50 protein-coding genes and 2 pseudogenes (1 of these 52 cut by a window edge) are annotated in these 56,796 nt (G+C 73.2%); 31 read left to right on the top strand and 21 right to left on the bottom strand.

What is annotated here, in order from left to right; all coding sequences use genetic code 11:
• Positions 1-110, bottom strand: the 5' portion of a protein-coding gene (locus tag IF23_RS0106530) for a ferritin-like domain-containing protein (RefSeq protein ID WP_051739308.1). It extends 1,042 nt beyond the left edge of the window; 110 of the gene's 1,152 nt are visible here — the first part of the coding sequence; the start codon lies at positions 108-110; the stop codon falls past the left edge of the window.
• A 224-nt stretch (positions 111-334) separates the two neighbouring features.
• On the opposite strand from IF23_RS0106530, the gene IF23_RS0106535 reads away from it, so the two are divergent.
• The 5 genes and pseudogenes from IF23_RS0106535 to IF23_RS0106555 all read left to right on the top strand — a co-directional run bounded on the left by IF23_RS0106535 (position 335) and on the right by IF23_RS0106555 (position 5,416).
• Positions 335-1,282 carry an AurF N-oxygenase family protein gene (locus IF23_RS0106535; RefSeq protein ID WP_030280767.1) on the top strand — a complete coding sequence of 316 codons (948 nt, stop codon included), beginning with the start codon at positions 335-337 and terminating at the stop codon, positions 1,280-1,282.
• Positions 1,283-1,353: 71 nt separating this feature from the next.
• Complete coding sequence (locus IF23_RS0106540) at positions 1,354-2,094, top strand: TetR/AcrR family transcriptional regulator (RefSeq protein ID WP_051739310.1); 741 nt, start codon at positions 1,354-1,356, stop codon at positions 2,092-2,094.
• A gap of 81 nt (positions 2,095-2,175) precedes the next feature.
• Complete coding sequence (locus tag IF23_RS0106545; RefSeq protein ID WP_030280771.1) at positions 2,176-2,442, top strand: hypothetical protein; 267 nt, start codon at positions 2,176-2,178, stop codon at positions 2,440-2,442.
• Positions 2,443-2,984: 542 nt separating this feature from the next.
• Positions 2,985-3,992: pseudogene (locus IF23_RS0106550) on the top strand (chitinase); the annotation flags it as partial.
• Between the two features lie 200 nt (positions 3,993-4,192).
• Entirely contained in the window at positions 4,193-5,416 is a 1,224-nt protein-coding gene (locus tag IF23_RS0106555; RefSeq protein ID WP_030280776.1) for a C40 family peptidase, read from the top strand.
• A 39-nt stretch (positions 5,417-5,455) separates the two neighbouring features.
• On the opposite strand, the gene IF23_RS0106560 is transcribed toward IF23_RS0106555, so the two are convergent.
• The 5 genes from IF23_RS0106560 to IF23_RS35340 form a co-directional block, all read right to left on the bottom strand.
• Complete coding sequence (locus IF23_RS0106560; RefSeq protein ID WP_030280778.1) at positions 5,456-6,718, bottom strand: styrene monooxygenase/indole monooxygenase family protein; 1,263 nt, start codon at positions 6,716-6,718, stop codon at positions 5,456-5,458.
• Positions 6,719-6,781: 63 nt separating this feature from the next.
• Entirely contained in the window at positions 6,782-7,363 is a 582-nt protein-coding gene (locus IF23_RS0106565; RefSeq protein WP_051739329.1) for a GTP-binding protein, read from the bottom strand.
• A 73-nt stretch (positions 7,364-7,436) separates the two neighbouring features.
• A complete protein-coding gene (locus tag IF23_RS0106570; protein WP_030280783.1) occupies positions 7,437-7,838 on the bottom strand; it encodes a DUF742 domain-containing protein in 402 nt (133 codons plus the stop codon).
• Positions 7,835-8,326 carry a roadblock/LC7 domain-containing protein gene (locus tag IF23_RS0106575; protein WP_051739312.1) on the bottom strand — a complete coding sequence of 164 codons (492 nt, stop codon included), beginning with the start codon at positions 8,324-8,326 and terminating at the stop codon, positions 7,835-7,837. The genes IF23_RS0106570 and IF23_RS0106575 overlap by 4 nt, the downstream gene beginning before the upstream one ends.
• Positions 8,326-11,328 (bottom strand): sensor histidine kinase, encoded by a 3,003-nt coding sequence (locus tag IF23_RS35340; protein WP_030280786.1) that lies wholly within the window; start codon positions 11,326-11,328, stop codon positions 8,326-8,328. The genes IF23_RS0106575 and IF23_RS35340 overlap by 1 nt, the downstream gene beginning before the upstream one ends.
• A gap of 608 nt (positions 11,329-11,936) precedes the next feature.
• On the opposite strand from IF23_RS35340, the gene IF23_RS0106585 reads away from it, so the two are divergent.
• Entirely contained in the window at positions 11,937-12,782 is an 846-nt protein-coding gene (locus IF23_RS0106585) for a hypothetical protein (protein WP_030280787.1), read from the top strand.
• Positions 12,783-12,876: 94 nt separating this feature from the next.
• Here IF23_RS0106585 and IF23_RS0106590 read toward each other — a convergent pair whose 3' ends face one another.
• Entirely contained in the window at positions 12,877-13,371 is a 495-nt protein-coding gene (locus IF23_RS0106590) for a MarR family winged helix-turn-helix transcriptional regulator (RefSeq protein ID WP_037677533.1), read from the bottom strand.
• Positions 13,372-13,780: 409 nt separating this feature from the next.
• On the opposite strand from IF23_RS0106590, the gene IF23_RS0106595 reads away from it, so the two are divergent.
• On the top strand, positions 13,781-14,644 hold the full coding sequence (locus tag IF23_RS0106595; RefSeq protein ID WP_030280791.1) for a lysozyme: 864 nt from the start codon (positions 13,781-13,783) through the stop codon (positions 14,642-14,644).
• Between the two features lie 105 nt (positions 14,645-14,749).
• Here IF23_RS0106595 and lon read toward each other — a convergent pair whose 3' ends face one another.
• Positions 14,750-17,221 carry an endopeptidase La gene (gene lon, locus IF23_RS0106600; protein ID WP_030280793.1) on the bottom strand — a complete coding sequence of 824 codons (2,472 nt, stop codon included), beginning with the start codon at positions 17,219-17,221 and terminating at the stop codon, positions 14,750-14,752.
• Positions 17,222-17,423: 202 nt separating this feature from the next.
• Here lon and IF23_RS0106605 point away from each other — a divergent pair, with 202 nt between their 5' ends.
• Complete coding sequence (locus IF23_RS0106605; RefSeq protein WP_030280794.1) at positions 17,424-18,212, top strand: GNAT family N-acetyltransferase; 789 nt, start codon at positions 17,424-17,426, stop codon at positions 18,210-18,212.
• Between the two features lie 34 nt (positions 18,213-18,246).
• Here IF23_RS0106605 and IF23_RS0106610 read toward each other — a convergent pair whose 3' ends face one another.
• A complete protein-coding gene (locus tag IF23_RS0106610; protein WP_211266124.1) occupies positions 18,247-19,062 on the bottom strand; it encodes a rhomboid-like protein in 816 nt (271 codons plus the stop codon).
• A 183-nt stretch (positions 19,063-19,245) separates the two neighbouring features.
• Here IF23_RS0106610 and IF23_RS0106615 point away from each other — a divergent pair, with 183 nt between their 5' ends.
• The 9 genes and pseudogenes from IF23_RS0106615 (at position 19,246) to IF23_RS0106655 (ending at position 31,557) form a co-directional block, all read left to right on the top strand.
• Complete coding sequence (locus tag IF23_RS0106615; protein WP_030280797.1) at positions 19,246-19,992, top strand: spermidine synthase family protein; 747 nt, start codon at positions 19,246-19,248, stop codon at positions 19,990-19,992.
• Positions 19,993-20,133: 141 nt separating this feature from the next.
• Positions 20,134-20,874 (top strand): response regulator transcription factor, encoded by a 741-nt coding sequence (locus tag IF23_RS0106620; RefSeq protein ID WP_030280798.1) that lies wholly within the window; start codon positions 20,134-20,136, stop codon positions 20,872-20,874.
• The gene (locus IF23_RS0106625; RefSeq protein WP_030280799.1) at positions 20,871-21,995 is read left to right on the top strand and encodes a HAMP domain-containing sensor histidine kinase; all 1,125 of its coding nucleotides are present in this window, start codon (positions 20,871-20,873) and stop codon (positions 21,993-21,995) included. Before IF23_RS0106620 ends, IF23_RS0106625 begins: the two co-directional genes overlap by 4 nt.
• Positions 21,996-22,254: 259 nt before the next feature.
• Entirely contained in the window at positions 22,255-26,019 is a 3,765-nt protein-coding gene (locus IF23_RS0106630) for a multifunctional oxoglutarate decarboxylase/oxoglutarate dehydrogenase thiamine pyrophosphate-binding subunit/dihydrolipoyllysine-residue succinyltransferase subunit (protein ID WP_030280800.1), read from the top strand.
• A gap of 166 nt (positions 26,020-26,185) precedes the next feature.
• On the top strand, positions 26,186-26,368 hold the full coding sequence (locus IF23_RS0106635) for a DUF6104 family protein (RefSeq protein ID WP_030280801.1): 183 nt from the start codon (positions 26,186-26,188) through the stop codon (positions 26,366-26,368).
• A gap of 187 nt (positions 26,369-26,555) precedes the next feature.
• Entirely contained in the window at positions 26,556-27,536 is a 981-nt protein-coding gene (locus IF23_RS0106640) for a DUF4097 family beta strand repeat-containing protein (RefSeq protein ID WP_078653827.1), read from the top strand.
• 2 nt (positions 27,537-27,538) lie between these two features.
• Positions 27,539-28,756 (top strand): PadR family transcriptional regulator, encoded by a 1,218-nt coding sequence (locus IF23_RS0106645; protein ID WP_030280804.1) that lies wholly within the window; start codon positions 27,539-27,541, stop codon positions 28,754-28,756.
• Positions 28,757-29,288: 532 nt separating this feature from the next.
• Positions 29,289-30,161: pseudogene (locus tag IF23_RS0106650) on the top strand (SCO6745 family protein); the annotation flags it as partial.
• Positions 30,162-30,858: 697 nt separating this feature from the next.
• Positions 30,859-31,557, top strand: coding sequence for an antibiotic biosynthesis monooxygenase family protein (locus IF23_RS0106655; protein ID WP_030280808.1), 699 nt, complete (start codon positions 30,859-30,861; stop codon positions 31,555-31,557).
• A gap of 107 nt (positions 31,558-31,664) precedes the next feature.
• Here IF23_RS0106655 and IF23_RS0106660 read toward each other — a convergent pair whose 3' ends face one another.
• The 3 genes from IF23_RS0106660 to IF23_RS0106670 all read right to left on the bottom strand — a co-directional run bounded on the left by IF23_RS0106660 (position 31,665) and on the right by IF23_RS0106670 (position 34,840).
• Entirely contained in the window at positions 31,665-32,342 is a 678-nt protein-coding gene (locus tag IF23_RS0106660) for a HutD/Ves family protein (RefSeq protein ID WP_245654911.1), read from the bottom strand.
• Positions 32,343-32,474: 132 nt separating this feature from the next.
• Complete coding sequence (locus IF23_RS0106665) at positions 32,475-33,437, bottom strand: zinc-binding dehydrogenase (RefSeq protein WP_030280812.1); 963 nt, start codon at positions 33,435-33,437, stop codon at positions 32,475-32,477.
• A gap of 188 nt (positions 33,438-33,625) precedes the next feature.
• Entirely contained in the window at positions 33,626-34,840 is a 1,215-nt protein-coding gene (locus tag IF23_RS0106670) for an NAD(P)-dependent malic enzyme (protein WP_030280814.1), read from the bottom strand.
• A 532-nt stretch (positions 34,841-35,372) separates the two neighbouring features.
• Between IF23_RS0106670 and IF23_RS0106675 the strand changes: the two genes are divergently transcribed.
• The 3 genes from IF23_RS0106675 to IF23_RS0106685 all read left to right on the top strand — a co-directional run bounded on the left by IF23_RS0106675 (position 35,373) and on the right by IF23_RS0106685 (position 38,134).
• Positions 35,373-36,344: an ABC transporter substrate-binding protein gene (locus IF23_RS0106675; protein ID WP_030280816.1), complete on the top strand. Its 972-nt coding sequence runs from the start codon at positions 35,373-35,375 to the stop codon at positions 36,342-36,344.
• A 63-nt stretch (positions 36,345-36,407) separates the two neighbouring features.
• Entirely contained in the window at positions 36,408-37,343 is a 936-nt protein-coding gene (locus tag IF23_RS0106680; protein WP_030280817.1) for an amino acid ABC transporter permease, read from the top strand.
• A 38-nt stretch (positions 37,344-37,381) separates the two neighbouring features.
• On the top strand, positions 37,382-38,134 hold the full coding sequence (locus tag IF23_RS0106685) for an amino acid ABC transporter ATP-binding protein (protein WP_030280819.1): 753 nt from the start codon (positions 37,382-37,384) through the stop codon (positions 38,132-38,134).
• Positions 38,135-38,238: 104 nt separating this feature from the next.
• On the opposite strand, the gene IF23_RS0106690 is transcribed toward IF23_RS0106685, so the two are convergent.
• Together IF23_RS0106690 and IF23_RS0106695 are read right to left on the bottom strand one after the other, a co-directional pair.
• Positions 38,239-39,027, bottom strand: coding sequence for an SDR family NAD(P)-dependent oxidoreductase (locus IF23_RS0106690; RefSeq protein WP_030280821.1), 789 nt, complete (start codon positions 39,025-39,027; stop codon positions 38,239-38,241).
• Positions 39,028-39,147: 120 nt separating this feature from the next.
• A complete protein-coding gene (locus IF23_RS0106695; protein ID WP_030280823.1) occupies positions 39,148-39,909 on the bottom strand; it encodes a class I SAM-dependent methyltransferase in 762 nt (253 codons plus the stop codon).
• Positions 39,910-40,002: 93 nt separating this feature from the next.
• Here IF23_RS0106695 and IF23_RS0106700 point away from each other — a divergent pair, with 93 nt between their 5' ends.
• Positions 40,003-40,632, top strand: coding sequence for a CGNR zinc finger domain-containing protein (locus IF23_RS0106700; protein ID WP_030280824.1), 630 nt, complete (start codon positions 40,003-40,005; stop codon positions 40,630-40,632).
• Here the strand turns inward: IF23_RS0106700 and sodX are convergent.
• Positions 40,536-41,009, bottom strand: coding sequence for a nickel-type superoxide dismutase maturation protease (gene sodX / locus IF23_RS30970; protein WP_037677540.1), 474 nt, complete (start codon positions 41,007-41,009; stop codon positions 40,536-40,538). The two genes, IF23_RS0106700 and sodX, sit on opposite strands and share 97 nt — an antisense overlap.
• Before the next feature lie 211 nt (positions 41,010-41,220).
• Here sodX and sodN point away from each other — a divergent pair, with 211 nt between their 5' ends.
• Positions 41,221-41,616 (top strand): superoxide dismutase, Ni, encoded by a 396-nt coding sequence (gene sodN / locus IF23_RS0106710; protein ID WP_030280828.1) that lies wholly within the window; start codon positions 41,221-41,223, stop codon positions 41,614-41,616.
• A gap of 175 nt (positions 41,617-41,791) precedes the next feature.
• Here sodN and IF23_RS0106715 read toward each other — a convergent pair whose 3' ends face one another.
• Positions 41,792-43,021, bottom strand: coding sequence for an MFS transporter (locus tag IF23_RS0106715; RefSeq protein WP_157847977.1), 1,230 nt, complete (start codon positions 43,019-43,021; stop codon positions 41,792-41,794).
• Positions 43,022-43,067: 46 nt separating this feature from the next.
• Positions 43,068-44,027, bottom strand: a complete 960-nt coding sequence (locus IF23_RS0106720) for a LysR family transcriptional regulator (RefSeq protein WP_030280832.1) — start codon at positions 44,025-44,027, stop codon at positions 43,068-43,070.
• 226 nt (positions 44,028-44,253) lie between these two features.
• Here IF23_RS0106720 and snpA point away from each other — a divergent pair, with 226 nt between their 5' ends.
• The 3 genes from snpA (at position 44,254) to IF23_RS0106735 (ending at position 47,354) form a co-directional block, all read left to right on the top strand.
• The gene (gene snpA, locus IF23_RS0106725) at positions 44,254-44,913 is read left to right on the top strand and encodes a snapalysin (protein WP_030280834.1); all 660 of its coding nucleotides are present in this window, start codon (positions 44,254-44,256) and stop codon (positions 44,911-44,913) included.
• Positions 44,914-45,346: 433 nt separating this feature from the next.
• Positions 45,347-46,093, top strand: a complete 747-nt coding sequence (locus IF23_RS0106730) for a FadR/GntR family transcriptional regulator (RefSeq protein ID WP_051739313.1) — start codon at positions 45,347-45,349, stop codon at positions 46,091-46,093.
• The gene (locus tag IF23_RS0106735; protein ID WP_051739315.1) at positions 46,086-47,354 is read left to right on the top strand and encodes a CynX/NimT family MFS transporter; all 1,269 of its coding nucleotides are present in this window, start codon (positions 46,086-46,088) and stop codon (positions 47,352-47,354) included. Before IF23_RS0106730 ends, IF23_RS0106735 begins: the two co-directional genes overlap by 8 nt.
• 178 nt (positions 47,355-47,532) lie before the next feature.
• On the opposite strand, the gene IF23_RS0106740 is transcribed toward IF23_RS0106735, so the two are convergent.
• Positions 47,533-48,618, bottom strand: coding sequence for a magnesium and cobalt transport protein CorA (locus IF23_RS0106740; protein WP_030280840.1), 1,086 nt, complete (start codon positions 48,616-48,618; stop codon positions 47,533-47,535).
• A 217-nt stretch (positions 48,619-48,835) separates the two neighbouring features.
• Between IF23_RS0106740 and IF23_RS0106745 the strand changes: the two genes are divergently transcribed.
• From IF23_RS0106745 to IF23_RS0106755, 3 genes are all read left to right on the top strand, one after another.
• On the top strand, positions 48,836-49,015 hold the full coding sequence (locus tag IF23_RS0106745) for a hypothetical protein (RefSeq protein WP_030280842.1): 180 nt from the start codon (positions 48,836-48,838) through the stop codon (positions 49,013-49,015).
• Positions 49,012-51,276, top strand: a complete 2,265-nt coding sequence (locus IF23_RS0106750) for a heavy metal translocating P-type ATPase (RefSeq protein WP_030280844.1) — start codon at positions 49,012-49,014, stop codon at positions 51,274-51,276. Before IF23_RS0106745 ends, IF23_RS0106750 begins: the two co-directional genes overlap by 4 nt.
• A 311-nt stretch (positions 51,277-51,587) precedes the next feature.
• On the top strand, positions 51,588-52,526 hold the full coding sequence (locus IF23_RS0106755; protein WP_030280846.1) for a beta-ketoacyl-ACP synthase III: 939 nt from the start codon (positions 51,588-51,590) through the stop codon (positions 52,524-52,526).
• Between the two features lie 28 nt (positions 52,527-52,554).
• Here IF23_RS0106755 and IF23_RS0106760 read toward each other — a convergent pair whose 3' ends face one another.
• Positions 52,555-52,776, bottom strand: a complete 222-nt coding sequence (locus tag IF23_RS0106760; protein WP_030280848.1) for a hypothetical protein — start codon at positions 52,774-52,776, stop codon at positions 52,555-52,557.
• Between the two features lie 87 nt (positions 52,777-52,863).
• Complete coding sequence (locus IF23_RS0106765) at positions 52,864-53,778, bottom strand: glutaminase (RefSeq protein ID WP_030280850.1); 915 nt, start codon at positions 53,776-53,778, stop codon at positions 52,864-52,866.
• A gap of 181 nt (positions 53,779-53,959) precedes the next feature.
• On the opposite strand from IF23_RS0106765, the gene IF23_RS0106770 reads away from it, so the two are divergent.
• On the top strand, positions 53,960-54,193 hold the full coding sequence (locus IF23_RS0106770) for a hypothetical protein (RefSeq protein WP_030280852.1): 234 nt from the start codon (positions 53,960-53,962) through the stop codon (positions 54,191-54,193).
• Between the two features lie 15 nt (positions 54,194-54,208).
• On the opposite strand, the gene IF23_RS0106775 is transcribed toward IF23_RS0106770, so the two are convergent.
• Positions 54,209-55,807, bottom strand: coding sequence for a Na+/H+ antiporter (locus IF23_RS0106775; protein WP_030280854.1), 1,599 nt, complete (start codon positions 55,805-55,807; stop codon positions 54,209-54,211).
• 96 nt (positions 55,808-55,903) lie between these two features.
• Between IF23_RS0106775 and IF23_RS0106780 the strand changes: the two genes are divergently transcribed.
• Both IF23_RS0106780 and IF23_RS0106785 read left to right on the top strand, forming a co-directional pair.
• Positions 55,904-56,164 (top strand): UBP-type zinc finger domain-containing protein, encoded by a 261-nt coding sequence (locus IF23_RS0106780; protein WP_030280856.1) that lies wholly within the window; start codon positions 55,904-55,906, stop codon positions 56,162-56,164.
• A gap of 61 nt (positions 56,165-56,225) precedes the next feature.
• Positions 56,226-56,729, top strand: coding sequence for a GNAT family N-acetyltransferase (locus IF23_RS0106785; protein WP_030280858.1), 504 nt, complete (start codon positions 56,226-56,228; stop codon positions 56,727-56,729).
• Positions 56,730-56,796: the final 67 nt, after the last annotated feature.

Raw genomic sequence — 56,796 nt, forward strand, 5'->3', positions numbered from 1 at the left:
AGCCGGGCGCGGCCCTCGTCGTACTCCCAGCTGAAGCGGGCGGCGCCGGCGGCGGGGACCTCCCACAGGAGGTCGTCCGGCTCTCGGGTGTAGGTCTCGCGGCTCGACACGGGCGTCTCCTCGGCTCACCGGGCTGCTGGGGCCTGTCGTCACGCTCCGCCCGTCGGCCGGGCGGGCGCGTCGTGCGGCGCGGCCCGGCGACGGGGTCATCTGAGGCTCACACGCTCCTTACCGGCGGGTCAAGAAGTCGCGTGCGAGGGATTGACGGGCTTGCTGACAGGCAGTCTCATAAGAGGTGACCGTTGGTAACCCCATGAGCGAGGTGGCCCCAGCCATGACGAGCGCGACGACCGCGATGACCGTGCCGGACACCGAAGTGCTGCGGGACGCCCTCGGGCTGCTCAAGGACCGCGAGCAGGTGGCCGAGCGGCTGCTCGACTCCTCCGCCAAGCACTCCTTCGACCCCGACGCCGAACTCGACTGGGACGCCCCGCTCGAAGCGGGCAAGTGGTACTGGCCGCCGGAGCTGGTCTCCCTCTACGACACCCCGCTGTGGCGCCGGATGTCGGTGGAACAGCAGCAGGACCTCTCCCGCCACGAGGCCGCCTCACTCGCCTCGTTGGGCATCTGGTTCGAGATCATCCTGATGCAGCTGCTGGTCCGGCACATCTACGACAAGCCCGTGACCAGCGCACACGTCCGCTACGCGCTCACCGAGATCGCGGACGAGTGCCGCCACTCCAAGATGTTCGCCCGGCTGATCACCCGCACCGGCGCCCCCACGTACCCGGTCTCCCGCCTCAACCACAACCTCGCCCGGATCCTCAAGACCGTCTCCACCACGCCCGGTTCGTTCGCCTGCACCCTGCTCGGCGAGGAGATCCTCGACTGGATGCAGCGGCTGACCTTCCCGGACGAGCGGGTGCAGACCCTGGTGCGCGGGGTGACCCGGATCCATGTCGTCGAGGAGGCGCGCCATGTGCGCTACGCCCGCGAGGAGTTGCGGCGGCAGATGGTGACCGCGCCGCGCTGGGAGCGGGAGCTGACCCGGGTCAGCTCGGGCGAGGCGGCGCGGGTCTTCTCCCTCGCGTTCGTCAACCCGGAGGTCTACAGCAACGTCGGGCTCGACCGGCGGGAGGCCGTCGCGCAGGTCAGGGCGAGCGGGCACCGCCGTGAGGTGATGCAGTCCGGCGCCAAGCGGCTGACCGACTTCCTCGACGAGATCGGCGTACTGCGCGGCGCGGGCCGCAAGTTGTGGCGCAGCTCCGGCCTGCTGGCCTGATCCGCGCGGCGCGGCGGGCGGCGGCCCGGGCGTCTGTGCAGCCGCGAAGCCGCGGCCGTTACCCTGCAGGTATGAACGGCAGCGGCACCGCCCCAGCAGTACCCCGACCGGCCTACCGCAGGATGGGTGTGGAGCAGCGCCGCAGCCAACTCCTCGCCGCCGCGCTGGGACTCTTCGCCCACCGCGCCCCCGAGGACGTCACCCTCGACGACGTCGCGACCGCCGCCGGGGTCTCCCGGCCGCTGGTCTACCGGTACTTCCCCGGCGGCAAACAGCAGCTGTACGAGGCGGCGCTGCGCAGCGCCGCCGACGCCCTGGAAGGCTGCTTCGACGAACCGGAGGCCGGTCCGCTCACCCAGCGCCTCTCGCACGCCCTCGACCGCTATCTCGCCTTCGTCGACGAGCACGACGCCGGGTTCAGCGCGCTGCTCCAGGGTGGCAGCGTGGTGGAGACGTCCCGGACGTCGGCGATCGTGGACGAGGTCCGGCGCGCCGCGGCCGACCGCATCCTCCAGCACCTCGGCGTGCCGGAGCCGGGGCGGCGGCTGCGGATGACCGTACGGATGTGGATCACGGCGGTGGAGGCCGCCTCGCTGATCTGGCTGGACGAGGAGAAGAACCCGGAGCTGGACGAGTTGCGGGACTGGCTGGTCGACCACTTCGTCGCGCTGCTGACCTCCACGGCGGCGAGCGATCCGCAGACCGCACAGGTGCTGCGCCGGGCCCTGGCCCTGGAGACCCGCGAGGGCCGCCTCGGCGTCCTGGCCCGCGGCGCCCTGCCGGTGCTCGGCGAGGCGGGGCACCTCCTCTGAGACGGCGCGCCCGGGGGCGGGCCGCCCGCAGGGCACCGGTCCGCCCCGCCGTGTGACCCCCGCCGGTGTGACACTGACCCGGTGAGAAGCGAGAACACCCCGTTCACCGGTGGCCCGCTGGACGGCCGGGTGCTGCCGGTCCTCCTCGACGCGACCGGACGGCCGCCGAAGGTCTACACCGTGCCGGTCCCGCACGACGACGGCACCCCGCCGACGGTGCACGTCTACCGCCGCGTCCCGGGCCCGCCCGGCCGCCTCGGTCTGCCCCGCGGCTGGCGCTACGCGTACGATCCCGAGGGCGACACGGGGCGGCGCCGCCTCAAGTGGCCCTGGAGCAAGGCGAGTTGAGAGGTTGGGGCGAGGCGTGCGGCCATCGGTCCCGTACGCCCGCCCCGACCGCACACCACCCGCGAGGTGCCGCCCGGCGCGGGGCTCCCCCACACGCCCGGCGGCGCCGCCCGCGCCTCGGCCGGTGACGCCCGGGGCCCGGCCGGTGGCGCTCCGCCGCGCCAACTCCCGCTCCGCGCACCCGCATCCCACTCTGGTCCGGACCATTGACACCCAATGGTCTAGTCCTGTTTGCTTCCTGCCCGGGGGAGCCGCCCCGCCTCCCTGACCGGATCGACCCCTTCAGGGGCGGCCTCCCCCGCTTCGACACCGCGCCACCGCCCGTGCACCGCCCCGTGCCACCGTCCCGCGCCGTCGACCGAAGGAGCAGCACCATGCGCACCGGCTCGCCCCGCACCGCCCGCCCCGGCCGCACCCGCCGCCGCCGTGCGCTGCCCGCCGCGCTCGCCGCCATCGCCGCCACCGCCGCGCTCACCGCCCTTGCCGGAACCGGACCGGCGCACGCCGCCCCGGCACCCGCCCGCCCCGCTGCCGCTGCCGGGCACACGCTCGTCGGCTATCTCCACACCAGCTTCGCCAACGGCTCCGGCTACACCCGCCTCGCCGACGTCCCCGACAGCTGGGACATCATCGACCTGGCCTTCGGCGAGCCGACCTCACCCACCTCCGGCGACATCCGCTTCTCGCTCTGCCCGCAGAGCGAGTGCCCGGGCGTGGAGAGCGAGGACGACTTCAAGGCGGCGATCAAGGCCAAGCAGGCGGCGGGCAAGAAGGTACTGATCTCCATCGGCGGACAGAACGGCCAGGTCCAGCTGACCACCGCCGCCGCCCGGGACACCTTCGTGAAATCCGTCGGCGACATCATCGACCGCTACGGGCTCGACGGCCTCGACATCGACTTCGAGGGGCACTCCCTCTCCCTGGACGACGGCGACACCGACTTCACCAAGCCCACCACGCCCTCCGTCGTCAACCTCATCGCGGCGGTGAAGTCGCTCAAGGCGAAGTACGGCGACGCGTTCACGCTGACGATGGCGCCGGAGACCTTCTTCGTCCAACTGGGCCACCAGTTCTACGGCTCCGGCCCGTGGGGCGGCCAGGACCCGCGCGCCGGGGCGTATCTGCCGGTGATCCACGCGCTCCGCGACGATCTGACGCTGCTGCACGTCCAGGACTACAACTCCGGCCCGATCATGGGGCTGGACGAGCAGTACCACACCATGGGCAGCGCCGACTTCCACATCGCGATGACGGACATGCTGCTCAGCGGCTTCCCCGTGGCGGGCGACAAGGACAAGGTCTTCCCGCCGCTCAAGCCCTCCCAGGTGGCGATCGGCCTGCCCGCATCGCCCAACGCAGGCAACGGCCACACCTCGACCGGCGACGTCACCAAGGCGCTCAACTGCCTCACCAAGAACACCGACTGCGGCGGCTACACCCCGCACGGCGCCTGGCCGGACCTCGGCGGCCTGATGACCTGGTCGATCAACTGGGACCGCTTCAACAACTGGGAGTTCCAGAAGAACTTCGACGCCTACTTCGGCCGCTGACCGGAACGGGCCCGCACCCCACCCGCACGCCGCCCCGCCCGACGCCGATCGGGTGAGCCAGCCGCCCGCCTCCTCCCTCTTCGTACGGAAATCACCACCCGCCGTGGCAGCATCCCCTGCGTTCGCACGTCACGGATACGGCCGACGGCCGGAGCACCGGGCACCCCGGCGCCCCGGCCGTCGGCGTCGGAGGTGGTCTGATGTCCGGTCCCGCACCGCGGTCGTCGCGCACCCTGCGAGCGGCCGGTGCCACGCTGCTCCTGGGCGCCACCGCGCTGGCCGGACCCGCGGCCTCCGCCTCGGCCGCCCCCACCCCGGACCCGGCCACGACCGCCGCCCCGGACACCCCGGCCCCGGACACCTCGGCCCCGGGCGGCGACAGCCCCGCCGCCCTCCTCCGCCGCCTCCAGGCCCTCTACCGTTCCGCCGAGGAGTCCACCGAGGCGTACAACGCCACCCAGGAGGACCTCAAGGCCACCCAGGCGCGCGCCACGGCCCTCGACGCCCAGTTGCAGCAGGCCCGCGCCCGGCTCGCCGGGGCCCGCGCCGACGCCGGGCGCCTCGCCCGCCAGCAGTACCAGGGCGGCGGCCCCGCCACCTTGGCCCAGTACGTCCGGGTGCTGCTCGCCGACGACCCGGAGCAGGCGATGGACCGCAGCCACCTCCTGCACACCGCCGCCTCCGAAGCCGCCGCCACCGTCGACCGGATGGCCCGCGACGCGCGCCGGGCCGACACCCTCGCCCGGCAGGCGGACGCCGCCCTCGCCCGGCAGCGCACCCTCACCGCACAGCGCGCCCGCCAGCAGACGACCGTGCAGAACCGCCTCAAGGACGTCGAGAAACTGCTCGCCGGACTCTCCGAGGACCAACTCGCCACCCTCGACCGGCTGGAGAGCGACGGCGCCGCCACCGCCCAGCGGGCGCTGGTCTCCCGGGGCGCACTCGGCGCGGCGGGCGCCCCCTCCTCGGCGGGCGACCGGGCCATCGCCTACGGGCTCCGCCAGGTCGGCAAACCGTACGTCTGGGGCGCGACCGGGCCCGACTCCTTCGACTGCTCCGGCCTCACCTCGCAGGCGTGGTCGCACGCCGGGCGGCCCATCCCGCGCACCAGCCAGGAGCAGTGGAAGCGGCTCCCGCACGTCCCGCTGAACCGGCTGCGCCCCGGCGACCTCGTCGTCTACTTCCCCGGCGCAACCCATGTGGCGCTCTACCTCGGCGCCGGAAAGGTCGTCCAGGCGCCCCGCCCGGGCACCGCCGTCCGGGTCTCCCCGCTCGCCGCCAACCCGCCGATCGGCGCCGTCCGCCCGGACCCCGGCGCCCGGCCGGTCAGCGGCTACACCGCGCCCCGCCAGGTGACCGCCGACGGCCCGGCGTCCGGCGGCGCGGACACCGGATACGCGACGTCCGCCGCCCCCGGGCACTGAGCCGGGGACGACGGACGGGAAGCGGCGGACGGTCCGGGGTCAGACCTCCGGGCCGCCGAACGAACCGAGGTACGCCTCGCACTTCTCCCGCTCGAAGAAGAAGTTCTCGAAGTCGGCGGGGTCGTTGAAGCCGTTGGCGAAGCGGTCCGCGACCGGCTGGATCTGCCCGGCGGCACCGAGCAGGTTCAGCACATGCTCGGGCGGCGGCGCCAGCATCGCGTTGGTCCACTTGGTGACGTGCTGCGCGGTCTGCCAGTAGCGGTCGAAGGTGGCCTGCATCCACTCCGCGTCGAACGGCTGGTCACCGCGCTCGACGATGGAGGCGAGGTAGGCGGCCGCGCACTTGGAGGCGGAGTTGGAGCCCTGACCGGTGATCGGGTCGTTGGCCACGACGACGTCCGCGACCCCGAGGACCAGACCGCCGGAGGGCAGCTGCCCGACGGGCCTGCGCACCGTCGGCGCATACCGTCCGGCCAGTGTGCCCTGCGCATCGGTCAGTTCGACCTTCGTGGAGCGCGCGTACTCCCACGGCAGGAACTTCTCCAGCAGTTCGAGGGTGAGCGCCAGGTGCTCGTTGGGGTCCTTGACGCCCTGGAACGCGTCGAGCGGACCACCCGGTACGCCCTCCCAGAAGAGGATGTCGGCACGGCCGGAGTTGGTGAACGTCGGCATGACGAACAGCTCGCCGACGCCGGGCACCAGGTTGCAGCGGACCGCGTCGAACTCGGGGTGCTCCGGGCGCGGCCCCATGCCGTGGACGTACGCGACGGCCAGCGCGCGCTGCGGGGCGTCGTACGGCGAACGGGACGCGTCGCGGCCGAACATCGACACCAGCTCGCCCTTGCCCGCCGAGACCAGCGTCAGATCGTAGCGGCGGGCGAAGAAGTCCAGGTCGGAGACTGCCGCGCCGTGGATGACGAGCTGACCGCCGCGCTGTGCGAAGGTCTCCATCCACCCGGCCATCTTGACCCGCTGGTCGACGGACTGGGCGTAGCCGTCGAGCTTGCCGACCCAGTCGATGGCCCGCTGCGAGCCCTCGGGCGACTGGAAGCTGCCGGGGGCGGCGACCGAGACGCCCAGACCCTCGATGCGCGGCGCCTGGCTCTCCCAGAAGTTGAGCTGGAGGTCGCGCTCGTGCTGGAGGGCGGTGTGGAACATGCACTGCGTCGACATGACCCGTCCGGAGCGGATCTCGTCGGGAGTGCGGTTGGACATCAGGGTGACCTCGTACCCCTTGGACTGGAGGCCAAGGGCGAGCTGGAGGCCGGACTGGCCGGCTCCCACGACGAGTATCTTCCGCATGGCGGTGCTCTTCTCTGCGTTCGCTGCTGCTTCGGGGCGGGGGTGGATCGGTGCGGCGGCAGCCTATTCGGGCGTTTCGGCCAGCGCGTGGCCGACCAGTGCCAGCAGCGATTCGACGACCGTGGGCCGATTCCTCGCATCCATGATCACGATGGGTACGTGCGGCGGCACGGTCAGCGCGTCCCGCACGTCCTCCACCGCGTACATCGGTGTCCCCTCGAAGTGGTTGACGGCGACGACGTAGGGCAGCTGGCAGCTCTCGAAGTAGTCGAGCGCCGGGAAGCAGTCCTCGAGGCGTCGGGTGTCCGCCATCACGATCGCGCCGATCGCGCCGCGCACCAGGTCGTCCCACATGAACCAGAAGCGCTGCTGTCCGGGCGTGCCGAACAGGTAGAGCACCAGCTCCTCGTCGAGCGTGATGCGGCCGAAGTCCATCGCCACCGTGGTGGTCTTCTTCTCCGGCGTGGCGGTCAGATCGTCCGTCTCCGCGCTCGCCTGCGTCATCACCGCCTCGGTCTGCAGCGGGGTGATCTCCGAGACCGAGCCGACGAAGGTGGTCTTGCCGACACCGAAGCCACCGGCGACCACGATCTTCGTGGAGATCGGGGCCCGCGAGCGGTCGGTCTGCCAGCTCTGCAGGCCCATGTCGGCGGCGGACTGCGCACCACCGGCGAACAGGTCCACGCCGTCGGCGCCCGCCGCACCGGCCGTTATCGTGTCAGAGCCTGTGAAGTCCACTCAGCACCCTTTCCAGCAGCGCGCGGTCGGGCCGGCCGGTGCCGTGACCGGTGCCGTAGACGCGGATCTTTCCCTGGTCGGCGAGGTCGCTCAGCAGCACCCGGACCACGCCGAGCGGCATCTTGAGCAGTGCGGAGATCTCCGCCACCGAACGCATCCGGCGGCACAGTTCCACGATGGCGCGCATCTCCGGCATGACCCGGTCGCCCCAGCCGCCGGACGTCAGCTCGGGACGCTCGGCGGAGGCGTCGAGCGCCGCCACGATCGTCTCGACGAGCAGGACGTGACCGAAGCGGGTCCGGCCGCCGGTCAGTGAATACGGTCGTACACGCGCGGGTTTACGGTCCCCGCCGCGCACGGGGAGTTGGGGTGTGGTGCTCACTGGGCGCTCTCCATCGACTTACGCAATTCGCTGCGGAGTTCGGGGGTGAGGACATGTCCGGCACGGCCGACGAAGAGCGCCATGTGGTAGGCGATGATGCTCATGTCGCAGTCCGGCGTCGCGTGCACGCCGAGCAGCGAACCGTCGCTGATCGACATCACGAAGAGACTGCCCTCGTCCATGGTGACCATGGTCTGCTTGACCAGCCCGCCGGACATCAGCTTGGCGGCGCCGGAGGTGAGGCTGCCGAGACCCGAGACGATGGTGGCCAGGTCGGCGCTGGAGCCGCGGGGCCCCTCACCGTCCTCCGCGTGCGCCGCCTCCCCGTTCCGACCGGGGTCGGAGGAGAGCAGCAGCAGACCGTCGGAGGAGACGACGGCGACGGAGAGGATCCCCGGGACCTCGTCGACAAGATTGGTCAGCAGCCAGTGCAGGTTCCGGGCCTGGGTGCTCCGGCCTGCTCCGTGGGCAATGGGTGCTTGGGCCATCAATCGCGTGCCTCCTCGACAACGTGGCTCTTCCCCGGGGCCCCCGCTCCGTCGGTGTCCGTCTGTGAGCCGGTCTGCTGCGCGGCCCCGTCCTGCGGCGCCGCGGCGGCCGGTCCTGCGGGGCCGCCCGCGAACTCGGCCTCGACCTCGCGGCGGCCGGAGCGCGCACCCTGCTGGAAGCCGCCGAGCCGCCGCCGCAGCGCCTCCGCGTTGGCCTTGCCGGTCTTGCGCGGCGCGGCGGTGTTCGCCTTCGGCGCCACGACCTTGGGTGTGCGCTTGGGCAGGCCCATGTCCGTACGGCGCTGCTCGGGCACCGCGGCGTCCGGCGTGGCCTCCCCGGCGTGCGGCGCGGCCGCCGGGCCGGGCTCCGCTGCCGGGGCGGGCCGGGCGTGCTGGTCGGGCCCGATGGCGTACGGGTCGGCCGGGGCGGCGGGCTCCTGCGGCCTGCGGTGGCTGCCGGTGCCGGGCGCGGCGTAGGGGCCGGACGACATCGGGCCGTACGCGCTGCCGCCGTCCGCGGCGGGCGCCTCGACGTACGGGGCGACCGGACCGGCCGGGGCGGGACGCCCGCCGGACGCGTCCGGACCGACCTGGGTGACCGGCGCCTGCGGACCGGGCACCTGCGGGGCCGGGGCCTGCGCCTGCCGACCGGGCGCCTGCGGGGCCGGGGCCGCGCCCGGGGGCTGCGGCTGCGGCGCTATCGGACCCTGGGGAGCCGGGTCCTGCGGGGCCGGGACCTGCGGACCGGTCGGGGTCTGCGGACCGGCGGGCGCCTGTGGGCCCGTCGGCGCCTGCGGCGTGGGGGCGCCGCGGTCGGGGAGACCGGCCGCGTCGATGGCGCGCTCGGCGGCGGCGACCAGCGGGTCGGCCTGCGGGGCGGGGGCCGCGGCGGGACGCGCGGGGGCGCCGCCGCGCTTCGGCAGGCCGGACGGGTCGGCCCGCGGCACCCGGGTCTGGAGCGCGTTGGAGTTGGCCTCGGCGACCGAACCGGGCAGCACCGGGCCGGGGGCCGGGGCGCCCGCGCGGGTGTTCACCGGGCCGGGGCGGGTCGGCAGGATCGAGCCGGGCAGCACCACCACGGCGGTCACCCCGCCCTGGTGCTGGGCGCGCAGCTGCACCCGGACGCCGTGCCGGGCGGCGAGCCGCACCACGACGTACAGGCCCAGGCCCAGGGACTCGTCGATGGTCTCGGAGGTCGAGGCGGCCTCCGCGTCGGCGAGCCGTTCGTTCAGCTCGGCGAGGCGCTCGGCGGTCATGCCGATGCCCTCGTCCTGCACCGAGAGCATCAGCTCACCGGTCTCCAGCAGCCAGCCGGACAGCTCGACATGGGCCTCCGGCGGGGAGAACGCGGTGGCGTTCTCCAGGAGTTCGGCGACCAGGTGGCTGATGTCGTCCGCGGCGAACCCGGCGAGCTGGGCGTGCGGCGGCAGCGACTGGATGATCACCCGGTCGTACCGCTCGATCTCACTGACCGAGGCGCGCAGCACATCCAGCAGCGGCACCGGGCCCGCGTTGCTGGTGCCGTGCTCGGTGTCGGCGAGGACCAGCAGGTTCTCGCTGTTGCGGCGCATCTGCGCGGCGAAGTGGTCGAGCTTGTAGAGCGTCTCCAGGGCCTCGGGGTCCTGCTCCTGCTCCTCCATCGACTCGATGACGTGGAGCTGCCGCTCGACCAGGCTGATGGTGCGCAGCGCGAGGTTGACGTACCGGCCGTGCACACCGGTACGCAGCGTCGCCAGCCGCTCGGTCAGCTCCGCGACCTCGGCCCGCAGCGCCTCGCGCTCGCCGTCGAGCACCTCGCGCTCGTCGGCCAGCCGCTGGCGGGCGGTGATCAGACGGCCGCGCTCGCCCTCCAGCTCGGCGGTGCGCCGGGCCACGTCGGAGACCTGCGCGTGCAGGGCGTTGACGGAGCGGACGGCGGCGGCGAACTCGTCGTTGCGGCCCTTGAAGGCGATGGGCTCCTCGTGCGCCGGGTCCGCGGCGACCCGCTTGGCGCCGAGCCGCAGCGCGGCCAGCGGGCGGGTCATGGAGCGGGCGGCGGAGATCGAGACGCCGAGCGCCAGCAGCAGACAGACGCCGACCAGCGCGATCCGGATCTCCAGCGCGGTGACGTCGTCGTCGCGCAGATCGGACAGGCGCTGGATCTCCTGGGTGGCCAGGGCCGACTCGATGCCGCGCATCAGGTCGATCCGGGCGGTGAGGGTGGCCTGGACCCGCGAGCGGCTGAGCGCCGCGTCGGCGGCGTCCATCCGCGGCTGGTCGGTGAGGCGGGTGAGGTACCGCTCGGCGGTGGTGACGTCCGCGCCGTTGACGGTGGCGTCGTAGCGGTCCTGGGTGCGCTCCGCGGCGATCTGCGAGAAGTCCGCGAGGGAGCCCTGTTCGCGCAGGTGGGCGAGTTGGGCCGCGGCGGTCAGCTGGGGCTGCTCACCGCCTGCGCGCAGCGCGGCGAGCAGCAGCGCGCGAGTTCCGGCGGCCTGTTCGACGGCGCGGCCGAGCGCGGGCAGCGCGCGGGTGTCGGCGTCGTCGCCGTCCGCGCGGCCGGGCAGCGAGCGGGCGATGTCGTCGGCGATGGCGCCGAGCGCCTGGAGGGTGCGGGTGTACGCCTCGTAGGTGGAGGTCGCGGTCGCCGGTCCCGCCAGGGCCTCCTGACGGATCTGCGGCAACGTGGCGAGCTGCTTCTCGGCGGCGGCGTAGACGGTGGTCTCGCCGGACGCGTTCTGGGAGGCGGCCCGCAGATCGCGCAGCTGCCGGTCGACGCGGGCGCGCAGCGAGTCGTAACCGGCGGCGGTGCTGCCCGCGCGTCCGGTGGCGATGTACGACGTCATGGTGTCGCGCTCGTCCGCGAGGGAGTGGGAGAGCGCGATCGCCCGTGAGTCGAGTTGGGCGAGGTCGACGAGGCGCTGGCTGGTGTGGGTGTCGTCCACCGCGGCGCTGATGCCGGGGGCACCGGCGCCTGCGACGGCGACCGCGACCACCGCCACCGCGCCCATCAGGCGGTTGCGCACCCGCGCGGGGCGCCTGCCCGCGGGGTCACCACCGGTCGTCGTGCCGGGGCCTTGACCCGTGTCCGGTACCGGGACCGGTCGGGCCGGCGTTCCCGGCTTCCCTGCGCTGCCCCGAAGCCGCTTCTTCCGCACCGCTGCTCGCATTCCTGTCTCGCCTGCCCACGCCGTGTGGCGCGCGGGTCCGGCTCGGTTTCCGCTCGCGGGGCGAACCTGCGCGAAACCGCAGCAGTGCACACTTCCGCGAAGGGAAACAGCCCGGCTTTGCGCGGCGCGACGTATGTCCCGGCCCGCCCCCCATGATCCGGGAAGCGACCTTTCCACCGGCTCCGCGCAGTGGCTCGGCAACACTTGCCCGGCCACGCGAATGAGTGAACATCAATCGGAAGTTGACCATCAACTTCCGTGCATGGCCGATTCTCGGTGCAACCCGACGCAACCCTGTGGTGCGTTTGGAGAACCGGTCGGCTCCTGCAAAGATGCCCGCCCGCATCGCGCGCGCCCCCGCACAAGCGGGCCCGCCCCGGGCGCCGCCCCGCAGGTCGGCGGCGCCCCGCCCACGCGGCGCGGTCACCGCCGCCGCCCGGCGCCGCTCCGGCAGACTGCCCGGCATGCGCATCGAACTCGCCGTCGCACCGGGCGATCCCCAACACCCAAACGAGGACTACGCTTCCGTCGCCCTGCCCGCGTCCGGCCAGGGCGGAAGCCTGGTGCTGCTGGACGGCGTGACGCCGCCTGAGGGCGACTACGGCTGCCTCCACACGGTCCCGTGGTTCACCGCGCGTCTGGGGGGCGCGATGCTCGAACTGTCGGTTTCGCACCGGGACATGACGCTCCCTGAGGTGCTCGCGGCGGCCATCTCCCGTACGGCCGCCATTCACCGGTCGACATGTGACCTTTCTCACCCCCGCACTCCGCAGGCCACAGTAGTGGCCGTCCGCTGGTCCGACGAGACCGTCGAACACCTCGTACTCTCCGATTCGGCCCTGTTGTTGACGGGTGCGGACGGTTCCGTGACGCCGGTGCTCGACACCCGGCTCGACCAGCTGACCCCGGCGGTCCGCGCCGCGCGCGAGGCGCTGCGGGCGCTGCCGCGCGGTACGCCCGGGCGGGAGGCGGCCGCCCGCGCGTACGTCCGCTCCGTGGAGGCGCTGCGCAACGCCGAGGGCGGGTTCTTCACCGCGGCGGCCGATCCGTCGGTCGCCGCCCGGGCGGTCACCGGGCGCACCCCGCGGTCCGAGGTGCGGGCGCTGACGGCGCTCAGCGACGGCGCCGGGCGGTGGGTGGAGGTGTTTCGCGCGGGTTCCTGGCGGGAGTGCGCGGCGCTGGTGGCACGGGAGGGTCCGCAGGCGCTGATCGACGCGGTCCGCGCGGCGGAGGCGGCGGATCCGGCGGGCTCCGCGTACCCGCGCGGCAAGGCGCGGGACGACGCGGCGGTGGTGTACGTGGAGCCGTGAGACCGGGGGCGCCCGGGGTGGCCGGGCGGCGCGCGGGCCGCGGCGGGCGCCCCCGAAGCCCCCGAAGCCCCCGGCGCACCGGGCGGGGCGCGTTCTACGACGCGTCCTCCCCCTCCTGTTCCGCGTTGAGGCGGTGCAGCAGGCGGCTCAGCTCGGCGACCTCGGTGCGGTCCCAGGAGGCGAGGCGGCGGGCGTAGCGGGCGCGGCGGGCGAGGCGGGCCCGGCCGTAGCGGTCGCGTCCCTCGTCGGTGAGGCGGACCAGGACGGCGCGGCCGTCGGCGGGGTCCGGCTCGCGGGCGACCAGGCCCAGCTCCTCAAGGGCGTGCAGCTGACGGCTCATCGTCGCCTTGCCGACGCCGAAGTACCCGGCCAGGTCGGTGGCGCGCTGCGCCCCGGCGTCGGAGAGGCGCACCAGCAGGCCGTACGCGGCGGGCTCCATGTCGGGGTGGACCTCGCGGGCCAGCTCGCCGGAGGAGGCGCGGGCCCGGCGCAGGAACACCGCCAATTCGCGCTCCAGGGCGAGGAATACGTGGTCCACACCCGCCGCGTCGCCGTGGTCCGTCGCTCCGTCGGCTGCGGTGTTGTGCACGTCAGCACCCTTTCCGGCGTTTCCGTTCGTGAAAAGTTTCCGCTCGCCGCGGCCGAAGCCGCAGCTCCGCCAGTATTTCGCAGGATTAGACCAACGGCAGCCCCGTGTCCCCCTTTTATCGCCGCGGTCTACGCGCGTATCGTCATTTCTGGCATGGCCACACCAAGTCAGGTGTCGCTCTGCCCGGTCCGCGCACCGCGTCCGCACCGTCGGCGCCGGTACGCGCCGCGCACGCCGCACCACCGCACCTCCGCACGTCGGCACTTCCGCACCCGCACTTCCGCACCGCACTCCGCCGCGCCCCGCGGCGGTCGTCGCCGTACCCCGGCGGCGCGTGACACCGGGACCGTGGTCCGCCGCGGCTCCGTATCCCCCCTCAGGTCACCTCACACGAAAACCGGAGGCACGCATGCTCGTGCACAGGTCGGGCTCCCCGCACCGCACCCGCTCCCGCTCCCTGGCCACCGCGGCCGGCGCCCTGCTCGCCACCGCCGCGCTGCTGGTCGGCCTGCCCGGCAGCGCCACCGCCGCCGCGACGCCCGCCAAGGACGCGCCCGAACCGGCCCACCCCGCGCAGGACTGGGCCGGATCGCAGATCGCCGCACACGAGGGCACCGGCACCGACCGCCCGGCGACCGGGCTGCTCGCCGGGGTCGAGGGTGTCGACGTCAGCGGTCACCAGGGCAACGTCGACTGGGCGACGCTCTGGAACAGCGGCGTGAAGTTCGCGTACGTCAAGGCGACGGAGTCGACGAGCTACACCAACCCCTCCTTCGCCCAGCAGTACAACGGGTCGTACAACGTCGGCATGATCCGCGGCGCGTACCACTTCGCCACCCCGAACACCTCCAGCGGTGCCGCCCAGGCCAACTACTTCGTCGACCACGGCGGCGGCTGGTCCAAGGACGGCAAGACCCTGCCGGGCGCGCTGGACATGGAGTACAACCCGTACGGCGACACCTGCTACGGCATGAGCGCCGCCGGGCTCGTCAACTGGATGAAGGACTGGTTCGCGACCTACAAGTCGCGCACCGGACGCGACGCCGTCATCTACACCTCCACCAGCTGGTGGCAGCAGTGCACCGGCAACAACGCGAGCTTCGGCAGCGTCAACCCGCTGTGGGTGCCGCGCTACGGCTCCTCGGTCGGTGAACTCCCGGGCGGCTGGGGCTTCCACACCATCTGGCAGTACACCTCGACCGGTCCGAACGTCGGGGACCACAACTCGTTCAACGGCGCGTACGACCGGCTCCAGGCGCTCGCCAACGGCTGATCCCGCGCGCCCCGCGGAGGACCGCGGGCGGTACACAGAAGAAGGGGCCCCTCCCACGTGCTGCGGGAGGGGCCCTTCCCCTGGGCGCGGCGCCCGGCGCGTCCGTCACGCCGCGGCGGGCACCGCGCCGTCCGGGGCGGCCGGGTCACGGAGCGGCGCCGCCGCGTCGGTCAGCGCCAGCTCCAGCACCGTGCGCACATCGGTGACCGGCCGTACGTCGAGGGTCCCGAGGATCTCGTCGGGGACCTCGTCCAGATCCGGTTCGTTGCGCTGCGGGATGATCACCGTGGTGATGCCCGCACGGTGCGCGGCCAGCAGCTTCTGCTTGATCCCGCCGACCGGCAGCACCCGCCCGGTCAGCGACACCTCACCGGTCATCGCCACCTCCGGCCGCACCTGACGGCCCGACAGCAGCGAGGCCAGCGCGGTGGTCATCGTGACGCCCGCGCTCGGCCCGTCCTTGGGGACGGCTCCGGCCGGTACGTGCAGATGGACGCCGCGCTCCTTGAGATCGCCGACCGGCAGCTCCAGCTCCGCGCCGTGGGAGCGCAGGAAGGAGAGCGCGATGTGCGCCGACTCCTTCATCACGTCGCCGAGCTGACCGGTGAGCGTCAGCCCCGAGGCGCCCGTCTCCGGGTCGGCGAGCGACGCCTCGACGTAGAGCACATCGCCCCCGGCGCCGGTGACCGCGAGCCCGGTGACCACCCCGGGCACGGCGGTCCGCCGCACCGCCGGGTCCTGCGCCGCCTCCGGGGTGTGGTGCGGCCGTCCGATCAGCGGGCGCAGCTCCTCGGTGCCCACGGTGAACGGCAGCTCCCGTTCGCCCAGTTCGTGCCGGGCGGCCACCTTGCGCAGCAGCCGGGCGACCGCGCGCTCCAGGTTCCGCACGCCCGCCTCGCGGGTGTACTCCCCGGCCAGGCTGCGCAGTGCGCCGTCGGTGAGGGTGACCTCGCCGGGCGCGAGTCCGGCCAGCTCCAGCTGGCGCGGGAGCAGATGGTCGCGGGCGATGACGATCTTCTCGTCCTCGGTGTAGCCGTCCAGCCGGACCAGCTCCATCCGGTCGAGCAGCGGCCCGGGGATGGCGTCGAGGACGTTGGCGGTGGCGAGGAACACCACGTCGCTGAGGTCGAGTTCGACCTCCAGGTAGTGGTCGCGGAAGGTGTGGTTCTGCGCCGGGTCCAGGACCTCCAGGAGCGCCGCCGCGGGGTCGCCGCGGTAGTCGGAGCCGACCTTGTCGATCTCGTCGAGCAGCACCACCGGGTTCATCGAACCGGCTTCCTTGATCGCCCGGACGATACGGCCGGGCAGCGCGCCGACGTAGGTCCGCCGGTGGCCGCGGATCTCCGCCTCGTCGCGTACGCCGCCGAGCGCCACCCGGACGAAGGAGCGGCCCATGGCCCGGGCGACGGACTCGCCGAGCGAGGTCTTGCCGACACCGGGCGGGCCGACCAGCGCCAGCACGGCGCCCCCGGCGCGGCGCCCGCCGGTGGCCTCCCGGCCCTCGGGCGCCTCCGCCGCCCGTTCGGCGCGGCGTTTGCGGACCGCCAGGTACTCGGTGATCCGCTCCTTGACGTCCTCCAGACCGGCGTGGTCCGCGTCGAGCACGGCGCGGGCGCCGGTGATGTCGTAGGCGTCCTCGGTCCGTTCGTTCCAGGGCAGTTCGAGGACGGTGTCGAGCCAGTTGCGGATCCAGGGGCCCTCGGGGCTCTGGTCGCCCGCGTGCTCCAGCTTGTCGACCTCCTTGAGGGCGGCCCTGCGGACGTCCTCGGGGAGCGCCGCCGCCTCGACGCGGGCGCGGTAGTCGGCGTTCTCGTCGTCGCCGTCGCCGGTCAGCTCGGACAGTTCCTTACGGACCGCCTCCAGCTGCCGCCGGAGCAGGAATTCGCGCTGCTGCCTGTCGACGCCCTCCTGGACGTCCTTGGCGATGGACTCGGCGACGTCCTGTTCGGCCAGATGGTCGCGGAGCGTCTCGGTGGCGAACTTCAGCCGGGCGACCGGGTCGACGGTCTCCAGCAGCCGGACCTTCTGCTCGGTGGTGAGGAACGGCGAGTACCCGGCGTTGTCGGCGAGGGCCGAGACGTCCTCGATCTGCTGGACGCGGTCGACGACCTGCCAGGCGCCGCGCTTGCGCAGCCAGCTGGTGGCCAGCGCCTTGTACTCGGTGACCAGCTCGGTCACCGCGCCGGGCAGCATGCGGCCGCCCTCGCCGTCGGTGGCGCCCGCCACCGTCTCCTCGACGGCGGTGCCCGCCACCCAGAGGGCGGCGCCCGGACCGGTGGTGCCGGAGCCGATACGCACCCGGCCCAGCCCGCGGATCAGCGCGCCGGGGTCGCCGTCGGACAACCGGCCGACCTGCTCGACCCGTCCGAGCGTGCCGATCGCCGCGTAGGTGCCGTCGACCCGGGGCACAAGCAGCACCTCCGGCTTGTTGCCCTGGACGGCGGCGGACTGCGCGGCCTCCACGGCGGCCCGTACGTCCGCGTCCGACAGGTCCAGCGGTACGACCATCCCGGGCAGCACCACCTCGTCGTCGAGGGGCAGCACCGGCAGAGTGAGCGTGTGGGACGACGAAGCCATGATCTCCCCTTAGTCAGGCAAGTTGAGCTGTACCCACTCAATGCCCGGGGGCGGGAGATGTTCCCCGCTCCGTGTTCGCCGTGAGCGATCAGGGGATCGCGGTCCGGCACGGCGGACGGCGGCCCACCCGGCCCTCCGGTGCGCCACGCCCGCCCGCCGTCGCTGCCGAAAAACCGTTTGCCACCGCTCGTACCGTCGAACCGTGACGGACATCGACGGCTTGCTCGCGGCCTACGACGAGCGGATGCGGGGCGTCCCGGAGGACCTTCCCCCGGGCGTCACCCTGGAGCAGGACGGGCCGCTGACACGGCTGACCGGCCAGTTCCGCGGCTTCGTCAGCGGCCCGCCGGACCTGGGCCTGCACGGCGCCGAGCTGGACGCGCTGATCGCCCGGCAGCGCGCGGTGTTCGCCGCCCGGGGCGAGGCCGTGGAGTGGAAGACCCGCGGCCACGACCTCCCGGCGGACCTCCCCGAGCGGCTGCGGGCCGCCGGGTTCGTACCCGAGGAGCGGGAGACGGTACTCATCGGCCGCGCCCGGGAGCTGGCCGGGGACCCGGTGCTCCCCGAGGGCGTCACACTGCGCCAGGTCACCGACGACGCCGATCTGCGACGCATCGCGGCCATGGAGACGGCGGTGTGGGGCGACGACCACGACTGGCTGGCCGACGATCTGATCGCCCGGGTCGCCGCCGCCCCGGACGGCATCGCGGTGCTGGTCGCGGAGGCGGGCAACGAGGTGATCTCGGCGGGCTGGCTGGTGCTGCGGCCCGGCACCGGCTTCGCGAGCCTGTGGGGCGGCTCGACGCTGCCCGCCTGGCGTGGCCGCGGCGTCTACCGCGCCCTGGTCGCCGCCCGCGCCATGCTCGCGGTGGCCCACGGCGCGGACCTCCTCCAGGTCGACGCCTCCGACGCCAGCGCCCCGATCCTGCGCCGCCTCGGCTTCCACCCGGTGACCACGACCACCCCGTACGTCTGGACGCCCGGCGGCTGAGCGACCGCCGGGGCGGCGGGCGCCCGGCCCCCGCTCAGCGCCGCCGCACCCCGGCCACCGGCACCGGGCGCCCCGGCACCGGGCGCCCCGGCACCGGCACCGCACGCGCCACCACGGCGCGCCCGGCCGTCCGCCGCAGCGCCGGATGGCCCAGGTCGCCGTGGAGCCGGGCCGGGCGCGGGCCGGACCGCGCCCGGCGCAGCAGCGGCCAGGCGGCGACGCCGAGGGCGAGGGAGAGCAGATGGCCGCCGGAGCTGAGCGGGTCGGTGAAGCTCAGCAGATCGGCCGTGGCGTAACAGGCGGCGCCGCCGAGCAGCGGCCACCGCAGCCGCCCCGCCACCACTCCGGCCAGCGCCCCGGCGCAGGTCATCACGCCGTAGCTGATGCCGTAGTCGAGGCGGTGCGCCGCACCGGGCGGCAGCGCCCCGGTGGCGACGGCGGCGCCCACCGGCAGCTCCGTGGCGAGGGTGGCCAGCACATGGCCGCCGAGGAAGACCGCGAGGGTGCGCGCCGCGCCGACCCGCCGCTCCAGCGCCGCCAGGACGACGACGAAGGCGAGCGCGAAACCGGAGAGCACCCCGCCGTCGATCCACAGCGCGCTCGCCACCAGCACCCGCACCGGCGTCGCCGCCAGATGCGCCGCGTCCGTGCTGGAGCCCCGCAGCAGCTCCGCCACCCGCGCCGGGTCCGCGTACGCCGCGAAGAGCGAGGTCGCCACCAGCAGCAGCGCGTACCAGAAGGTGAACGGCGTCGCCCGGGGCCCGGGCAGCGCCCGCCCCGCCCACCGGCGCCACCACGCCGCACCCCCGCGCGGGGGCAGCCCGGCCCGTATCTCCGTCACACCGCTCACCGCACCCCTCCCGTCCCTGTCGGTCCGTCCGCCGTACTCAACGTGCGGCGGCGCCCGCCCGTTCACCGCACGCCGCCCCGCGGCGCGTGAGCTACGTCACGGCACACAACCCCGGACGGGCCCACGGCGTTGTCCGCGCAATCGGTTGGACCCGCGCCCGCGCGGTTGGCCAGGATGACCCGCATGACTCCCGTTCCCCCCGACCCGACCTTCCCCACCCCGGCCGGCCCCGTGGACGGCCCGGTCACACTGGACCGCCGCGACGGCCCGTACGGCGAGGTGGCGCTGCGCCGCCGCGGCGGCGCGGACGGCTCCGGCGGCGCGCCGGTCTTCGAGATCATCGCCAACGGCTGCTTCCTGATGGACACCTCCGACGGCCGCTCCGAACGGCTGCTGATCGATGCGGCACTGGCCGGTCTACCGCCGGAGCGGATCCGTCCAGCGGTGCTCATCGGCGGCCTCGGCGTGGGGTTTTCGCTGGTCAGAGCGGTGGAGCAGGAGCGTTGGGGGCGGATCGCGGTGGTCGAGCGGGAGGCCGCGGTGATCGACTGGCACCGCACCGGCCCGCTCTCCGCCCTGACCGGCCGGGCGCTCGCCGACCCGCGCACCGCGATCGTGCACACCGATCTGGTGGCCCATCTGCGCGACGGGGCGGCCCCCGGCTCGTACGACGCGCTCTGCCTGGACATCGACAACGGACCGGACTGGACGGTCACCGACGGCAACGACGGGCTCTACTCCCCCGCCGGGCTCGCGGCCTGCCGGGCGGCGCTGACGGAAGGCGGGGTGCTGGCCGTCTGGTCGGCCCAGCCGTCGCCCGCCTTCGACCAGGCCCTCCGGAATGCCGGTTTCCGGCACGTTCGCACGGAAGAGGTGCCTGTCACCCGAGGTGTCCCCGATGTTGTTCACCTCGCGCACAAGGGCGCGTAGCCGACAGTCACACCGTGCGCTTACGCTGCTCCCCTGGATGTGACGCGGCGCGGCGATCCGCGCCCTGCGCCGGACCGCCGCGCGCTGCCGCACGTCCACTCACTACGCGACCAGGCACACGGGGACATGCAGGGGCGGGCGATGGACCAGACGCAAACCAGCCAGGGCGGTACCGCCGCGGCCACGCCGGGCGCCCAGCGCCGGGTACTGGTCGTCGAGGACGACCCGACGATCGTGGACGCCATCGCGACCCGGCTCCGCGCCGAGGGCTTCCAGGTGCAGACGGCGACGGACGGCCCGGCGGCCGTCGACACCGCCGAGGCGTGGCAGCCCGATCTGCTGGTCCTCGACGTGATGCTGCCGGGCTTCGACGGTCTGGAGGTCTGCCGCCGGGTGCAGGCGCAGCGCCCGGTGCCGGTGATGATGCTCACCGCCCGCGACGACGAGACCGACATGCTGGTCGGTCTGGGCGTCGGCGCGGACGACTACATGACCAAGCCGTTCTCCATGCGGGAGCTGGCCGCGCGGGTGCACGTCCTGCTGCGCCGGGTGGAGCGGGCGGCGCTCGCCGCGCACACCCCGCGCAGCGGCATCCTGCGCCTGGGCGAGCTGGAGATCGACCACGCCCAGCGCCGGGTGCGGGTGCGCGGCGCCGACGTCCATCTGACGCCGACCGAGTTCGACCTGCTGGTCTGTCTGGCCAACACGCCGCGCGCGGTGCTCTCCCGTGAGCAGCTGCTGGCCGAGGTGTGGGACTGGGCCGACGCGTCCGGGACGCGCACGGTCGACAGCCACATCAAGGCGCTCCGCCGCAAGATCGGCGCCGAGCGCATCCGTACGGTCCACGGCGTCGGCTACGCCCTGGAGACCCCGCCCGCATGACGCCCGGATGGCGGGCGCGCGGCCGTGCCCTGGCCGGGCGCCTGTGGGAGGGGCTGCGGCCGCTCGACCCGTACCGCTCGGTGAAGGCGGCGCTCGGCGCGCTGGTCGTCGTCTCGGTGATCATCACCACCCTGCTGGTCTTCGTCGCCATCCACTCGGCGACCGAGCTACGGGTGATCACGGTCTTCTCGATCATCGCGTCGCTGCTGGTCACCCAGTTCGTGGCGAACAATCTGACCGCGCCGCTGGACGAGATGACGGACGTGACGCGGTCCATGGCGCAGGGCGACTACACCCGCCGGGTGCGCGCCGAGCGGCGGGACGAGTTCGGCGACCTGGCCAGCGCCTTCAACCGCATGGCGGCCGACCTGGAGGCGGTGGACACCCACCGCAAGGAGCTGGTGGCCAACGTCTCGCACGAGCTGCGTACGCCCATCGCGGCGCTGCGCGCGGTGCTGGAGAACGTCGTCGACGGTGTCTCCGAGCCCGATCCGGAGACGATGCGGACGGCGCTGAAGCAGACCGAGCGGCTGGGCCGCCTCGTCGAGCACCTGTTGGACCTCTCCCGCCTGGACAACGGCGTCGTGCCGCTGCACTCGCGCCGCTTCGAGGTGTGGCCGTACCTGTCCGGGGTGCTGAAGGAGGCCAACATGAGCCGCGGCGCCTCCACCCTCGCCGGAACGGCCGGGTCCGGCACCCACACCCGTACGGACGTCCATCTCCACCTGGACGTCTCACCGCCGGAGCTGACCGCGTACGCGGACGCCGAGCGGCTGCACCAGGTCGTCGCCAACCTCATCGACAACGCGATCAAGCACAGCCCGCGCCACGGCCGGGTCACCGTGCACGCCCGGCGGGGCGAGGGTCCGCAGAGCCTGGAGCTGGACGTGCAGGACGAGGGCCCGGGCATCCCGGAGGCGGAGCGCTACCGCGTCTTCGAACGCTTCAACCGCGGCGGACCCGCGCCCTCCGGCCCGGGGAGCGACGGCGGTACGGGGCTGGGCCTGGCCATCGCGCGCTGGGCGGTGGATCTGCACGGCGGGCGCATCGGCGTGGCCGAATCCGATCGCGGCTGCCGGATCCGGGTCACTCTTCCGGGGACGGAGTCCGGCCGGAGCTGACGACCCGTGGCGTAGGGTCGACGCCGGAAGCACACGAACGGCGGTGCACCGCCCTGATCAGGGGGGTGCACCCGGGGCGAGTCGTACCCGCGAGCGGGCAAACCCCGAGTGTTTCCCGCCAAGTCATGCCGCGAAACCCGTCGGCGAATGTGACGTGCGCTACCTGTACCCCTCCCGGACTGCACCAAAGGTCACAAGAGGCGTAGCCTTTATTTCCGCTGTCCACCACCTTAGGAAGCGGAAGAGGGCGGTTGCCGCCGTGTCGCCACAGTCCCCCAACAGCTCGAACATCTCGACCGACCAGGACGGGCAGGGCAAGTCCCCTGCTGCCGCGTTCGGTGCGAATGAGTGGCTCGTTGACGAGATCTACCAGCAGTACCTCCAGGACCCGAACTCGGTAGACCGGGCCTGGTGGGACTTCTTCGCCGACTACAAGCCCGGCGCCACCGCCGCACCGGGCCAGCCGGCCGAGGGCCCCGCCCCCGTACCGCCCACCCAGGAGAAGCCCGTGGCCACCCCGGCGCCCGCCCAGCCCGCCGCTCCGGCCGCACCGGCACAGCCCGCCGCGTCCGCCCCGGCCCCCGCCAAGGCGGCCCCGGCGCCCGCGAAGGCCGCGCCCGCGAAGCCCGCCGCCGCCAAGGACGGCGCGGCTCCGGCCGGTCCCGAGCTGGTGACGCTGCGCGGCCCGTCGGCCGCCGTCGCGAAGAACATGAACGCCTCGCTGGAGCTGCCGACGGCCACGTCCGTCCGCGCGGTCCCGGTGAAGCTGCTGTTCGACAACCGCATCGTCATCAACAACCACCTCAAGCGCGCCCGTGGCGGGAAGGTCTCCTTCACCCACCTCATCGGGTACGCGATGGTGCAGGCCCTCAAGGCCATGCCGTCGATGAACTACTCCTTCCAGGAGAAGGACGGCAAGCCGACGCTGGTCAAGCCCGAGCACGTCAACCTCGGCCTCGCCATCGACCTGGTGAAGCCGAACGGTGACCGTCAGCTCGTCGTCGCCGCCATCAAGAAGGCCGAGACCCTCACCTTCTTCGAGTTCTGGCAGGCGTACGAGGACATCGTCCGCCGTGCCCGCAACAACAAGCTGACGATGGACGACTTCACCGGAGTCACCGCGTCGCTGACGAACCCGGGCGGCATCGGCACCGTCCACTCCGTGCCGCGTCTGATGCCCGGCCAGGGCCTGATCATCGGCGTCGGCGCGATGGACTACCCGGCGGAGTTCCAGGGCACCTCGCAGGACGCCCTGAACAAGCTCGGCGTCTCCAAGGTCATGACGCTGACCAGCACGTACGACCACCGCGTGATCCAGGGCGCCGCCTCCGGCGAGTTCCTGCGGATCATGAGCCAGCTGCTGCTCGGCGAGAACGACTTCTTCGACGACATCTTCAAGTCGCTGCGGATCCCCTACGAGCCGGTCCGCTGGCTGCGCGACATCGACGTCTCCCACGACGACGACGTCACCAAGGCCGCCCGGGTCTTCGACCTGATCCACTCCTACCGGGTCCGCGGCCACGTCATGGCCGACACCGACCCGCTCGAGTACCACCAGCGCAAGCACCCCGACCTCGACATCATCGAGCACGGCCTCACCCTGTGGGACCTGGAGCGCGAGTTCGCGGTCGGCGGCTTCTCCGGCAAGTCGATGATGAAGCTCCGCGACATCCTCGGCGTGCTCCGCGACTCGTACTGCCGCACCACCGGCATCGAGTACATGCACATCCAGGACCCCAAGCAGCGCAAGTGGATCCAGGACCGTGTGGAGCGGCCGCACAACTCGCCCGAGCGCGAGGAGCAGCTGCGGATCCTGCGCCGTCTGAACTCCGCCGAGGCGTTCGAGACGTTCCTGCAGACCAAGTACGTCGGCCAGAAGCGCTTCTCGCTGGAGGGCGGCGAGTCCGTCATCCCGCTGCTGGACGCGGTCATCGACTCGGCCGCCGAGTCGCGGCTGGACGAGGTCGTCATCGGTATGGCCCACCGCGGCCGGCTGAACGTCCTCGCCAACATCGTCGGCAAGTCCTACGCGCAGCTCTTCCGGGAGTTCGAGGGCAACCTCGACCCGAAGTCGATGCACGGCTCCGGCGACGTCAAGTACCACCTGGGCCAGGAAGGCACCTTCACCGGCCTGGACGGCGAGCAGATCAAGGTCACCCTCGCGGCGAACCCGTCCCACCTGGAGACGGTCGACCCGGTCATCGAGGGCATCTCCCGCGCCAAGCAGGACATCATCAACAAGGGCGGCACGGACTTCACGGTCCTGCCGGTCACCCTCCACGGTGACGCCGCCTTCGCCGGTCAGGGCGTGGTCGCCGAGACGCTCAACATGTCGCAGCTGCGCGGCTACCGCACGGGCGGCACGGTCCACATCGTCATCAACAACCAGGTCGGCTTCACCGCCGCCCCGGAGTCGTCGCGTTCGTCGATGTACGCGACCGATGTGGCCCGCATGATCGAGGCGCCGATCTTCCACGTGAACGGCGACGACCCCGAGGCCGTCGTCCGCGCGGGCCGACTGGCCTTCGAGTTCCGGCAGGCGTTCAACAAGGACGTCGTCATCGACCTCATCTGCTACCGCCGCCGCGGTCACAACGAGACCGACAACCCGGCGTTCACGCAGCCGCTGATGTACGACCTGATCGACAAGAAGCGTTCGGTGCGCAAGCTGTACACCGAGTCGCTGATCGGCCGGGGCGACATCACTCTGGAGGAGGCGGAGCAGGCGCTCCAGGACTTCCAGGGCCAGCTGGAGAAGGTCTTCGCCGAGGTCCGCGAGGCCGTCGCGGCCCCGGGTGCGGCCGAGGTGCCGGACCCGCAGGCGGAGTTCCCGGTGGCGGTGAAGACCGCGATCTCCCAGGAGGTCGTCAAGCGCATCGCCGAGTCGCAGGTCAACATCCCCGACCGGGTCACCGTCCACCCGCGTCTGCTGCCGCAGCTGCAGCGCCGGGCGTCGATGATCGAGGACGGCACGATCGACTGGGGCATGGGCGAGACCCTCGCCATCGGCTCCCTGCTGCTGGAGGGCACCCCGGTCCGTCTGTCGGGTCAGGACAGCCGCCGCGGCACCTTCGGTCAGCGCCACGCGGTGCTGATCGACCGGGAGACCGGCGAGGACTACACCCCGCTGCTCTACCTCTCGGACGACCAGGCGCGTTACAACGTCTACGACTCGCTGCTCTCGGAGTACGCGGTCATGGGCTTCGAGTACGGCTACTCCCTGGCCCGCCCCGAGGCGCTGGTCATGTGGGAGGCGCAGTTCGGTGACTTCGTCAACGGCGCGCAGACCGTCGTCGACGAGTACATCACCGCCGCCGAGCAGAAGTGGGGCCAGACCTCCGGCGTCACGCTGCTGCTGCCGCACGGCTACGAGGGCCAGGGCCCGGACCACTCCTCGGCCCGGATCGAGCGCTTCCTCCAGCTGTGCGCGCAGAACAACATGACGGTCGCCATGCCGACGCTGCCGTCGAACTACTTCCACCTGCTGCGCTGGCAGGTCCACAACCCGCACCACAAGCCGCTGGTCGTCTTCACCCCGAAGTCGATGCTGCGTCTGAAGGCCGCGGCGTCGAAGGCGGAGGAGTTCACCACCGGCGGTTTCCGTCCGGTGATCGGCGACGAGAAGGCCGACCCGCAGAAGGTCAGCAAGGTGCTGCTCTGCTCCGGCAAGGTCTACTACGACCTGGCCGCCGAGCGGGACAAGCGCGGTGCCGACGATGTCGCGATCATCCGGCTGGAGCGGCTGTACCCGCTGCCCGGCAAGGAGATCCAGGACGAGATCGCCAAGTACCCGAACGCCGGTAAGTACCTGTGGGTGCAGGAGGAGCCGGCCAACCAGGGTGCGTGGCCGTTCATCGCGCTCAACCTCATCGACCACCTGGACCTGGCGGTCGGTGCCGACATCCCGCACGGTGAGCGTCTGCGCCGCATCTCGCGGCCGCACTCCTCGTCGCCCGCGGTCGGTTCCGCCAAGCGTCACCAGGCGGAGCAGGCCCAGCTGATCGCCGAGGCGTTCGACGCGTGAGTCGTCCGCCCCGGTGACCCGGGACTCCGGAGGGCCCGTCCCCGTGTGGGGGCGGGCCCTCCGCCGTTGTGCGGCCGCGTCCACCGGGGCGGGCGGCCGCACGGCCCCCTGTCCGGCCTGCCTATCCTGGCCGGGAACGTCCTACTGACCCCTTGGTGGAGAGCCCGTGTATTTCACTGACCGCGGCATCGAAGAGCTGGAGAGCCGACGCGGCGAGGAGGAGGTCACCCTCGGCTGGGTGGCCGATCAGCTGCGTACGTTCGTCGATCTGAACCCGGACTTCGAGGTGCCGGTGGAGCGGCTGGCGACCTGGCTGGCGCGGCTGGACGACGAGGACGACGACGAGTAGTCGCAGCTGACGCGCGCCCGGCGGGGCGGCGGAACCGGGGCCGGTGGCCGGGGGACTTCCCCTGGCCACCGGCCCCGTCGCGTAGGCGTTCGACTTCTCCCTTGACTTCGCCGGAGCGCGATATATCGTGTGTAGCGAAGACGCGATATGTTGCGTTGCGTTTCCGTCAGCCAACCGGGGGGTCGGCATGTCCCACAGCGAGTCGAGTTTCGGTACGTCGAGTTCTTCCGCATCCGGGTCCGGTACGCCGGGGCCCGACGACGGAGCACACCCGCGCTTCCCGCTCCGCGTGGACGGGCCGCGCACCCTGGAGATCGACGAGCCCGTCGAGGCACTGGAGATCCGGGTCTGCGGCGGCGCGGTCAATGTGGTGGGGTCGGCCGAGGAGGGCCCGGCCCGGGTGGAGATCGGTGAGGTCAGGGGCCATCCGCTGACCGTCTCCCACGAGGACGGCACCCTCTGCGTCGGCTACGACAGCCCGCCGTGGAAGGGCCCCTGGAAGAGCCTGTTCACCTTCCTCCGGGGCAGGGGGTGGCGCGACCACCGCGCGGAGGTGTCGGTGACCGTCCCGGCCGCCACCCGCGTCGACGTCGCCTCGGTCGGCTCCTCGGTGGTCGTGACGGGCGTCGCGGGCCCCACCCGGGTCCAGACCGTCTCGGGCGACAGCACACTCGTCGGGCTGACCGGCGAGGTGCGCACGGACACCGTCTCGGGCCGGGTCGAGGCGCAGGGCGTCACCGGTGGTCTGCGGTTCCACTCCGTCTCGGGCGATCTGACGGTCCTGGACGGCGGCGCGGCCACGGTGCAGGCGGACTCCGTCAGCGGTGACATGGTCCTCGACCTCGATCCATCGGACCGCGGTGCGGACATCCAGCTGACCAGCGTCTCCGGCGAGGTGGCGATCCGGCTGCCGGAGCCGGGCGACACCCGGGTGGAGGCGGGCACCACCAGCGGCACCCTCTCCAACGCCTTCGACACCCTGCGGGTCGGCGGCGGTTGGGGCGCCAAGCACCTCAGCGGCACGCTCGGCTCGGGTTCGGGCCGTCTGAAGGTCACCACCGTCTCCGGTGGTCTCGCGCTGCTGCGCCGCCCGGTCTTCGAGACCGCGGACGGCGGCCACCCGGGCGACGGCCCGGCCACCCCGTCCCTTGAGAAGAAGGTGCTCTGACCATGCCTCCCGTCTTCGCCCACGGCCGTCTGCGCCTCTATCTCCTCAAGCTCCTCGACGAGCACCCGCGCCACGGCTACGAGGTCATCCGTCTGCTGGAGGAGCGCTTCCAGGGGCTGTACGCACCGTCGGCCGGCACGGTCTATCCGCGGCTGGCGAAGCTGGAGGCCGAGGGCCTGGTCACACACGCCACCGAGGGCGGTCGCAAGGTCTACTCCCTCACCGACGCGGGCCGCGCCGAGCTGGCCGGACGCGGCGGCGAACTGGCCGAGCTGGAGCTGGAGATACGTGACTCGGTGGCCGCGCTGGCCTCCGACATCCGGGCGGATGTGAGCGGTTCGGCCAGCGATCTGCGGCGCGAGATACGCGAGGCCGCCCAGCAGGCGCGGGCGCAGGGCCGCCGCCCGGACGCCGCCGCCGGAGGTCCGGAGCCGTCCGCCGAGGGCGCGTTCGGGGACAACGAGGGGTGGCGGCAGGCGAAGGAGGAGTTCCGCCGGGCCAAGGAGGAGTGGAAGGAGCAGGCGCGCCGGGCGAAGGACGAGCGCCGCCGCGCCGAGCAGGAGGCCCGCCGCGCCCGCGAACAGGCGCGGGCGGCCCAGGCGTTCGCCCGCGAGGAGGTGCAGCAGGCGCTGCGGCGGGTTCAGGAGCAGGCGCAGGAGCGGGTCCGGTCCGGCGACTGGGCGGGCGCGGTCCGTGAGGCGCTCTCCGAGGTCTCCCGCGAGGTCGGCCGCTTCACGGGCGCCCCGCAGACCGACGACCACACGGGGCGGGAGGGCGCCTCGCGCCCGTCGGAGGACGGCGCCCGCCCGCGCGGGGAGCGCCCGCACGGGGAGCACGCGTCCGGTGCCGGTGCGCCCGATGCCCGTATATCCGACGGGCAGGGGCACGACGGTCCCGCGGCGGGGTCCGGGCCGGGTGGCGCGGGGGCCGACAGGGACGTCGGCGACCGGTCGGGGCCAGGTGCGGGCCGTGCGGCGGCCGGGCGGGCTCCGGTCGGGGAACGGCCGCTGCCGGAGTGGGCGGAGGAGCCGCCGGGTCCCGATCCGGCCCGCGACTTCGACCGCCTGCTGGACCGCTTCCGCGACGACCTCCGGGACGCCGCCCGCGATCACGGCATCACCCCCGAGCAGGTACGCCGGGCCCGGTACCGCCTCGCGGAGACCTCCAGCGAAATCGGCGGCCTGCTGCGGGAGTCGGCGGAGCGGGGACCGGAGAAGTAGCGCGGAGGGCACGGGGGCGAGGACGTGGCAGCGGGCAGGAGCACGGCAGGACGCAGGGACCCCGAGTCGGGACTCGGGGTAACGGGCGTCAGGACAGCGGGAGTTCGGTGCTGGGGGAAGAGTCCCGTCCCTCCCCCGTCGCCGTGTCCCCTTCCGGTGCTTCGTGGTCCGCTCCGCCCCTCGTTTCCCCTCCACCCCCCTCGTCACGGAGAGTTAGTCATCGCGGCCAGGATTTACGGCACGTAATCGGGGAACGTCATCTGTCGCACGGTTTTTCGTCCGGTGCCGGTGTGGGTTCCCGGATCGGCGTCCGGGCGGCGACCGTGTGCGGAGCGGGGCGCACCGTGCGGCCCGCCGTCCGTGCGGGGCGCGAGTTCCGTACGGCATCCGCCGCCCCGTACCGGCACCACACGGTCCGCGGACGCGCCCGAGGCGTGGACCCCTGGCTCTCGCGGCGCGCGCCAACGGCCCCAACCGCTCTGTACGCACGCATCTCCGCACCCACGCATCGTGAAGGCCATGAGGTACAGCGATGTCGGACTACCTTTCGGTCGCCCGCCGAATGTGGCAGCAGCTCGAACCGCTGCACGCCACCGCCTACTCCACCCCCGAGGCCCAGCGGGTCGCGGCGGGGCTCGGTTACGACACCACGTCGTGGCGTCCCGGCTACTTCGCCTGGCGCACGGCTCCGTTGGGGGCCGTGGGTCCGGAGCTGGTGACGGCGACGTACTACACCTTCGCGCCGCGGCTGGTCGCCCAGTCCGTCCCGCGGGTCTGGGCGGTGGCCCGGCCGGGCGCGGTGCTGGACGCACGGCTGCGGTCCGTCGACCGTGCGCTGCGCCGGTTGCTGGGCGACCGGTTGGCCGGGCCGGAGGTCGCGGAGGCCGCCCGGCTGGCGCGCCGCGCCGCGGAGAACGCCCAGGCCGTGGCGCGTCCGCTCGCCGCCGCCAACCGTGATCTGCCGTGGCCCGGGCCGCCGCATCTGGTGCTGTGGCAGGCCGCGGCGGTGCTCCGGGAGCACCGTGGTGACGGCCATCTCGCGACCCTGCTGACCTGGGGGTTGGACCCGTGTGAGGCGTTGGTGTCCCATGCCGCGGCGGGTGGCGGGCCGGGGCGTCACGGCTGGGCCGCCCCGGCGTCCGCCGCGGCCCGTGGGTGGAGCGCCCAGGAGTGGAGCGACGCCCACGACCGGTTGGCGGCGCGCGGTTGGCTCGCGCCGGACGGCAGCGCCACCGCGGCGGGGCTCCGGGAGCGGGAGGCGATCGAGCGGATGACGGACCAGTTGGCGGCCGGTCCCTGGCGGGCGCTGGGCCGGACGGGCGCCGAACGCCTCCATCTGCTGCTGCGCCCGCTCAACCACGCCCTGCGCTCCGCGGGCCTCCGGCCGCCGGAGGCGGGCACGGGGTCCGCGCCGCCGGTACCGCCGGGCTCCCGGCGGGAGGTGACGCCGGGTCGGGGCGCCGTGGGGGCTCTGGGCGGCGCGGATCCCGTGCAGGTCGCGATGGCGGCGCCGCGCGCGGCCGCGCCGCGGTTCTCCGGGTTGCCGCCGTCGCCTTCGTCGCCGCTGCCCCCGCCATCCTCGGGGTCCTCGGCGTCCTCGGCACCGCCTCCGCCGGAGCGGTCGGCCGACGCGTCCGCGCCGGTGGTGGCGGCGCTGGCGGCGCCTGGGCGCATGCCGTAGGCCGGGGCCTGGGCCTGGGCCTGTGGTTCGGCCCTGTGCCCGGGCGCGAGCCTGCGCCCCGGGGCCCCGGCAGCGGCGCGGAGCCGGGCCCCGGAGCTGGCCCCGACCCCGGCGCGGAGCCCGACCCCGGCGCGGAACCTGGCCCCGCACCCGAGGCCCGACCCCGGCGCGTACGCCCAAGCCGTGCGCCCGGCCCGACGCCTCAGCCGCGCCGGACCCCGTACCCGTACGCCCTACGGAGGGGCACGACGGAGGGGCGCAACGGAAGAGCCGCTCCACGCCACGCCCGCCCCCCCCCTTGACCTCAAGTGCGCCTGAGGAAGCAGACTCCGGGCGAGACGGCCAGACGGCGAGACGGCGGGGCGCGGTCCCTGCGACCGGTCCGGCCGTCGTACGGATGCCAGGACGAACGGAGTATGCGATGACCAGGACTTCCGTCTTTCCCGAGGTGCGGCGGGCCGATGCGGGGACGGTGTTGATCAGCCGGTGGATCGTGCCGGATCCGGCGGTTCAGGTCGCGGTGGCCGATGCCGTGCTCGACGTATGGGAGGCGCAGGAGCGGCCCGCCGCGATGCTGTCGCTCTCGGTGTTCCGCAGCCTGGACGGTACGGAGGTGCTGCACCATGCGCAGTGGACGGGCGACGAGGCGCACCGGGAGTGGGCGCGGGCGCACCGGTCCGCCGCGCTCGCGCCCGTGGACGCGGCGCTTCCCGGTATCCGGCGGCCCGGGCTGGTGCGTTACCGGCTCGACCGCAGCCATGTGCCGGACCGGGCGGCGGGCCGTCCGCCGGGGCTGCTGGTCACGCCGGTCTTCAGGACGTCGGGTCCGGCGGCCCAGCGGGCGCTGACCGACACCGTGCTCGACGCGCTGGACGCGGCGCGGGTGCCGGGGTTGATCGGTGCACATCTGCACCGGAGCCTGGACGGTTCCTCGGTGCGCAACCACGCGGAGTGGGCGGATCTCGCGGCGTGGCAGGCGTTCGCCGACGGGCCGGTGCCGAGGCGGATCGCGGCGCGGATCGGGGCGCTGGACGGCGTCACCCCGGAATCCGGCGGTCCGGACGGCGTCCACCGCTACCGTCTGCACGGCAGCCTGGTCAACGTGGCACCGCCGACCTGACCGCAGTGGCCCACGCAGCACCGCCAACCTGACTCCCGTGCCGGGAGGCGCCGCCCGGAGGGGCGCCACGTCGCAGCCCGCCCCGTCGCGGTCCGCTCCGCGCCCCGTCAGCGCTCCGGTTCCCCCAGCCCCTCCCCCACCAGCGTGATCACCGCGGCGACCCCGTCCGTACGGAGCCGTGCGGTCACCCCGCCGGGCAGCAGCACCGCGTCGTAGCAACCGAGTTCGGCGGTCGCACCGTCCGCGGTGACGACCGCGCCGCCCGAGGTGACGACCGCCCCGCCCGGAAGCGCCTCCGTACCGCCCGGCCCGTCCCCCGTACCGTCCGGCAGGGCGACCACCATCGTGCGGCCGGGGGTGGCCGCCAGGTCGCAGGTGCCCCGGACGATCCTGACGTCGGCGCCCGCCCGGCCCTCCCGGGTCATGACGTTGAGGTTGACGACCGGTCCGGCCACCAGACGGGAGTCGGTGGCGGCGGCGCCGGGGAAGGCGAAGGGGGTGTGGCGGGGCAGCGGCGGGTGGGCGGTGCCGTCGACGGTCAGCCGGAGTCCGGCGCCGTCGGCGACGGTGAGGATGCGGCGGATGCCGGGCAGCGGGGAGTACGAGCCGTCGCGGGTGACGTCGGCGAGGCTGATCCGCCAGTCGAAGGTGTCCCAGCCCGCGCCGTCGGGGTGGGCGGCGATCTCGCGCGTCACCCCGCCGCCGTTGCTCCACGGCGCGGCGGTCCGCTCCGCCGCCCGCAACACCCGCACTCCCTCACCCATCTGCTCCCTCGTCTCCCTCATCCCCCGCCGAACTCCGGACCGGCCACCCGCCGGAAGGCCGGACCGCCAGGCCACCGGACCGCCAACCGTCAGACGGCCGAAGCCTCAAACCGTCAGCCCCTCAGACCGTTAACCCCTCAACCCCTCAAACCCTCAAACCGTCAGGACGATCTTGCCGAACAGGTCGCCCTTCGCCATCTTCGCGAAGCCCTCGTACGCCCGGTCCAGCGGGAGGGTGGAGTCGATGACGGGGCGTACGCCCTTGGCGGCGCAGAAGCTGAGCAGCGACGTCAGCTCCTCCTTGCTGCCCATCGTCGAGCCGACGATCTTCAGCTCCAGGAAGAAGATCCGGTTGAGCGCGGTGCGTTCGGGGTGGAAACCGCTGGTGGCGCCCGAGATGACGAGGGTGCCGCCGGGGCGCAGCGAGGCGACCGAGTGGGACCAGGTGGCGGCGCCGACCGTCTCGATGACCGCGTCCACCCGGTGCGGCAGCCGCTCCCCGCTGCCGAACGCCGCCTCCGCGCCCAGTTCCACGGCGCGGCGCCGCTTGCCCTCGTCCCGGCTGGTGGCGAAGACCCGCAGCCCGGCGGCGGCGCCCAGCACGATCGCGGCGGTCGCCACGCCGCCGCCCGCACCCTGGACGAGCACACTGTCGCCGGGCCGCACCCCGGCGTTGGTGAAGAGCATCCGGTACGCGGTGAGCCAGGCGGTGGGCAGACAGGCGGCCTCCGCCCAGCTCAGCTCCGGCGGCTTGGGCAGGACGTTCCAGCGGGGGACGGTGACCTGCTCGGCGAAGGTGCCCTGGTAGCGCTCGGTGAGGAGGGAGCGGGGCTCGCCGGGGCCGACGCCGTGGCCGGTCTGGCCGATGACGGAGTGCAGGACGACGTCGTTGCCGTCGGCGTCCGTCCCGGCGGCGTCGCAGCCGAGGATCATCGGCAGCGCGTCCTCGGTGATGCCGACCCCGCGCAGCGTCCACAGGTCGTGGTGGTTGAGGGAGGCGGCCTTGACGTTCACGGTGGTCCAGCCGGGGCGGCTCTTTGGAGCGGGGCGTTCGCCCAGTTCGAGGCCGTTGAGCGGCTGGTCGCGGTCGATGCGCGCGGCATAGGCAGCAAACATGAGGCCAACCTAGGGCGCGGACGGCCGTCACGGTACGGGGCAAAGCTGTGACGCGCGCCGCGTGGGCGGCCGGGCGGACGGCGGCGGGACGCCCGGGACGGGGCGCCGGGGACCGCCGCTCCCGCACGCACGACGGGCCGGGCCCGCACCCCCGTGAGGAGGCGCGGGCCCGGCCCGTCGGTGTGGCGTCAGGCGCGTGCCACGCCCTCGGCGCGCGCGGCGGCGGCGACCGCGGCGGTGACCGCCGGGGCGACGCGCTCGTCGAACGGCGAGGGGATCACGCACTCGGCGCTCAGCTCGTCGGCGACGACGGAGGCGAGCGCCTCGGCGGCGGCGAGCTTCATGCCCTCGGTGATGCGCGAGGCCCGCACCTGCATCGCACCGGCGAAGATGCCCGGGAAGGCGAGCACGTTGTTGATCTGGTTCGGGTAGTCGCTGCGACCGGTGGCGACGACCGCCGCGTACTTGTGGGCGACGTCCGGGTGGATCTCCGGGTTCGGGTTGGCCATCGCGAAGACCAGGGAGTTCTTCGCCATGGTGGCCACCGCGGACTCGGGGACCGTACCGCCGGAGACACCGATGAAGACGTCCGCGCCGTCGAGGGCGTCCTCCAGCGAGCCGGTCAGCCCGCCCTTGTTGGTGAAACCGGCCAGCTCGCGCTTGACCTCGGTGAGGTCGCCGCGGTCGGCGGAGACGATGCCCTTGCGGTCGCAGACCGCGACGTCGCCGATGCCCGCCTCGATGAGGATCTTGGCGATGGCCACACCGGCGGCGCCCGCACCCGAGATGACGGCGCGCAGCTGGCCCAGCGTCCGGTCGGTCAGCTTGGCGGCGTTGCGCAGCGCCGCGAGCGTGACGACGGCGGTGCCGTGCTGGTCGTCGTGGAAGACCGGGATGTCCAGCCGCTCCTGGAGCTTGCGCTCGATCTCGAAGCACCGGGGCGCGGAGATGTCCTCCAGGTTGACGCCGCCGAAGGAGGGCGCCAGCCGGACGACGGTCTCGACGATCTCGTCGGCGTCGGTGGTCGCCAGCGCGAGCGGCACCGCGTCCACGCCGCCGAACTGCTTGAAGAGGATGGCCTTGCCCTCCATCACCGGGAGGGACGCCTCCGGGCCGATGTCGCCCAGGCCCAGCACCGCGGTGCCGTCCGTGACGACCGCGACGACCTGGGACTTCCAGGTGTAGTCGTGCACCAGCTCGGGCTGCTCGGCGATGGCGCTGCAGACCTTGGCGACGCCCGGCGTGTACGCGAGGGACAGGTCGTCCCGGTCGCGGACGGGGACGGTCGCCTGGATGGCCATCTTGCCGCCACGGTGCAGCGCGAAGGCCGGGTCGAAGGAGGCGCCGACGCCGTCGGCCCCCTCGGTGCTGTCGCTGCGAGGATTGACGATCTCCGCTGCCACTTTGTTGAACCCCTTTGTTCGTAAAATGTTGAGGGTGGCCACCCCTGGTTGGGAGGTGGGCGGGCACCGCGTCCGTGCCCTGCGCGCCGGATGCCCGGTGCGCGGGGGGAGGTACGGACGCCGGGCGCGCCGCACACGCGCCCTGAGCCCCGGATGAGGGGTGTAACGCCCCTTTCTACCGGACGGGCGTGGCGAGCGACGAGCCAGATCCGTCACCCCGGCCCCGACAGATCCGGCAATCAAGACCAACAGGACGAATCCCCGGAAGGGTTAGGGGTCTTCGTCCACATGCCGAGACGTCCGTCCGGGGTGGCCCGGAGCGAGCCGGAGCCACCGGCCCCGGTCCCTGCCGGGCAGTGGAGCAGACCGAGCTGAACACCCCTCGTCCGTTATCCGATTTTGACCTGAACGGCAGTCCGATTACCGGATCGCTGATGGCAGGATTCCGTCCATCGATCGAGGTCGGGGGAGCTCAGCGTCCCCCTGCCCGGCCGTGGCCCGCCGGCTTTTCCCCACCCGCAGGAGGATCAGCATGACCGCACGTCCCACCCGTCGCACGGCCTCCGGCAGGTCTCGGACAGCCGTTGCCGGGGCGACCGCGGTAGCTGCCGCGCTGCTGCTGACGTCCTGCGGGGACCAGACCGACGCCGCCGTCGCCCGCCGTGAGGCGGCGAAGAATCGTGACACCAGCGCCCCGCTCTTCAAGCTGCTCCCCAAGGACATCCAGGAGAAGGCGCTCATCCAGGTCGGCTCGGACATCACCTACAAGCCGGTGGAGTTCCGCAGCGACGGCGCGATCGAGGGCATCGACCCCGATCTGGCGGCCGTGCTCGGCAAGGAGTTGGGCGTCAAGCTGAACTTCAACAACGCCACCTTCGACACGCTCATGGGCGGCATGAAGTCCAAGCGGTACGACATCGCGATGTCCGCGATGACGGACACCAGGGAGCGCCAGCAGGGCATCGACTCCGGCACCGGCAAGAAGATCGGTGAGGGCGTCGACTTCATCGACTACCTCAACGTCGGCGTCTCGATCTACACCCAGAAGGGCAAGACGAAGGGCATCGACAGCTGGGACGCCCTCTGCGGCAAGAAGATCGCGGTGCAGCGCGGCACCGTCTCGCACGACCTGGCCAAGACCCAGTCGAAGAAGTGCGAGAAGAACGGCGCGCAGCCGATCGCCATGGAGGCGTTCGACAACGACTCCGAGGCCCAGACCCGGCTGCGCACCGGCGGCGTGGACGCGGTCTCCAGCGACTATCCGGTCGCCGCGTACGCCGTGAAGGTCTCCGGCCACGGCAATGACTTCCAGATGGTCGGCGGCGCGCCCGTGAAGGCCGCGCCGTACGGCATCGCCGTACCCAAGGGCAGCGAGAAGCTGCGCGACGCGCTCAAGGCGGCGCTGGAGCGCGCCATCGGGTCCGGCGCCTACGCCAAGGTCCTCGACAAGTGGGACGTCAAGGAAGCGGCGGTCGAGGAGGCGAAGCTCAACGGCGGTTCCTGACCGCCGCGACGCCCTCCTCCGCGCCCTCCCGCCGATCCGCTGAACCTCCGAAAGGCAGCATCCGTGTCAGTCGACGTCGAGAAGTCGGACCGGTCCCCGGCCGGCACCCCGTCCCCGCCCGAGCCCATCAAGGCCATCCCCGTCCGCCACTACGGCCGCTGGGTGGCGGCGCTGGTCGTCCTCGGAGTGATCGCGGCGCTCGTACGGGCCTTCGCCTCCGGGAACGTCAACTGGGGCGCCATCCCCGAATACCTCTTCAACGCGGACATCCTCAAGGGTCTGCGCAACACCCTGCTGATCACCGTGTTGTCGATGGTCATCGGCGTCGTGCTCGGTGTGATCCTCGCGGTGATGCGCCAGTCGAAGAACTGGGTGACCTCGTCCGTCTCGTGGTTCTACATCTGGTTCTTCCGCGGCACGCCGGTCTACGTCCAGCTCTTCCTCTGGTTCAACCTCGGCCTCGTCTTCCAGTACATCGACATCATGCCGATCTACAAGGACGAGTGGTCGGACTTCATGACGCCGTTCCTGTGCGCGCTGCTGGGCCTCGGGCTCAACGAGGCGGCGTACATGGCGGAGATCTGCCGGGCGGGCCTCAACGCCGTCGACGAGGGCCAGACCGAGGCGGCGCACGCGCTCGGCATGAGCCACGCCAAGACGCTGCGCCGGATCGTCGTACCGCAGGCGATGCGGGTGATCGTCCCGCCGACCGGCAACGAGGTCATCAACATGCTGAAGACCTCCTCGCTGGTCATCGCCGTCCAGTACTACGACCTGTTGCAGGCCGCGCAGAACGTCGGCCGGGACTCCGGTGTGGTGGTGGAGATGCTGATCCTCGCCGCCGCCTGGTACCTGATCGCCACGACGGTGCTCAGCATCGGCCAGTACTACCTGGAGCGGTACTACGCCCGCGGCGCCAGCCGCCAGCTGCCGCCCACCCCGCTCCAGCGCGCCAAGGCGAAGCTGGCGGGCCTCAACCGCGCCGGAGGTACCGCATGACCAGCAAGTCCGCCCCCGCCAAGGGCTCCGGCGTCCCCATGGTGAAGGCCGAGGGCGTCCACAAGTCCTTCGGCGCGGCCCACATCCTCAAGGGCATCGACCTGGAGGTGGCGCCCCAGGAGGTCTTCTGCCTGATCGGCCCGTCCGGCTCCGGCAAGTCGACGTTCCTGCGCTGTATCAACCACCTGGAGAAGATCAACGCCGGTCGGCTCTCGGTCGACGGGGAACTCGTCGGCTACCGCGAGCAGAACGGCAAGCTCTACGAGCTGCGCGACCGCGAGGTGGCCGCCCGCCGCCGCGACATCGGCATGGTCTTCCAGCGCTTCAACCTCTTCCCGCACATGACCGCGGTGGAGAACATCATGGAGGCGCCGGTCCAGGTCAAGGGCGAGTCGAAGGCGTCCGCCCGGGAGCGCGCCGGCAAGCTGCTGGACCGCGTCGGTCTCAAGGACAAGGCCGGGAACTACCCCTCGCAGCTCTCCGGCGGCCAGCAGCAGCGCGTCGCCATCGCCCGCGCCCTGGCGATGGAACCGAAGCTGATGCTCTTCGACGAGCCGACCTCGGCGCTCGACCCGGAGCTGGTCGGCGACGTCCTCGACGTGATGAAGGACCTGGCCGCGGACGGTATGACGATGGTCGTGGTCACCCACGAGATGGGCTTCGCCCGCGAGGTCGGCGACTCGCTGGTCTTCATGGACGACGGCGTGGTCGTCGAATCCGGCCACCCGCGCGACGTCCTCGGCAACCCGCAGCACGACCGCACCAAGTCGTTCCTGTCCAAGGTGTTGTGAGGCCGGACCGGCCGGACCGGCGGAGGCGGTACGGGCCCTTGGGGCGCGTACCGCCTCCGGCGCGTCGGGACGGGGCGGCGGCCGGGCGTCGGGCGCGGCCGTCCTCAGTGCACCGAGAAGCCGCCGTCGACGCAGACGGACTGCCCGGTGACATAGCCCGAGGCCCGGCTCGCCAGGAACACGGCGGCGCCCGCGAAGTCCTCGGCGACGCCGTTGCGGCCGGTCAGGGTGCGGGCGGCCAGCGCCGCCACCCGCTCCGGGTCGGACGAGAGCCGCGCGTTGAGCGGCGTCATCACGAAGCCCGGCACCAGCGTGTTGCAGGTGACGCCGTGCGGCGACCACGCCTCCGCCTGCGAGCGGGCCAGCGACTCCAGCGCCCCCTTGGAGACCCCGTAGACGCCGCTCCGGACGAACGCCCGGTGCGCCTGCTGCGAGCTGACGTGGATGATCCGGCCGAAGCCCCGCTCGGCCATCCCGGGGCCGAACCGCCGCCCGAGCAGATGGGGCGCCTCCAGGTTGACCGCCATCGTGGCGTCCCAGACCTCGTCGGTCGTCTCCCCCATGGGCGGCCGCAGGTTGATCCCGGCGCTGTTGACCAGGATGTCGGGCTCGCCGAAGACCGCGGCCGCCTCCTCCGCCCCGGCGCGCACCCCCTCCCGGCTGCCCAGATCGCAGCGGACCGCGGCGACCCGGCAGCCGTCGGCGGTCAGTTCGGCAACGGTGTCGGCCAGCTCCGCCTCCCGGCGCGCGACGACCACCACGCGCGCCCCGGCCCGCGCGAGCGCCCCCGCGATCGCCCGCCCGATACCGGAACTGCCGCCGGTCACCACGGCGTTCAGCCCCTCCAGCGAGAAGAGTCCGGCGAGATAGCTCTGCGGCGTCTGCGATGTCATGCCCGCACCATAGGCGGCGCCCGGTGCGCGGCGGCGGGGCGTCCCGGCCCGCGGACACCGGGGCGCCCCCCACGACGGCGGGGCGGGCCCGCCGGGCCCGCCCCGTGCCTCACCCCCGGCTCACTTCAGCCCGAGCACCAGCGCATCGCTCGGCGACCGCCACACCGTCCGCGCCTCGGCGAACCCGGAGTCCCGCAGGACCTGGGCGTGCCACCGGTCGGAGGGGGTGTCGCCGTCGGCGTGCTCCCCGTAGATCTCGAACCGTTCGGCGGTCGGCCCGGCCAGCAGCGGGTCGGCGGCGGCCAGCTTCCACCAGTCGGCCCAGTCGACCGCGCCCGCGGCCTTGGCCCGGTCCATCCGGGCATGGCGCTGCGCGCGGTCGGCGGCGTCGATCCGCGGGGTGGACTCCTCCGGCATGTGGTCGGCGTTCATGAAGACGCCGCCGTCGCGCACCACGGTGCCGAGCTGCCCGTAGAGCCCGCGCAGGTCCTCGGTGTGCAGCCAGTGCAGCGCGGTGGCGGTGAGCACCGCGTCGTACGAGGTGTGCGGCAACTGCGCGGTCCAGGACGGGTCCTTGAGATCGGCGCGAACGAACCGCACCCGCGCGTCCCCGGCGAAGTACCCTTCGGCGATGGCCAGCAGCGCGGGATCCAGATCGACGCCGACGCTCTCGGCCTCCGGGAAGCGCTTGAGCAGCCGGTCGGAGATCGAGCCGGTGCCGCATGCCAGGTCGAGCACCCGGGGCGCGGTGCCCACCAGCGCCTCGACCATGTCGAGCATCACCCGGAACCGCTCCTCGCGGTCCGGCATGTACCACTCCTGCTGCCGGTCCCAACTGTCCTGCCACGCCTGCCAGTCGGCCCCGGCCACGGTCTCCGTCATCACGAACCCCTTCCGCGTGTAATACCCTCGTAGCCACAACACCCATTACGGCTACCTGCCCGGAACGATAGCCCGCCCCCGTAAGGACTACAAGTGGAACTGGCCTATTACTCGGACTATGCCGTGCGGCTCGTCAACACCGAGGAGCCCGAGCGCGGCGGCGACAGCCTGACCTCCGTCGAAGCGGTCCGGGCGCTCTTCGGACCGGCGCAGCAGATCGCCCGGCGCGCCACCGAGAGCGATGTGACCCGGCTGCGCGCGGTCCGCGGACGGCTGCGGACGGTCTTCGAGGCGGCGGCCGACGGGGACGAGGTCCGCGCCGTCGACCTGCTCAACGCGCTGATGATGGAGTTCCCGGTCAGCCCGCAGATCTCCGGGCACGAGTACCGGGATGCGGACGGGCGCCCCGACTGGCACATGCACATCGCCGACCACGCCGCCAACGCCACCGCCGGTTACACCGCCACCGCCTGTATGGGCCTCGCCTTCCACCTCACCGAACTGGGCGTGGACCGGTTGGGTGTCTGCGAGGCCCGTCCGTGCCGGAACGTCTACCTCGACACCTCCACCAACCGCTCGCGGCGCTACTGCTCCGACCGCTGCGCGACCCGCGCCAACGTCGCCGCCTACCGCGCCCGCAAGAGGCTGGAGAGCGAGCGCGCCGCCCGCAGCGGACGCACCGCCGACAGCACCCAGGACGCCACCGCCAGCGGCGAGCGCTGAGCCCCCAGCGGCCGCAGCCGCACCCGGGCCCGCGCCACCACCAGTTCGTCCGGCACCGCCCCGAACTCCCGGCTGTCGTTGACCACCCGCGGGTTGTCGCCCCGCACCCACCAGCCGCCGCCCTGCCGCTCCACGGCCCGTTTGACGATCAGCAGGTCCTGCCGGAACGGGTGCCGGACCACCACCACGTCACCCGGCCGGACGGTCGCGCCGTAGTGGAGCAGCAGCCGGTCGCCGGGCCGGAGCGTCGGCAGCATCGACGGGTTGTACACCTCGGCCAGCCCGAACACCGGCCCCGCACGCCGCGCCCCGCCCTCGGGTCCGCCGCTCTCGGGTCCGCCGCCCTCCGGCCCGCGCCCGTCCACCCGCTCGGGCATCCAGCCCACCTCCCGGTCCGGTCCGGCCCGGCATCCACCGGACCATTCCTCCAGCTCACCGGTCCATCCTCCATCAGTCCCGGCCGTGGGCCCGTCTCCGGTCCCGCGGGGTGCCGGACTTTTGCCCTAAGACCCACGGGCCGCCCGAGAAAAGGGTTCCGGCACCGAGTAATCTCGCCCGTGAGAAGACGATCACGAGGAAGGACTGAACATGCTCTCGCGCCTGTTCGCCCCCAAGGTGAAGGTCAGCGCCCACTGCGACCTGCCCTGCGGTGTGTACGACCCGGCCCAGGCCCGCATCGAGGCCGAGTCGGTCAAGGCCGTCCAGGAGAAGTACCAGGCCAACGAGGACGCGGACTTCCGCACCCGCGCCGTTCTGATCAAGGAGCAGCGCGCCGAGCTGGCCAAGCACCACATCTCGGTGCTGTGGAGCGACTACTTCAAGCCCCCGCACTTCGAGAAGTACCCGGAGCTGCACCAGCTGGTCAACGACACCCTCAAGGCCCTCTCGGCCGCCAAGGGCTCGAACGACCCGGCCACCGGCCAGAAGGCCCTCGACCTGATCGCCCAGGTCGACAAGATCTTCTGGGAGACCAAGAAGGCCTGATCCCCGGATCGGCCCACGACGCCCTGCGGGTGGTGCACCTCCGCAGACCGGTGTCGCCCTGAAGGGGCCCGGCGGAAATATCCGCCGGGCCCCTTCGGTGTGTATGGGGGCCGCGCCGGGGCGCAGGGCGCCGCAGGGGTCGGGGTGACGCCCCGGAGGTTCCGGAAGGCCGCCGTCACGTCCCGGCCGGAGCCGACCGCGCCAGGAGCGACACCCGTACCGTTCCCGCCACCCCGGCCAGTGCCGCGATGCCGCCGCCGGTGACGATGCCCCACCGCGACCAGTCGGCAGGCAGCACGGCCGCCGCGGCGAAGCCGCAGGCCACCGCGGTCTGGAGGGTCGCGCCGTAGGCGGCGCCGATCTGGCCGCGTCGGGCGGGTGGGCAGTCGGCCATCACATACGTCCGCAGCATGACGTTCTGCAGCGCGTTGGCCATGCCGCCGCACAGGAAGGCGGCCAGCATCAGCGGTAGCCACAGCACCGCACCGGCGAGCAGATAGGCGAGGCCGATGACGGTGGCCGCGGCGACGGCGAACACCTGCGGCGGCGGGGCCGCCGTCCGGCCGCGGACCAGTACGGGCCCGAGGACCAGGCCGATGCTCCAGGTGGTGAGCAGGGCGCCGTAGGCGGTGACGCCGCCCGGGATCCGGTGCGCGAAGAACGGCATGACGACGTTGAGGGCCGAGGTGGCGGCGACGGTCACCACGATGACGCCGAGCGTCGCCCGGCGCTGCCCGCCGTTCCAGAGCGCGGCCAGCCCCGCGCGCAGTCCGCGGGCCGCCGGGGCCGTCGGCCCGTCCGGGGCCGTGCCGTCCGCATCCGGCCGGGCCCCGTGGGTGGACCGGCGGGCGATCACCGGGACGGCGAGGAGCGCGAAGCCGAAGGTCGCGCCGTCGGCCGCCAGGGCGAGGCCGGTGCCGCCGTATCCGGTGAGCAGGCCCACCAGCGCCGGGCCCGCGAGGTAACCGGCGTTCCTGGTCGACTCCATGACCGCGTTCGCCCGCAACTGGGCGCCCGCCCCGGGGAAGAGCCGCGGCACCAGCGCCAGCACGCAGCTCTGGGCCACCGCGCCGAGCGAGCCGAGCAGCAGCACCGCGGCGATGAGCCGCGCCGGTCCGTCGGCGAACCCGGCGGCGCCGAAAGCGGTGACCGCCTCCAGCGCCAGCGTCACCGCCAGGACGTGTGCGGTCCGGTACCGGTCCACGGTCCGGCCGATCAGCCCGCCGAGGACGATGCCGGGCAGCAGTCCGGCGATCATCTGTGCCGACACCACCGCGGGCAGCCCGGTGCGGTCGGCCGCGCGCAGCGACAGCGCGACCGTGGCGACCTCGTCGCCGACCGTGCTGACCAGCAGCGCGGCCATCATCGCGACCGTCGACCGGGCACTCGGCCCCACCCATGTCACAGGTACCGTTCCGCCCCCTCCGGGCCCGGGTCCGCCGGGCAGCCCCCTACGCCGAAGCCAGTCTCCGTGGCAGCTTTCCGTCGCCCTTCCGGACCAGCCAGGCCCGGTACGCGGTGCTCGACCAGGCGATTTCCGTGTATGAGGCGGTGAGGTCGGCGAAGAGGGCCTCGGGTGGGGCGGCGAGGGTGGTGTCGGAGCGGCAGGCCATGAAGAGGCGGACGGCGAGGGGGTCGCCGCGCAGCGGGCGGATGTCCATGCCGTGGCGGGGGCGGGAGGTGGGCTGGCAGGGGGTGACCACCTCACCGGCGGCGACGAGGTCGGCGGCGGTGAGGTAATCGCCGTGCACCACCCGCGGGTTGACCCCGGCGGCGGCCCAGATGCGGCGCAGCCCGGCCCATTCGCCGTCCACGGTCGGGTCGACCATCCACGGGTCGCCCGCCAGGTCGGCGAGGTCGACGACCTCCTTGGCGGTGGCCGGATGGGTGGCCGGGAGGGCGATGAACTGCGGTTCGCGGGCGATGAGTTCGTACTGGACGAGGCTGGGCGGCACCCGGAGCGGCGCGCCCTCGACCTCGTGGACGAAGGCGGCGTCGAGCTGGCCGGAGGAGACCATCTGGAGCAGCGCGTTGGCGGAGACGTCGATGCGCAGGGCGGGATCGGTGCCGGGCAGGCGGGCGCGCAGGCGGCGCAGCCAACCGGCGACGGCGCGGCTGCTGGTGCTGCCGATGCGCAGCCGGGCGCCCTGTTCGCGGACGGAGACGGCGGTGATCTCGTCGACCAGGGCGCGCATGTCGGCGACGATGGGGCGGGCGCGGGAGAGGACGACGTGGCCGAGCGGGGTGGGGCGGCTGCCGGTGGCGGCGCGGAAGAAGAGCTGGCCGCCGAGGGCCTTCTCGATGCGGTGGAGCTGCGTGGTCAGCGACGGCTGGGTCATGCCCAGCTGACGGGCCGCCTTCCGTACGCTGCCGGAGTCGGCGATGGCGCACAGGGCTCGAAGATGCCTCACCTCTAGCTCCACGCGGGGAGCATAGCCATGCGTGAAGGCGTCACACCAGACTCCTGAACCCCCATGAACTGCCCCTTTCACCCGGGGTATTGAGCCGTCCTATCGCCTCCTGGCATCTCCGTCTGCCGGGTGAACTGCGTCCAGACTCGGCGGCACCAAGAAATCCGGGGCCCCGGCCGCCGCCCCACACGGCGGCCGTAGCCCTCGGAAATTAAGGAGCCCCCACATGAGATCTCCCAAGACGGCGCTGTCGGCGGCGCTCGGCCTGGGCCTCGCCGCCGCACTGACCGCGGCGGTCCCGGCGTCCGCGACGCCTTCCTCCCCCGCCTCCCACCGCTCCACCCCCGCCTCGGTGGCGGCGTACACCGGTTCGGCCGCCCAGAAGGCCGACACCAAGGCCTTCTTCGACGCCGTGGTGAAGTCCGCGGCGAAGAAGCTGAAGGCCAACCCGCACCTCCAGTCGGTCACGGTGACCTACGACGCGAGCGCCGCCCCGACGTTCGCGAGCCAGATATCCCAGGCCGCGCAGATCTGGAACAGCGCGGTCTCCAACGTCAAGCTCGCGGAAGGCAGCGGCGGCGACTTCCAGTACCGCGAGGGCAACGACCCGCGCGGTTCGTACGCCAGCACCGACGGCCACGGCAGCGGCTACGTCTTCCTGGACTACGCGCAGAACCAGCAGTACAACTCCACCCGCGTGGTGGCCCACGAGACCGGCCATGTGCTGGGTCTGCCGGACCACTACGAGGGCCCGTGCAGCGAGCTGATGTCCGGCGGCGGCCCCGGCCCGTCCTGCCAGAACACCCAGCCGGACGCCAACGAGCGTGCGCAGGTCAACCAGTTGTGGGCGAACGGTCTGGCGGGGCTCCTCCACAAGGCGTCCTGACCCGTCCGCCCGCCGCACCGGTGGGCGCGCCCTCCTGACGCCCCGTCGGGACGCGCCCCCGGTACGGCACCCCCGCGCGGCGGCCCACCGGCGCCGCGCCTCTTCCGGCAGGGGTTCCCCACCCGTCTGCCGCGTCCGGCCCCCCTCGCCCCGGCCGCCCGCGCCCCCACCGGCGCGGGCCACCGGCGGACGGTGTCCGGACCCGGCGGCGGTCCTCTGCCCGGACCACCGGGCGGCCCCGCGTACGGCCGCCTCGTGCCCGTCTTCCCCGTACGCGGCCCTGCGGCGGAGTCCTTCGCGGACTCCGCCGCAGGTGTGTGCGGGGCCCGGCCTCTTTTGACAGGCACAAACATGGGATGTTCACATGACCGGAAGAATGCGGTGGTCCGACGGACGGCCCGCCGTCCCGGTCCGAGGAGAGGACGCCGCGCCGATGCCGCTGCGCAGTACCGCCCGTACCAGCCTGGTCGACCTCGTCATCGAGCAGCTGGAGGCGCTGATCGCGGACGGCGAGTGGCCGGTCGGGACGAAGATCCCGCCGGAGCCCGCCCTCGTCGAGCAGTTGGACGTGGGGCGCAACACCGTCCGCGAGGCGGTCCGCGCGCTCGTCCACACCGGGCTGCTGGAGGCCCGGCAGGGCGACGGCACCTACGTCCGCGCCCGCAGCGACTTCGGCGCCGCCGTCCAGCGACGGCTGCGCCGCGCGGAGAACCTGGAGGCGTACGAGGTCCGGGCCGCGCTGGAGCGGGACGCGGCGCGCCACGCGGCGGCGCGGCGCACGCCCGCGGACCTGGCGGCGCTGCGGGAGTCGCTGGCCGAGCGGGTGCGGGCCTGGGAGTCCGGGGACACCGAGGCGTTCGTGACCGCCGACGTCCGCTTCCACCAGCTGATCGCACAGGCCGCGCACAACGGGGTGCTGGCGGATCTGTACGCACATCTCAGCGACGCGCTGCGCGCCACGCTGCACGCGGTGCTCGCCGCGCACGTGCCGGACGCGGTGCACCACCAACTCGACGGCCACACCGCGGTCGTCGACGCCATCGAGGCGGGCGACGCCGACGCCGCCGAACGCGCCGTGCTGGCGCATCTGACCGAAGCGAGGGACGCCCTGCGCGACGCCACGGGCGACGGTGCCCGGGTCGGCGGGCGTCCGTACACCACCGGAGAACACCGTGCCTGATCCCGGATCCGCCGTCGCCGACGGCCCGATATCCACCGCACCGCCACGCCCCACCGCCGAGCCGCCCGCGACCGTACCCACCGGGCGCCGGGCGCTCTACCTGGGCCTGGGCGTCGTCCTGCTGGCGCTGAACCTGCGGCCCGCGCTGGTCGCGGTGTCGCCGCTGGCCGGGACCATCCGGGACGACAGCGGGATGTCGGCGGCGGCGACGAGTCTGCTGACCGCGCTGCCGCTGCTCTGCTTCGGACTGCTGGCCCCGGTCGCGCCGCGGCTGGGCCGCCGATTGGGGATGGAGCGGTCGCTGCTCGGCACCATGGCGCTGATCGGCGCCGGGACCGCGCTGCGGCTGGTGGACTCGGTGGTGGCGCTGTTCGCCGGGACGGTCGTGATCGGCGCCGGGATCGCGGTCGCCAATGTGCTGCTGCCCGGCCTGATCAAGCGGGACTTCCCGGACCGCGCCGGGCTGATGACCGGCCTGTACTCGATGTCGCTGTTCGGCGGCGCGGCGCTGGCCGCCGGGGTGACCGTCCCGGTGCAGCGGGCCGCCGGGCTGAGCTGGCAGGCGACACTGGCGTGCTGGGGCGGCCTCGCGGTGGTGGCGCTGGTGTGCTGGCTGCCGCAGACGGGTGCCCGCAGCCGGGTCTCCGCCGGGGCGGCGGGCGCGGCGGCCCACCCGGTGCGCGGCCTGTGGCGCTCCCCGCTGGCCTGGCAGGTCACCGGCTACATGGGGCTCCAGTCGCTGAGCTACTACGCGGCCGCCGCCTGGCTGCCGACGGTGTTGAAGGACGCCGGGATGTCGGCGGGCGACGCCGGGTGGATGCTGTCGTACTCCTCGCTGCTGGGCATCGCGGGGTCGTTCCTCGCCCCGGTGATCGTGGGGCGGCGGCTGCGCGCGGGGACGCTCGCCGCGGTGAGCGCGCTGCTGTGCGCGGCGGGGTTCGCGGGGCTGCTGGCCGCGCCGGTGGGCGGGGCGTACGCCTGGATGACGCTGCTCGGTCTGGGGCAGGGCGGGGCGATCAGCCTGGCGCTGCTCTTCATCGTGGAGCGGGCCCCGGACGCCCGGCACACCGCGCAGCTCTCCAGCATGGCGCAGTGCTTCGGCTACATCCTGGCGGCGACCGGCCCGGCGGTGCTGGGCGCGGTGCACGACGCGACGGGCGGCTGGACGGTGCCGATCACGGTGCTGCTGGTGCTGCTGGTGCCCCAGATCGTCGCGGGCTTCGGCGCGGGACGGCCGCTGCACGTCGGGGGACGGGAGTAGCGCCGGGGCGCGGGGGCCTCTCTTTCAGGGAAGGAGCCTGAAGGAGAGGAGCCTGAAAGATGCCGACGGGGGCCCGGGGCCCGGTTGTTCTCAGGAAGGCTTCCTGAAGACAACCGGGCCCCGGGTCTTCGGTCTTCCTCCGGGAACTCTCAGGAACCCTCCCTGAAAGCTGTCGGCCTCACAGCCACCCGTTCCGCTTGAATCCGCGGTGGATCAGCCGGCACAGGCCCAGCGTGAGGGCCACGATCAGCGGATATCCGTACGTCCAGTCCTTCTCCGGCATGTACGTGAAGTTCATGCCGTAGACGCCGCAGACCATGGTCGGGACGGCGAGGATCGCGACCCAGGCGCTGATCCGGCGCATGCCCTCGTTCTGCGCGACGGTGACCTGCGCGAGGTGGGCCTGGAGTATCGAGTTGAGGAGTTCGTCGAAGGACGTGATCTGTTCGACGACCCGTTCCAGGTGGTCGGTGACGTCCCGGAAGTACGTCCGCAGCCGGGAGTCGACGTACGGCATCGGCCCGGTCACCAGCTTCTGCAGCGGCCGATCGAGCGGGGCGACGGCGTGCTTCAGCTCCAGCACCTCGCGTTTGAGCTGGTAGATCCGTCCGGCGCCGCCGCTGCCGCGGACCGAGAAGACCTCGCTCTCCACGTCATCGATGTCGTTCTGGATCTCGGCGGCGACATCGAGGTAGTCGTCCACCACGAGGTCGGCGATGGCGTGCAGGACCGCCGACGGGCCGATGGCCAGCTGCTCGGGGTCGCGCTCCAGCTGCTCGCGGAGCGGGCCGAGGGAGCCGTGGCCGCCGTGCCGGACGGTGATCACGAAGTCCGGGCCGGTGAAGACCATGAGTTCACCGGTCTCGACGACCTCGCTGGTGTCGGTGAGCTGCTCGTGCTCGACGTAGCGGACGGTCCGGAGGACGGTGAAGAGCGAGCCGTCGTACAGCTCGATCTTCGGGCGCTGATGGGCGAGGACGGCGTCCTCGACGGCGAGCGGGTGCAGTCCGAACAGCTCGACGATGTCCGCGAACTCCGTCTCCGTCGGCTCGTGCATCCCGATCCACACGAATCCGGCGCCGGAGCGGCGCACCCGGCGCAGCGCCTCGTCGGCGGGGTGGTCGCCGGGCTGCCGTACGCCGTTCTCGTACACCGCGCAGTTGACGACGGCGGTGCCGAGCGGCGAGCGGGCGGGGTGGCTGAGGTCGACCCCGCGGGTGCGCGGCTGCGGCAGCCGGACGGCGCGGCGGAGGCTACGGATCATCGACACCGGCACAGTATGGCGTCCCGGCCCGCCGGACGGCAGGGACCCGGCACGCGGGACGGCGGCCCGCGGAGGCCGCCGGAAGGGGCACGGCACCGTGACGGAATACCCCTGGGGGGTATACAGTTGAAGAGAGCGGGACGCCGGTGGAGGCCGCGTCCCCACCCCCGGGAACGCCCGCGGTCCCCGGTTCCGGTATCCCTGTGAGGAGTACGGCATGAAGGCACCGACCACCCCGGTCCTGCTCGGCGGCTACGCACTGATCCTGCTGGTCGTGCTCGCCGCCGGGTTCGGCATCGGCCGCGCCACGGGCGCCCCGGCGCCGCCCGCGCCGTCCCCGCCGCACAGCGCCCCGCATACCCCCCACCCGTACGCACACCACGAGGAGCAGTCGTGATCACCGTGCCCGGAGAGCAGTACATCGAGCTGGAGATCGGCGGGATGACCTGCGCCTCGTGTGCGGCGCGCGTCGAGAAGAAGCTCAACCGCATGGACGGCGTCACCGCCACGGTCAACTACGCCACCGAGAAGGCGCGCGTCTCCCTGGAGGAGGGCAGCGCGCTGGAGACCGCCGACCTCATCGCCACCGTCGAGAAGACCGGCTACACCGCCGCGGTGCCCGCGCCGCCGGTGCCGGAGCCCGCGGACGGCACGGACGGGGCGGCCGCCGCGGACGACGGCCTCACCGCGCTGCGGCAGCGGCTGCTGACCGCGCTGGTCCTCTCCGTCCCGGTGATCCTCATGGCGATGGTCCCGGCGCTGCAGTTCACCAACTGGCAGTGGCTCTCGCTGACCCTCGCCGCCCCGGTGGTCGGCTACGCCGCGTGGCCGTTCCACCGCGCCGCCTGGACCAATCTGCGGCACGGCGCGGCCACCATGGACACCCTGATCTCCATGGGGACGCTCGCCGCGTTCGGCTGGTCCCTGTGGGCGCTGTTCTTCGGTACGGCCGGGATGCCCGGGATGCGTCACCCCTTCGAGCTGACCCTCACCCGCGGGGAAGGCGGCGGCTCGATCTATCTGGAGGCCGCGGCCGGGGTCACCACGTTCATCCTGGCGGGCCGCTACTTCGAGGCCCGGGCGAAGCGGAAGGCCGGGGCCGCGCTGCGGGCCCTGATGGAGCTGGGCGCCAAGGACGTCGCGGTGCTGCGCGACGGCCGCGAGGTCCGCGTCCCCACCGCCGAGCTGGCCGTCGGCGACCGCTTCGTGGTCCGCCCCGGCGAGAAGATCGCCACCGACGGCCGGGTCACCGAGGGCTCGTCCGCGGTGGACGCCGCCCTGCTGACCGGCGAGTCCGTACCGGTCGAGGTCGGGCCCGGCGACACCGTCACCGGCGCCACCGTCAACGCCGGGGGCCGACTGGTCGTCGAGGCGACCCGGGTCGGCGCCGACACCCAGCTCGCCCGGATGGCGCGGATGGTGGAGGAGGCGCAGAACGGCAAGGCCGCGGCGCAGCGGCTGGCCGACCGGATCTCCGCGGTCTTCGTCCCGGTGGTCATCGCGCTGGCGGTCGGCACCCTCGGCTACTGGCTCGGGACGGGCGCCGGGGCCACCGCCGCCTTCACCGCAGCCGTCGCGGTGCTGATCATCGCCTGCCCGTGCGCCCTGGGCCTGGCCACCCCGACCGCCCTGATGGTCGGTACGGGCCGCGGCGCCCAGCTGGGCATCCTGCTCAAGGGCCCGGAGGTGCTGGAGTCCACCCGCGCCGTCGACACCGTCGTCCTGGACAAGACCGGCACGGTCACCACCGGTGTGATGACGCTGACCGGTGTCCATCTCGCCGACGGCGAGGACCGTGCGACCGCGCTGCGGCTGGCCGGTGCGCTGGAGCACGCCTCGGAGCACCCGATCGCCCGCGCCGTCGCCACCGCGGCCCAGGAGGCGGCCTCCGGTGCGCTCCCGGCGCCCCGGAACTTCGAGAACGTCCCCGGGCTCGGCGTCCGCGGCGAGGTCGACGGCCACACCGTGCTGGTCGGCCGGGAGCGGCTGCTGGCGGACGCCGGGCTGACGCTGCCGGAGCCGCTGGCGGCGGCGAAGCGGCGGGCCGAGGAGGCGGGCGCCACCGCCGTCGCGGTCGCCTGGGACGGCGCGGCCCGCGCGGTGCTGGTGATCGCCGACGCGGTCAAGGAGACCAGCGCCGAGGCGGTCCGCCGACTGCGGGCGCTGGGCCTGACGCCGGTGCTGCTGACCGGTGACAACCGCGCGGTCGCCGAGGCGGTCGCCGCCGAGGTCGGCATCGACGAGGTCATCGCCGAGGTGCTGCCGCAGGACAAGGTCGCCGTGGTGGAGCGGCTGCGCGCCGAGGGCCGGACGGTCGCCATGGTCGGCGACGGCGTCAACGACGCGGCGGCGCTGGCCACCGCCGATCTGGGCCTGGCGATGGGCACCGGCACCGACGCCGCCATCGAGGCCGGGGACCTCACCCTGGTCCGCGGCGATCTGCGGGCCGCGGCCGACGCCATCCGGCTGGCCCGCGCCACCCTCGGCACCATCCGCACCAACCTCTTCTGGGCCTTCGGCTACAACGTCGCCGCCCTGCCGCTGGCCGCCGCTGGCCTGCTCAACCCGATGATCGCGGGCGCCGCGATGGCCTTCTCCTCGGTCTTCGTCGTCGGCAACAGCCTCCGGCTGCGCCGCTTTCGCGCGACGGCGGAGTGACGGGAGGCGGCAGGCGGTACGGAGGCGGAGCCCGGGCCGGGAGGCCGGGGCCCCGCCTCCGTCGTACCCGGCGGCGTACGGAACGACGTACGGAACGGCGTACGGAATGCGCCGGGCGGGCGTACCGGACACGCCCGGGCCGGGGGCGCGCAGAAGTACCCGCACGCCCCCGGCACGCCGACCGGGCCCCGTCCGGGTGGCGTGGGATCTCTCCAGAGAAGACGGCGGAAGATTGGCGGTTCTCGAAAAGGGGCACTCGCCCGCCGCGGGTCACACTGGTCGCACGACACCGCAGGTCCGGAGGGGATGACATGCCAGGTTCACGCGTTCTCGCGGTCGGCCACCATCAACCGCCGGGCGTGCTCACCAACGACGATCTCGCGTCGATGGTGGAGACCGACGACGCCTGGATCCGCAGCCGCGTCGGCATCCGCACCCGGCACATCGCCGGACCCGAGGAGACCGTCGACTCGATGGCGACCCAGGCGGCGGCGAAGGCGCTCGCCACCAGCGGCGTCCCCGCCGAGGAGATCGACCTCGTCCTCGTCGCCACCTGCACCGCGACCGACCGCAGCCCCAACACCGCGGCCCGCGTCGCCGCCGCCCTCGGTCTCGCCGCCCCCGCGACGATGGACATCAACGTCGTCTGCTCCGGCTTCACCCACGCCCTGGCCACCGCCGACCACGCCATCCGCGCCGGTTCCGCCCGGTCGGCGCTGGTGATCGGCGCCGAGAAGTTCAGCGCCGTGACCGACTGGACGGACCGTACGACGTGCGTCCTGGTCGGCGACGGCGCGGGCGCCGCCGTGGTCACCGCGTCCGAGGAGCCGATGATCGGCCCGGTGCTGTGGGGTTCGGTCCCCGACATGGGCCACGCGGTCCGTATCGAGGGCGAACCGGCCCGCTTCGCCCAGGAGGGCCAGACCGTCTACCGCTGGGCCACCACCCAGCTCCCGGCCATCGCCCGCGAGGTCTGCGCCCGCTCCGGCATCGCCCCCGCCGACCTCGCCGGGATCGTCCTGCACCAGGCCAACCTGCGGATCATCGAGCCGATCGCCCGGAAGATCGGCGCGGTCGACGCCGTCGTCGCCCGGGACGTCGTGGACTCCGGGAACACCTCGGCGGCATCGGTGCCGCTGGCCCTGTCGAAGCTGGTCGAACGCCGCGAGATCGCCGCCGGTGCCCCCGTCCTCCTCTTCGCCTTCGGCGGCAACCTCTCCTACGCGGGCCAGATCATCCGCTGCCCCTGACCGGGCGGCACGCCGGAGGCGCCGCCGCTCAGGGCACCTCGCGCAGGTACATCGCACCGCAGGAATGGCAGAACGGCTCGCCCTCGGGTGTCCCCCAGAGGGCGGCCGACTGGGTGGCGGCGGACTCGCTCAGCATCCGGCCGCACATCGCCTTGATCCCTTCGAGGCGGACCATGTGCCAGATCTTGACCGGGGCGTCCGGTCCCGGCGTCACGCCGTCCACGTACTCCGCGCGCATCTCGTGCTCCATGGCGGTGCACCTCCTACGCCCACGATGCGCCAGGAAGATCGCCGCCACAACGCGACCGGAGCCGGGCGGGCGCCCGCCCCGGGCGGCTCAGAACACCGACCAGCCGGTGAGCGTCGTGAAGTGGTCGAGCGCCGCGGCACCGGCGACGGAATTGCCCCGCCGGTCGAGACCCGGGCTCCAGACGCACAGCGTGCAGCGGCCCGGTACGACGGCGAGTATCCCGCCGCCGACGCCGCTCTTGGCGGGCAGCCCCACCCGGTAGGCGAACTCCCCCGCCGCGTCATAGGTGCCGCAGGTCAGCATCACCGCGTTGATCCGCTTGGCCTCCCGCGCCTCCAGCAGCCGGGTGCCGTCGGTGCGCAGCCCGTGCCGGGCGAGGAAGCCGCCCGCGGTGGCCAGGTCCCGGCAGCTCATCTCGATCGAGCACTGCCAGAAGTAGTGCTCGATGACGCTGGGGACCGGGTTCTCCAGATTGCCGAACGACGCCATGAAGTGCGCGAGCGCGGCGTTACGGTCCCCGTGGTCGGCCTCCGAACCGGCGACCGCCTGGTCGAACGCCAGCTCCTCGTTGCCGCTCTCCTCCCGCAGGAAGTGCAGCATCGTCGTACTGGCGTCACCGGTGAGGGTCTGGAGGCGGTCGGTGACGACGAGCGCGCCCGCGTTGATGAACGGATTGCGCGGAATGCCGTTCTCCCACTCCAGCTGCACCAGGGAGTTGAACGGCGTACCCGACGGCTCCCGGCCCACCCGGGACCAGATCTCGTCGTCGTGCGCGTGCGCCATCACCAGCGCCAGCGAGAAGGTCTTCGAGATCGACTGCACCGAGAACGGCGTCTTCCAGTCGCCCGCCCCGTACACCGAGCCGTCGATGTCGACCAGCGCGATACCGAAACGGTCCGGGCTGACGCGTTCGAGCGCCGGTATGTAGTCGGCGACCTCGCCCTGCCTCACATACGGCCGCGCATAGGCCGCTACCTCATCAAGAACGGCCTGGTAGTCCATATCGGACACGCTAACCCGACCGCTCCCGCGGCCCGCGCCGGGGCCCGGCTTTCCGCCCCCGACCCGCCCAACGGCCCGCCCGCCTCGCGTCCTCCGCCCGGGTGGCCGAGCCTGAGGCGGGGAACCCGGCGGCCGGACGGGCCGTTGACCCCTTGAGACCGATCGTGCACAGGAGGCAGTGATGGCAGGGTTTCTCGACCGCGCCAAGGAGCAGGCCCAGAACGCCCTTGAGCAGGGCAAACAGAAGGTGGACGAGGTCCAGCAGCAGCGCGCGGGCAACGACCTCCTCAAAAAGCTCGGCGCCGCCTACTACGCCGAACACAGCGGCAGCGGCACCCCGGAGGCGACCCGGAACGCACTGACCGCACTGGAATCCCACATCCGGGACCACGGGGACGCGTTCCTGCGGTCGTAGGGGCGCCCGGGCCCCTCACCCCTGTTCCTCCCGGTAGGCCGCCGCCTCCTCCAGGTCGAGGCGGCGGAGCAGGGTGCGCAGCATCTCGTCGTCGATGCGGCGGGTGTCGCGGAGGCGGACGAAGACGCGGCGTTCGGCGTCGATCATCTCGCCGGCCAGACGCCGGTACGTCTCGTCGGCGGATTCGCCGGTCACCTCGTTGACCGTGCCCAGCCGTTCCCAGACGGCGTTGCGGCGGTGCTCCATCACGGTGCGCAGCCGGTCCTCCAGGGGGCCCGGCAGGGTGTTGCGGTCGTCGGCGAGGAGGGCGTCGAGGCGCTCCTCGGCGGCGCGCGAGGCCTCGTTCTGCGCCTGCGCCTCGGCGAGCGTCTGGGCGCGCGCGTCGCGGCCGGTCAGCTTGAGGGCGTGGATCAGCGGCGGCAGCGTCAGGCCCTGGACGACGAGGGTGGCGATGACGGTGGTGAACGTCAGGAAGAGCACCAGGTTGCGGGCGGGGAACGGCCCGCCGTCGTGCACCGTCGCCGGGACGGAGAAGGCGATGGCCAGCGACACCACGCCCCGCATCCCGGCCCAGCCGACGACCAGCGGCGCCGCGACCGTGACGTCCGGCTCCCGCTCCCGGATCCGGGCCGACAGGCGCGGCAGATACGTCGCCGGGAAGACCCACACGAACCGCGCCACCACCACCGCCACGAAGACCAGCCCGGCGTACCCGGCGGCCTGCGCGCCGCTGAACTCCCCCAGCCCGCGGAGCACCACCGGCAGCTGGAGCCCGATCAGCGCGAAGACCGCGGACTCCAGCAGGAACGACACCATCCGCCACACGGCCGCCTCCTGGAGCCGGGTCTCGAAGTCGACCTGCCAGGAGCGGTGCCCCAGGTGGAGGCCGACGACGACCACGGCGAGCACCCCGGACGCCCCGAACTGCTCGGCGGCGGCGTACGCGACGAACGGGATGAGCAGCGAGAGGGTGTTCTCCAGCAGCGGCGACGTCCGCAGCCGGAGCCGCAGCCAGTGCAGCGGCACCATCAGGACGAGTCCGACGCCGATGCCGCCCAGGGCGGCGACGGCGAACTCCTCGGCGCCGCCGGCCCAGGTGGCGCCCGCGCCGACCGCCGCGGCCACCGCCACCTTGTAGGCGGTGATGGCGGTCGCGTCGTTCACCAGGGACTCGCCCTGGAGGATCGTGGTGATCCGGCCGGGCAGCCCCAGACGGCGGGCGATGGCGGTGGCCGCGACGGCGTCCGGCGGCGCGACGACGGCACCCAGGACCAGCGCGGCGGTCAGCGGCAGGTCCGGGATCGCCAGCTGGGCGAGGAAGCCGACGGCGAGCGTGGCGAAGAGGACGTACCCGACGGAGAGCAGCGCCACCGGCCGCCAGTTGGCCCGCAGGTCCAGGTAGGAGCTCTCCAGCGCCGCGGTGTGCAGCAGCGGCGGCAGCACCAGCGGCAGCACGATGTGCGGGTCGAGGGTGTAGTCCGGCACCCCGGGGACGTACGCGGCGACGAGCCCGGCGGCGACCAGCAGCAGCGGCGCCGGGACGGGCGTCCGCCGGGCGAGCGCGGCCACCGCGGCGCTCCCGGCGATCAGCAACAGCAGCGGCATGACGTCCATCGGCCCGTCCCGTCCGTACCCTCCGGCGCGGTCCGGGTGCGGCACCGCCCGGCCACGACCTGAGGACCACGGCCCCCGGGTCGTAACCTGGCCATCATGAGCGAGTGTGTGCACGTCCGTGATCTGCCACGCGCCGAACCCGCCCCGCTGAGCGACACCTGCCCGGAGTGCCTGGAGGCAGGCAGCCACCCCGTCCAGCTGCGGCTCTGCCTGGTCTGCGGCCATGTCGGCTGCTGCGACTCGTCGCCGTTCCGCCACGCCACCGGGCACTACGAGCGGACCGGCCATCCGGTGATGCGCTCCTTCGAGCCGGGCGAGTCCTGGCGGTGGTGCTTCGTCGACCAGCTCCTGGTCTGAGGGCGCCGGGGCCCGGGGACCGCCCCGCCGGTCCGTGACCGGCGCGGTTTAGCCTGGCGCCATGATCCGCGAAGCAGCCGCCGCCGACGTCCCCGCCATCCTGGCCATGATCCGCGAACTCGCCGAGTACGAACGTGCCCTGGAATCGGCGCGGGCGACCGAGGCGCAGCTCACCGAGGCGCTCTTCGGGCCGCAGCCCGCCGCCTTCGCGCTGATGGCCGAGGAGGACGGCGAGCCGGTGGGCTTCGCCCTGTGGTTCCGCAACTTCTCGACGTGGACGGGCACGCACGGTGTCTATCTGGAGGACCTCTACGTCCGCCCCGAGGCGCGCGGCGGCGGCCACGGCAAGGCGCTGCTGGCGGCGCTCGCGGAGATCTGTGTGGCCCGTGGCTACGAGCGTTTCGAGTGGTCCGTCCTGGATTGGAATGAACCGTCCATCGGCTTTTACCGGTCGATCGGCGCGCAGCCCATGGACGGATGGACGGTCTTCCGGCTCACTGGAAAGGAACTGCACGCCCTCGCGGACACCACGCGGGTCAACGGAGCGTCACCGTCGAGGATTTGACGCCCCCACCCCCTAGCCACTGTGCGTACTCATGTGTTTACAATCAGTGACGACAGCGGTTCCGGAA

This window comes from Streptomyces catenulae, assembly GCF_000718015.1.
Lineage (GTDB): Bacteria > Actinomycetota > Actinomycetes > Streptomycetales > Streptomycetaceae > Streptomyces > Streptomyces catenulae.

Excerpts from the sequence above, each read along its gene's own strand:
- IF23_RS0106690 (WP_030280821.1), bottom strand. The coding sequence starts at position 39,027 with ATGACATCGCAGACGCCGCAGAGCTATCTCGCCGGACTCTTCTCGCTG.
- sodX (WP_037677540.1), bottom strand. The coding sequence starts at position 41,009 with ATGCCCGAGCGGGTGGACGGGCGCGGGCCGGAGGGCGGCGGACCCGAG.
- IF23_RS0106585 (WP_030280787.1), top strand. The coding sequence starts at position 11,937 with ATGCGCATCGAACTCGCCGTCGCACCGGGCGATCCCCAACACCCAAAC.
- IF23_RS0106665 (WP_030280812.1), bottom strand. The coding sequence starts at position 33,437 with ATGTTTGCTGCCTATGCCGCGCGCATCGACCGCGACCAGCCGCTCAAC.
- IF23_RS0106685 (WP_030280819.1), top strand. The coding sequence starts at position 37,382 with ATGGTGAAGGCCGAGGGCGTCCACAAGTCCTTCGGCGCGGCCCACATC.
- IF23_RS0106620 (WP_030280798.1), top strand. The coding sequence starts at position 20,134 with ATGGACCAGACGCAAACCAGCCAGGGCGGTACCGCCGCGGCCACGCCG.
- IF23_RS0106745 (WP_030280842.1), top strand. The coding sequence starts at position 48,836 with ATGAAGGCACCGACCACCCCGGTCCTGCTCGGCGGCTACGCACTGATC.
- IF23_RS0106675 (WP_030280816.1), top strand. The coding sequence starts at position 35,373 with ATGACCGCACGTCCCACCCGTCGCACGGCCTCCGGCAGGTCTCGGACA.
- IF23_RS0106765 (WP_030280850.1), bottom strand. The coding sequence starts at position 53,778 with ATGGACTACCAGGCCGTTCTTGATGAGGTAGCGGCCTATGCGCGGCCG.
- IF23_RS0106565 (WP_051739329.1), bottom strand. The coding sequence starts at position 7,363 with ATGGGCCTGCAGAGCTGGCAGACCGACCGCTCGCGGGCCCCGATCTCC.
- IF23_RS0106760 (WP_030280848.1), bottom strand. The coding sequence starts at position 52,776 with ATGGAGCACGAGATGCGCGCGGAGTACGTGGACGGCGTGACGCCGGGA.
- IF23_RS0106645 (WP_030280804.1), top strand. The coding sequence starts at position 27,539 with ATGCCTCCCGTCTTCGCCCACGGCCGTCTGCGCCTCTATCTCCTCAAG.
- IF23_RS0106535 (WP_030280767.1), top strand. The coding sequence starts at position 335 with ATGACGAGCGCGACGACCGCGATGACCGTGCCGGACACCGAAGTGCTG.
- snpA (WP_030280834.1), top strand. The coding sequence starts at position 44,254 with ATGAGATCTCCCAAGACGGCGCTGTCGGCGGCGCTCGGCCTGGGCCTC.
- IF23_RS0106730 (WP_051739313.1), top strand. The coding sequence starts at position 45,347 with ATGCCGCTGCGCAGTACCGCCCGTACCAGCCTGGTCGACCTCGTCATC.
- IF23_RS0106785 (WP_030280858.1), top strand. The coding sequence starts at position 56,226 with ATGATCCGCGAAGCAGCCGCCGCCGACGTCCCCGCCATCCTGGCCATG.
- IF23_RS0106755 (WP_030280846.1), top strand. The coding sequence starts at position 51,588 with ATGCCAGGTTCACGCGTTCTCGCGGTCGGCCACCATCAACCGCCGGGC.
- lon (WP_030280793.1), bottom strand. The coding sequence starts at position 17,221 with ATGGCTTCGTCGTCCCACACGCTCACTCTGCCGGTGCTGCCCCTCGAC.
- IF23_RS0106655 (WP_030280808.1), top strand. The coding sequence starts at position 30,859 with ATGACCAGGACTTCCGTCTTTCCCGAGGTGCGGCGGGCCGATGCGGGG.
- IF23_RS0106555 (WP_030280776.1), top strand. The coding sequence starts at position 4,193 with ATGTCCGGTCCCGCACCGCGGTCGTCGCGCACCCTGCGAGCGGCCGGT.
- IF23_RS0106780 (WP_030280856.1), top strand. The coding sequence starts at position 55,904 with ATGAGCGAGTGTGTGCACGTCCGTGATCTGCCACGCGCCGAACCCGCC.
- IF23_RS0106560 (WP_030280778.1), bottom strand. The coding sequence starts at position 6,718 with ATGCGGAAGATACTCGTCGTGGGAGCCGGCCAGTCCGGCCTCCAGCTC.
- IF23_RS0106695 (WP_030280823.1), bottom strand. The coding sequence starts at position 39,909 with ATGACGGAGACCGTGGCCGGGGCCGACTGGCAGGCGTGGCAGGACAGT.
- IF23_RS0106640 (WP_078653827.1), top strand. The coding sequence starts at position 26,556 with ATGTCCCACAGCGAGTCGAGTTTCGGTACGTCGAGTTCTTCCGCATCC.
- IF23_RS0106660 (WP_245654911.1), bottom strand. The coding sequence starts at position 32,342 with ATGAGGGAGACGAGGGAGCAGATGGGTGAGGGAGTGCGGGTGTTGCGG.
- IF23_RS0106615 (WP_030280797.1), top strand. The coding sequence starts at position 19,246 with ATGACTCCCGTTCCCCCCGACCCGACCTTCCCCACCCCGGCCGGCCCC.
- IF23_RS0106575 (WP_051739312.1), bottom strand. The coding sequence starts at position 8,326 with ATGGCCCAAGCACCCATTGCCCACGGAGCAGGCCGGAGCACCCAGGCC.
- IF23_RS0106540 (WP_051739310.1), top strand. The coding sequence starts at position 1,354 with ATGAACGGCAGCGGCACCGCCCCAGCAGTACCCCGACCGGCCTACCGC.
- IF23_RS0106595 (WP_030280791.1), top strand. The coding sequence starts at position 13,781 with ATGCTCGTGCACAGGTCGGGCTCCCCGCACCGCACCCGCTCCCGCTCC.
- IF23_RS0106770 (WP_030280852.1), top strand. The coding sequence starts at position 53,960 with ATGGCAGGGTTTCTCGACCGCGCCAAGGAGCAGGCCCAGAACGCCCTT.
- IF23_RS0106625 (WP_030280799.1), top strand. The coding sequence starts at position 20,871 with ATGACGCCCGGATGGCGGGCGCGCGGCCGTGCCCTGGCCGGGCGCCTG.
- sodN (WP_030280828.1), top strand. The coding sequence starts at position 41,221 with ATGCTCTCGCGCCTGTTCGCCCCCAAGGTGAAGGTCAGCGCCCACTGC.
- IF23_RS0106775 (WP_030280854.1), bottom strand. The coding sequence starts at position 55,807 with ATGGACGTCATGCCGCTGCTGTTGCTGATCGCCGGGAGCGCCGCGGTG.
- IF23_RS0106740 (WP_030280840.1), bottom strand. The coding sequence starts at position 48,618 with ATGATCCGTAGCCTCCGCCGCGCCGTCCGGCTGCCGCAGCCGCGCACC.